The 57,671-nt window shown below is 47.6% G+C and carries 45 protein-coding genes, 1 tRNA gene and 1 riboswitch (2 of these 47 only partly in view); of the genes, 24 read left to right on the top strand and 22 right to left on the bottom strand.

Translation table 11 applies throughout. The annotated features are described in order from the left end of the window. The 3 genes in view from ACO0KW_RS12585 to ACO0KW_RS12575 are tightly spaced (at most 37 nt apart) and all read right to left on the bottom strand, a layout consistent with a single transcriptional unit that may run on beyond the window. On the bottom strand, positions 1–307 hold the beginning of the coding sequence (locus ACO0KW_RS12585; protein ID WP_423053416.1) for a CAP domain-containing protein. Its footprint begins 374 nt before the window's first position; the window shows 307 of its 681 coding nt (coding positions 1–307); it begins with the start codon at positions 305–307; the stop codon falls past the left edge of the window. Between the two features lie 37 nt (positions 308–344). Beyond that, the gene (locus ACO0KW_RS12580; RefSeq protein WP_423053415.1) at positions 345–809 is read right to left on the bottom strand and encodes a nuclear transport factor 2 family protein; all 465 of its coding nucleotides are present in this window, start codon (positions 807–809) and stop codon (positions 345–347) included. A gap of 20 nt (positions 810–829) precedes the next feature. Beyond that, positions 830–1,189, bottom strand: a complete 360-nt coding sequence (locus tag ACO0KW_RS12575) for a hypothetical protein (protein ID WP_423053414.1) — start codon at positions 1,187–1,189, stop codon at positions 830–832. A gap of 321 nt (positions 1,190–1,510) precedes the next feature. Between ACO0KW_RS12575 and ACO0KW_RS12570 the strand changes: the two genes are divergently transcribed. Further along, positions 1,511–2,281, top strand: a complete 771-nt coding sequence (locus ACO0KW_RS12570; RefSeq protein ID WP_423053413.1) for a DUF481 domain-containing protein — start codon at positions 1,511–1,513, stop codon at positions 2,279–2,281. A gap of 99 nt (positions 2,282–2,380) precedes the next feature. Continuing rightward, a complete protein-coding gene (dinB, locus tag ACO0KW_RS12565; protein ID WP_423053412.1) occupies positions 2,381–3,439 on the top strand; it encodes a DNA polymerase IV in 1,059 nt (352 codons plus the stop codon). A gap of 52 nt (positions 3,440–3,491) precedes the next feature. Here the strand turns inward: dinB and ACO0KW_RS12560 are convergent, their stop codons facing one another. The 3 genes from ACO0KW_RS12560 to ACO0KW_RS12550 form a co-directional block, all read right to left on the bottom strand. Then, entirely contained in the window at positions 3,492–4,937 is a 1,446-nt protein-coding gene (locus tag ACO0KW_RS12560) for a pyridoxal phosphate-dependent decarboxylase family protein (RefSeq protein WP_423053411.1), read from the bottom strand. Positions 4,938–5,210: 273 nt separating this feature from the next. Continuing rightward, a complete protein-coding gene (locus tag ACO0KW_RS12555) occupies positions 5,211–5,585 on the bottom strand; it encodes a flagellar protein FlaG (RefSeq protein WP_423053410.1) in 375 nt (124 codons plus the stop codon). A gap of 379 nt (positions 5,586–5,964) precedes the next feature. Beyond that, positions 5,965–6,041, bottom strand: a tRNA-Arg gene (locus tag ACO0KW_RS12550). 230 nt (positions 6,042–6,271) lie between these two features. On the opposite strand from ACO0KW_RS12550, the gene ACO0KW_RS12545 reads away from it, so the two are divergent. After that, positions 6,272–6,817, top strand: a complete 546-nt coding sequence (locus tag ACO0KW_RS12545) for a c-type cytochrome (protein WP_423053409.1) — start codon at positions 6,272–6,274, stop codon at positions 6,815–6,817. A gap of 173 nt (positions 6,818–6,990) precedes the next feature. On the opposite strand, the gene ACO0KW_RS12540 is transcribed toward ACO0KW_RS12545, so the two are convergent. The 3 genes from ACO0KW_RS12540 to ACO0KW_RS12530 form a co-directional block, all read right to left on the bottom strand. Next, positions 6,991–9,024 carry an FAD-dependent oxidoreductase gene (locus tag ACO0KW_RS12540; RefSeq protein ID WP_423053408.1) on the bottom strand — a complete coding sequence of 678 codons (2,034 nt, stop codon included), beginning with the start codon at positions 9,022–9,024 and terminating at the stop codon, positions 6,991–6,993. A 181-nt stretch (positions 9,025–9,205) separates the two neighbouring features. Further along, positions 9,206–9,610, bottom strand: coding sequence for a BLUF domain-containing protein (locus ACO0KW_RS12535; RefSeq protein ID WP_423053407.1), 405 nt, complete (start codon positions 9,608–9,610; stop codon positions 9,206–9,208). Positions 9,611–9,700: 90 nt separating this feature from the next. Then, on the bottom strand, positions 9,701–12,187 hold the full coding sequence (locus tag ACO0KW_RS12530; protein ID WP_423053406.1) for a zinc-dependent metalloprotease: 2,487 nt from the start codon (positions 12,185–12,187) through the stop codon (positions 9,701–9,703). A 487-nt stretch (positions 12,188–12,674) separates the two neighbouring features. Between ACO0KW_RS12530 and ACO0KW_RS12525 the strand changes: the two genes are divergently transcribed. Continuing rightward, on the top strand, positions 12,675–13,415 hold the full coding sequence (locus tag ACO0KW_RS12525) for a substrate-binding periplasmic protein (RefSeq protein WP_423053405.1): 741 nt from the start codon (positions 12,675–12,677) through the stop codon (positions 13,413–13,415). Positions 13,416–13,517: 102 nt separating this feature from the next. Further along, positions 13,518–14,870 (top strand): MATE family efflux transporter, encoded by a 1,353-nt coding sequence (locus tag ACO0KW_RS12520; protein ID WP_423053404.1) that lies wholly within the window; start codon positions 13,518–13,520, stop codon positions 14,868–14,870. 137 nt (positions 14,871–15,007) lie between these two features. Here ACO0KW_RS12520 and ACO0KW_RS12515 read toward each other — a convergent pair whose 3' ends face one another. Next, positions 15,008–16,885, bottom strand: coding sequence for a PKD domain-containing protein (locus ACO0KW_RS12515; protein WP_423053403.1), 1,878 nt, complete (start codon positions 16,883–16,885; stop codon positions 15,008–15,010). A 70-nt stretch (positions 16,886–16,955) separates the two neighbouring features. Beyond that, positions 16,956–17,039, bottom strand: a riboswitch (cyclic di-GMP riboswitch). Between the two features lie 202 nt (positions 17,040–17,241). On the opposite strand from ACO0KW_RS12515, the gene ACO0KW_RS12510 reads away from it, so the two are divergent. Next, on the top strand, positions 17,242–17,724 hold the full coding sequence (locus ACO0KW_RS12510; RefSeq protein WP_423053402.1) for a hypothetical protein: 483 nt from the start codon (positions 17,242–17,244) through the stop codon (positions 17,722–17,724). Positions 17,725–17,774: 50 nt separating this feature from the next. On the opposite strand, the gene ACO0KW_RS12505 is transcribed toward ACO0KW_RS12510, so the two are convergent. Then, complete coding sequence (locus ACO0KW_RS12505) at positions 17,775–19,805, bottom strand: UvrD-helicase domain-containing protein (protein WP_423053401.1); 2,031 nt, start codon at positions 19,803–19,805, stop codon at positions 17,775–17,777. A gap of 225 nt (positions 19,806–20,030) precedes the next feature. Here ACO0KW_RS12505 and ACO0KW_RS12500 point away from each other — a divergent pair, with 225 nt between their 5' ends. Beyond that, positions 20,031–20,666 carry a glycoside hydrolase family 25 protein gene (locus ACO0KW_RS12500; protein ID WP_423053400.1) on the top strand — a complete coding sequence of 212 codons (636 nt, stop codon included), beginning with the start codon at positions 20,031–20,033 and terminating at the stop codon, positions 20,664–20,666. Between the two features lie 17 nt (positions 20,667–20,683). Here ACO0KW_RS12500 and ACO0KW_RS12495 read toward each other — a convergent pair whose 3' ends face one another. From ACO0KW_RS12495 to ACO0KW_RS12485, 3 genes are all read right to left on the bottom strand, one after another. Continuing rightward, positions 20,684–21,547 (bottom strand): hypothetical protein, encoded by an 864-nt coding sequence (locus ACO0KW_RS12495; protein ID WP_423053399.1) that lies wholly within the window; start codon positions 21,545–21,547, stop codon positions 20,684–20,686. A gap of 130 nt (positions 21,548–21,677) precedes the next feature. Beyond that, complete coding sequence (locus ACO0KW_RS12490) at positions 21,678–22,556, bottom strand: pirin family protein (protein ID WP_423053398.1); 879 nt, start codon at positions 22,554–22,556, stop codon at positions 21,678–21,680. 61 nt (positions 22,557–22,617) lie between these two features. Next, positions 22,618–23,217 carry an FMN-dependent NADH-azoreductase gene (locus tag ACO0KW_RS12485; protein ID WP_423053397.1) on the bottom strand — a complete coding sequence of 200 codons (600 nt, stop codon included), beginning with the start codon at positions 23,215–23,217 and terminating at the stop codon, positions 22,618–22,620. Between the two features lie 138 nt (positions 23,218–23,355). Here ACO0KW_RS12485 and ACO0KW_RS12480 point away from each other — a divergent pair, with 138 nt between their 5' ends. Continuing rightward, positions 23,356–24,264 (top strand): LysR family transcriptional regulator, encoded by a 909-nt coding sequence (locus ACO0KW_RS12480; protein WP_423053396.1) that lies wholly within the window; start codon positions 23,356–23,358, stop codon positions 24,262–24,264. 44 nt (positions 24,265–24,308) lie between these two features. Continuing rightward, complete coding sequence (locus tag ACO0KW_RS12475) at positions 24,309–24,695, top strand: hypothetical protein (protein ID WP_423053395.1); 387 nt, start codon at positions 24,309–24,311, stop codon at positions 24,693–24,695. 73 nt (positions 24,696–24,768) lie between these two features. Here ACO0KW_RS12475 and ACO0KW_RS12470 read toward each other — a convergent pair whose 3' ends face one another. After that, positions 24,769–26,193: a Gfo/Idh/MocA family protein gene (locus ACO0KW_RS12470; protein WP_423053394.1), complete on the bottom strand. Its 1,425-nt coding sequence runs from the start codon at positions 26,191–26,193 to the stop codon at positions 24,769–24,771. A gap of 212 nt (positions 26,194–26,405) precedes the next feature. Between ACO0KW_RS12470 and ACO0KW_RS12465 the strand changes: the two genes are divergently transcribed. From ACO0KW_RS12465 to ACO0KW_RS12440, 6 genes are all read left to right on the top strand, one after another. Then, complete coding sequence (locus ACO0KW_RS12465) at positions 26,406–26,819, top strand: PaaI family thioesterase (protein ID WP_423053393.1); 414 nt, start codon at positions 26,406–26,408, stop codon at positions 26,817–26,819. 195 nt (positions 26,820–27,014) lie between these two features. Further along, positions 27,015–27,746: a substrate-binding periplasmic protein gene (locus ACO0KW_RS12460; protein WP_423053392.1), complete on the top strand. Its 732-nt coding sequence runs from the start codon at positions 27,015–27,017 to the stop codon at positions 27,744–27,746. A gap of 36 nt (positions 27,747–27,782) precedes the next feature. Beyond that, positions 27,783–28,172 (top strand): RidA family protein, encoded by a 390-nt coding sequence (locus ACO0KW_RS12455; protein ID WP_423053391.1) that lies wholly within the window; start codon positions 27,783–27,785, stop codon positions 28,170–28,172. A gap of 565 nt (positions 28,173–28,737) precedes the next feature. Then, complete coding sequence (locus ACO0KW_RS12450) at positions 28,738–29,721, top strand: LacI family DNA-binding transcriptional regulator (protein WP_423053390.1); 984 nt, start codon at positions 28,738–28,740, stop codon at positions 29,719–29,721. Further along, positions 29,714–30,955 carry an AGE family epimerase/isomerase gene (locus ACO0KW_RS12445; protein WP_423053389.1) on the top strand — a complete coding sequence of 414 codons (1,242 nt, stop codon included), beginning with the start codon at positions 29,714–29,716 and terminating at the stop codon, positions 30,953–30,955. Before ACO0KW_RS12450 ends, ACO0KW_RS12445 begins: the two co-directional genes overlap by 8 nt. 207 nt (positions 30,956–31,162) lie before the next feature. Next, complete coding sequence (locus tag ACO0KW_RS12440; RefSeq protein ID WP_423053388.1) at positions 31,163–33,526, top strand: GH92 family glycosyl hydrolase; 2,364 nt, start codon at positions 31,163–31,165, stop codon at positions 33,524–33,526. A gap of 114 nt (positions 33,527–33,640) precedes the next feature. Here ACO0KW_RS12440 and ACO0KW_RS12435 read toward each other — a convergent pair whose 3' ends face one another. Both ACO0KW_RS12435 and ACO0KW_RS12430 read right to left on the bottom strand, forming a co-directional pair. Beyond that, entirely contained in the window at positions 33,641–34,222 is a 582-nt protein-coding gene (locus tag ACO0KW_RS12435) for an ATP-dependent Clp protease proteolytic subunit (protein ID WP_423053387.1), read from the bottom strand. Between the two features lie 28 nt (positions 34,223–34,250). Next, positions 34,251–37,703 carry an EAL domain-containing protein gene (locus ACO0KW_RS12430; RefSeq protein ID WP_423053386.1) on the bottom strand — a complete coding sequence of 1,151 codons (3,453 nt, stop codon included), beginning with the start codon at positions 37,701–37,703 and terminating at the stop codon, positions 34,251–34,253. 252 nt (positions 37,704–37,955) lie between these two features. Here ACO0KW_RS12430 and ACO0KW_RS12425 point away from each other — a divergent pair, with 252 nt between their 5' ends. Genes ACO0KW_RS12425 through ygiD form a run of 4 tightly spaced genes read left to right on the top strand, consistent with a single transcriptional unit; the run spans position 37,956 to position 40,497 of the window. Further along, a complete protein-coding gene (locus ACO0KW_RS12425; protein ID WP_423053385.1) occupies positions 37,956–38,459 on the top strand; it encodes a GNAT family N-acetyltransferase in 504 nt (167 codons plus the stop codon). Then, positions 38,456–38,938 carry a hypothetical protein gene (locus ACO0KW_RS12420; protein WP_423053384.1) on the top strand — a complete coding sequence of 161 codons (483 nt, stop codon included), beginning with the start codon at positions 38,456–38,458 and terminating at the stop codon, positions 38,936–38,938. The genes ACO0KW_RS12425 and ACO0KW_RS12420 overlap by 4 nt, the downstream gene beginning before the upstream one ends. A gap of 25 nt (positions 38,939–38,963) precedes the next feature. Next, positions 38,964–39,674 carry an aspartate/glutamate racemase family protein gene (locus ACO0KW_RS12415; protein ID WP_423053383.1) on the top strand — a complete coding sequence of 237 codons (711 nt, stop codon included), beginning with the start codon at positions 38,964–38,966 and terminating at the stop codon, positions 39,672–39,674. Positions 39,675–39,696: 22 nt separating this feature from the next. Continuing rightward, positions 39,697–40,497 (top strand): 4,5-DOPA dioxygenase extradiol, encoded by an 801-nt coding sequence (ygiD, locus tag ACO0KW_RS12410; RefSeq protein ID WP_423053382.1) that lies wholly within the window; start codon positions 39,697–39,699, stop codon positions 40,495–40,497. A 62-nt stretch (positions 40,498–40,559) separates the two neighbouring features. On the opposite strand, the gene ACO0KW_RS12405 is transcribed toward ygiD, so the two are convergent. Then, positions 40,560–41,411 (bottom strand): hypothetical protein, encoded by an 852-nt coding sequence (locus tag ACO0KW_RS12405; protein ID WP_423053381.1) that lies wholly within the window; start codon positions 41,409–41,411, stop codon positions 40,560–40,562. Positions 41,412–41,760: 349 nt separating this feature from the next. Between ACO0KW_RS12405 and ACO0KW_RS12400 the strand changes: the two genes are divergently transcribed. The 3 genes from ACO0KW_RS12400 (at position 41,761) to ACO0KW_RS12390 (ending at position 44,030) form a co-directional block, all read left to right on the top strand. Further along, positions 41,761–42,117, top strand: a complete 357-nt coding sequence (locus tag ACO0KW_RS12400) for a hypothetical protein (protein WP_423053380.1) — start codon at positions 41,761–41,763, stop codon at positions 42,115–42,117. Between the two features lie 116 nt (positions 42,118–42,233). Then, positions 42,234–42,722 (top strand): MarR family winged helix-turn-helix transcriptional regulator, encoded by a 489-nt coding sequence (locus ACO0KW_RS12395; RefSeq protein ID WP_423053379.1) that lies wholly within the window; start codon positions 42,234–42,236, stop codon positions 42,720–42,722. A gap of 93 nt (positions 42,723–42,815) precedes the next feature. Next, positions 42,816–44,030 carry an MFS transporter gene (locus tag ACO0KW_RS12390; protein ID WP_423053378.1) on the top strand — a complete coding sequence of 405 codons (1,215 nt, stop codon included), beginning with the start codon at positions 42,816–42,818 and terminating at the stop codon, positions 44,028–44,030. Positions 44,031–44,079: 49 nt separating this feature from the next. Here the strand turns inward: ACO0KW_RS12390 and ACO0KW_RS12385 are convergent, their stop codons facing one another. Together ACO0KW_RS12385 and ACO0KW_RS12380 are read right to left on the bottom strand one after the other, a co-directional pair. Next, the gene (locus ACO0KW_RS12385; RefSeq protein ID WP_423053377.1) at positions 44,080–45,495 is read right to left on the bottom strand and encodes a protein kinase domain-containing protein; all 1,416 of its coding nucleotides are present in this window, start codon (positions 45,493–45,495) and stop codon (positions 44,080–44,082) included. A 140-nt stretch (positions 45,496–45,635) separates the two neighbouring features. Continuing rightward, entirely contained in the window at positions 45,636–47,762 is a 2,127-nt protein-coding gene (locus ACO0KW_RS12380) for an SPFH domain-containing protein (protein ID WP_423053376.1), read from the bottom strand. A 379-nt stretch (positions 47,763–48,141) separates the two neighbouring features. Here ACO0KW_RS12380 and ACO0KW_RS12375 point away from each other — a divergent pair, with 379 nt between their 5' ends. Next, on the top strand, positions 48,142–50,535 hold the full coding sequence (locus tag ACO0KW_RS12375; protein WP_423053375.1) for a DEAD/DEAH box helicase: 2,394 nt from the start codon (positions 48,142–48,144) through the stop codon (positions 50,533–50,535). A gap of 156 nt (positions 50,536–50,691) precedes the next feature. On the opposite strand, the gene ACO0KW_RS12370 is transcribed toward ACO0KW_RS12375, so the two are convergent. Continuing rightward, on the bottom strand, positions 50,692–52,446 hold the full coding sequence (locus tag ACO0KW_RS12370) for an alkaline phosphatase family protein (protein ID WP_423053374.1): 1,755 nt from the start codon (positions 52,444–52,446) through the stop codon (positions 50,692–50,694). Between the two features lie 91 nt (positions 52,447–52,537). Further along, positions 52,538–54,769, bottom strand: a complete 2,232-nt coding sequence (locus ACO0KW_RS12365; protein WP_423053373.1) for a TonB-dependent receptor — start codon at positions 54,767–54,769, stop codon at positions 52,538–52,540. A gap of 893 nt (positions 54,770–55,662) precedes the next feature. On the opposite strand from ACO0KW_RS12365, the gene cas9 reads away from it, so the two are divergent. Next, positions 55,663–57,671 carry the 5' portion of a type II CRISPR RNA-guided endonuclease Cas9 gene (gene cas9, locus ACO0KW_RS12360; RefSeq protein ID WP_423053372.1) on the top strand. 1,039 nt of this gene lie beyond the right edge of the window, so 2,009 of the gene's 3,048 nt are visible here — the first part of the coding sequence; its start codon is at positions 55,663–55,665; its stop codon lies off the right edge, out of view.

The following is a 57,671-nucleotide window of genomic DNA, read 5'->3' as shown; positions in this document are numbered from 1 at the left end:
GTTCATGGGCGCGCAATTGATTGACTTGCTTCAAAACTTCAGCGCGAAAAATTTGTGCGTCGAGCAAGTTGCACTGCGCGTTACTCATATCCTGGTGCACATACGGTGAACGCGACAAGCTTTCAGAAAACACGATTGGCGGTTTTGGTTCGACCAACGTCACTCCCGTCTTCGACGTGACCGGCGCTTCGGGCTCGGTGACACAAGCTGTGTTCAATAATAACAAGGGTAAATAGCAACTAAGTAAACCAAAAAAACGCCTGACCGCAGGCGTGTTGAACTGTTGCGTCAATAATCGAATTTTCAATCGCAGGTATCCCCAAAGTAGGCTTATCGCCCATCAACTATTTCTTAGAAAATTTTTGCAAATTCTTCGCCGCTTGATGCCGGATTTTGTTCTGCACAAACGGGAAACGTCCCATTAAATAGCCTTTCCATCCCATCGCTTGGCGACTCCATTTCCACAAATCAAAATGATCGCGATGTCGGCAAATTTTACCGTCCCTGAACGTAAATTTAGCGTGTATATCGTTCACCACATGACGGCCAGTTTGACTAAAACAATAGCTGGCGACCCAATGCGCACTACCCTCTGTATCATTCGCTTCGATCTGATCAAACACCAGAGAAAAATCTTGTGCACGTGCTGTCAGCATACGCCACATATCACCAGCCGCTTCCCCACGCAGATCTGTAAACACAGGATCGGAAAACTGAATATCGTTGGTATAGCAGGCACACATTGCAGCAGCATCAAGGTTTTGAAATGCTTGATAAAACTGTTCAATCAAACGGGCATTCGGATGCATCTCATCTCCTGAATATATTTTTACTTGGCACTAGCACTAGCGCTTGCACTAGCAGACGTCGCACCGTGCTCAGATCCTGATGCCGAAGACTCAGCGGAACTGCTCGCACTCGCATTTGGTTTTATTTCCGCAATATTATTTTCACGCATGTAATCGTTCATTTCTTTCCAGCCTGCATACACAGCAGCTCGTGCCGCATCTGGGTTCAAGGCGTAGCAATCTTCGATCCCACGCCCTGCATGTCGACAGGCACTACCGGTCGCACGCGCATCTGCTTCACGTGCCGCCGCCTCTTTCACAGGATCAGCCAAGCCTAAGCGTTCGCAGCCACCTAAGCCCAATAGACTCAGGCTCAGGAGAATTTTTAGATATCCGGACATTGCGTCACCACTTTTCTTTTGTAAATTTGAACGATGAAACTCTACGCAAACAACATTGCACCTTCTGATGCATTGTAAAACAGAAAAGTCTGAGTGTCGCTAAGCTAGCTTGCCATTTCATTCTTTCTTTGTACGGAATACACAACGCAGGATGGACTAGTCGGCGAATCGGAGTCGGCATCATCGAACTTTAGTTAGTGGCCCGTGTCAACTCGCATACCTTGAGCATCGTTAAGGAATCCTTGTCCGGACGACATGAACTAAGCACTCAGGATAACTTATATAATCCGAACCACTATAGCCTCAATTTAGGAATTTTTTATGTTGCACATCACATTGCGTCAGTCACTTTCCCTTTTCACTCTAGGCCTCATGAGCTGTATTAGCGCAGGTGCTGTGCAAGCTCAAACACTACAAGACGGTGTGTGGCATGGTGGCGTTGCAGTCGGTGGGACTTATGCGTCTAGCACGAACATCGCTCAAACATTTAACTTGAGCGCTAATGCCACTAAAGCCAGCAAGGAAGACAAGTTGGGGCTTTACACCGTGATGAACTACGGCAGTAATACGGCAAATCAAATCAAGACGACCACCGCTCAGCTACTGCGCCTCGGCGGTCGCTATGACTACAATTTGTCAGAATCACGCTTTTTCTTTGGCGGAAGCGAATTGGAAACCAACAAAATTCAAAATATTGATTCGCGCTATTCGCTGAATGCGGGTGCTGGTTTCAAGCTCATAAAGACTGACGAAACTTCTTTTGATCTGTTTACGGGTATTGGCTATTCTGACACGCGTTTCGGGACTACCATTCCACCTTCTCCAAGCAGTAAAAAGGGTTTGGAACTATTAATCGGTGAAGAATCTACGCATAAATTAAGTACCACATCGAGCATCAAACAACGCTGGTCGATTTATCCTGGTAGTGCCGACATTGGTACCCGCAGCACTTTCGACGTCGGTCTCGCAACTGTTGTTGCGAATGGCTGGACTCTAAATGCCAGCGCAGCAGTCAGCTACACTAGCAAACCGAGTAATAACTTTAAGCGCACCAATAGTCTAATCACATTTGGTTTTGGCTACAAATACTAGCATTTGTGACCAGCGGTTTTAGAACTACGCAAAGATAGTCGCATCAGTTAAAATACTGGATAAATAACCAGTATTTTAACTTGCCTCTTTTTTCGCGCCATGAAGCCTGTACAACGCAAAATTATTCACTGTGATTGTGATTGCTTTTATGCCTCAGTCGAGATGCGTGACGATTCACGTCTGCGTGAAGTCCCCTTGGCAATTGGAGGCAAAGCTGACCAGCGCGGCGTAGTCGCAACCTGCAATTATGCGGCACGCAAATTTGGTGTGCGTTCCGCTATGCCAACCTCACAAGCCTTGAAACGTTGCCCAGATCTGGTCGTCATGCGACCTAACATGGAAAAATATCGGATCGCGTCGCGCCAAATTTTGAGCATATATCGTAGTTACACCGACTTAGTTGAACCTTTGTCTTTGGATGAAGCCTATCTTGACGTCAGCCTTTCACAGCAATTACAGGGAAGCGCGACCAGAATTGCACAGGAAATACGACATAGAATTGCCAATGAAGTCGGCATTACGGTTTCAGCCGGTGTCGCACCAAATAAATTTCTCGCCAAAATTGCCAGTGACTGGAACAAGCCTGATGGCTTGTATGTGATTCTGCCGGAGCAAGTGGAAGACTTTGTGGCGAAATTAGAGGTCGATAGGTTGTTTGGCGTTGGCAAAGTCACCGCCGCGAAACTTCATCAATTGGGGATTAAGACTTGTGCGGATCTATTGCATTGGCCTTTGCCCGATTTATTACAGCAATTTGGAAAACTCGGTGCCAGTTTATTTGCGCTTTGCCGCGGAACCGACGAACGTGCTGTTGTCGCCAGTTCTGAGCGCAAATCCGTCAGTATAGAAGAAACTTATACCCACGATTTGCCCGACTTCGCACACTGCGTTGCAGAACTTCCTGTGTTATACGCCGAGCTTGAAAAACAAGTGCTACGCACTGGCACCAACTCACAAATCAATAAGGTCAATATCAAAATTCGCTTTAATGATTTTAAGCAAACTACGGTGGAGTGCCGCGCCAGTCAACTCGATCAACAAGTCTTTGCCGACCTGCTACAGATCGGCTACCAACGACGTAATCGTCCAGTGCGTTTAATTGGGCTCGGCATCAGTGTCAGCGATAAACAAACCGATGAGCAGCTCAAACTATTCTAAGACATACACGACGGCATGTGTAGCAGCAATCGCGATACGTTTTTGGCTAATTTTATTGCGTCAATTTCGCCCCAAAACGCAGCACCGCATCGACCATCTGATCGATGTCAGAACGGGTTGTACGATGATTTACCAACGCTGCGCGTATTGCTAGTTGCCCATCCACCTTTGTAGTCGATGGTGCGGCAATACCCGACTCGTGCAATTCAAAAACGATATCGCGGTTTAGCTCGTCTGCGTTGATCTGCGCATTCGCCTTATAACGAAAGCAGACAATATTCAAGTTCACAGGTGCTAATAGTTCCAGCGCTGCCTCTTGTTGTATACGTTGCCGAAGATATTGCGCAAGTTCACAGGTATGCGCAATCATCTGACCTAATTGCTCTACGCCATATACTTGTATCGTGAACCAGGCTTTCAATGCGCGAAAGCCTCGCGACAAATCTGGACCAAAATCGCAAGGCCAACGCTCGCCAGCAGCAATGCCACGCGTCTCTCGTTTCAGATAACTGGTTGGCGTTGCAAACGTATCAAAGTGTAATTGCCCATCGCGCACCAAAATGTAGCCAGCGTCGTATTGTACCTGCGCCCATTTATGAAAATCGAAGGCGATTGAATCCGCGCGCTCTATCCCTTTCAGGCGCGGTGCAATTTCTGCCGACAACATCGCCAAAGCACCATAGGCGCCATCGATGTGAAACCAGAGTCCCTGTGACTGCGCCACATTCGCGATCGCATCCAAATCATCAATCGCACCAACATCCACTGTACCAGCAGTACCTGCGATCAAGAACGGTGTGTAACCAGCCGCACGATCCGCCGCAATAGCAGCCTCTAACTGCGCGATATCCATTTCAAAAGCCGCATTGACAGGAATTAAACGCAGAGCATCGATCCCGATTCCTGCCATATCGATTGCCTGTGACACACAAGCGTGCGCGCCGACGGACGCATACGCGACCAGCCGATGTGGACTAGTCGCTAGGCCTTGACGCCGACTTTCGAGGCCCAAGGCTTTGGTGCGCGCCACTAGCACCGCGATGAAATTCGCAATCGACGTCCCAGTCACAAAGAGGCCGCTAGCGCTGTCCGGAAATTGAAACAATTCGCGCATCCATTGCGTGACCTGTTTTTCGACTTCGACCGGCATTTGATCACGTCCGCCGAGGTTCGCGTTTAATCCGGCCGCAAGCATCTCTGCCAACATACCAACCGGTGTCCCGCCACCTTGAACCCACCCCATAAAACCTGGATGGGAATTACCGACTGCATACGGCAAAACTTCTTCCATGAAGCGTTGATGCACTGCAGCCAGATCACCGCCTTGTTGCGGCAAAGCTTGCTGAAATTTCCCACGCACCTCATCAGGAATGTTTTGCCAAACCGGACGCTCGCGAATATGTTCTATGTAATCCAACATATCATCAAGCATGCGATGTCCATTAGCACGCAAGCTGCTCCAGTCTTGTGGGTCTAAACTACGGGAAGTTTCAGTCATAATTTGTTGAGTGCGAAGAATACAGATAGAGCAGACGAGCAACAAGAATCGGCTTAGTCTGGCTACTATTTACGAGTAAATTGGAAGAATAACGAAGGATAACAACTATTTTGGATTTCTGCCGCGACTTGATCTGTAGGCTAGCGCCTACAGAATTCTTTTAGATCATTGCAACGATCCATGTTCGCATGAGATGTGATTAAGAACAACGTGTACTGATCCACTCACCAAACGCACCATCAAGAGCAAATGTCATCATCACAAAGCTGGTATTCACGCATGATCATTCAACAACATGCCATTCTTCTGAACTAACGCTTTTGCCAATTCTAATACCTCTTGATTTGGAATTTGACGAATCAGTGCATTGGTTTCTTTATCAACGATACGCACCACAACTCTGCCAGAATCCTGATCGACATTTAAATTAACGCTATTATTTTCATTGAAAAACCGATTAATCGCTTCGACAGACTTCTTCAAATCTGCTTCACTGACCGCATCGCCCACTTGATGACCCGCATCAGCTTGATGCACTTTATCCAAGCTCAAATTCTCTCGGATAGCCACACGCGCATCTGTTGGCGCGGCAACGCTAGTCACATCAGCAATACGTGAAACGGCTGCAGTAATTTGATTGATACCCATCTCATTCACCAATAAGTTGTCTAGTTGGCTGTCCGCCGTCGTTGAACGAATTGAGCCATATAGTACTTATCGGAGCTTTTTACGAAAAATTTAATCTAGTTGCAAAAGAATTTCAGGTGTATGTGAAGTTCTATTTCATTTGTCATCATGATCAATGAGCGAAACTCTGATTAATTTACATTTAGTTTTTCACACTTTTGCACAAATTTCACGGAGTAAACACAGGATAAACGCAGGCTAAATTCATAGACTTGTTGCAGCACAGCGTTTAACAACTTGACGAATTGCCTCAGCAAAGAAGTTACAAGGAGGTTGTCAGGAACATGCAGGATGATTGGGATAGAAACTAGATAGACTTGCACTGGCAAGCCTTAAAATTTGGTGCGCCAGACACGATTCGAACGTGCGACCCCAGCCTTCGGAGGGCTGTACTCTATCCATCTGAGCTACTGGCGCTATGAAAAATACAAAAAGAGGCGCGTATTCTACCGCAAATTAAGTGCAAGCTCTTTAGCAATTCTTGGCTATTTTGTCGATTTCTTGGATATTTACCTGGTCAGCAGTAACGCGAACGCGGATTTTTCATTCCAAAACACACACTTTAGCTCTATAATCTGATGTTTTACGCTAAGCCTGACATTTTGCGTGGCTAGCAAACTTCACATTATTTTTGCATTGAGGAAACCATGAGCGACGCCCACGACGAACACGAATCATCGATTAAGACGCCTAAGCAACTGATCGTTGCCGTTCTTGCCGGATTTATCGTCCCGATTCTGATTATTGTGTTGTTGGTTAAATTTGTCTCCAGCAACAACACAGTTGGTGCCGGTTCAAATAGCCAAACACCAGAAGCAATTGCAGCACGTATCAGTCCCGTGGCAAACGAAGGATTTACGTTTGTCGATGCAACCGGCCCTAAAGTCTTACAAACTGGCGAAGCCGTCTACAAAGCAGCATGTGCTGCCTGTCATGGTTCTGGCGCAGCAGGTGCACCAAAGTTTGGTGATGCTGGTGCATGGGGTCCACGTATTGCACAAGGTTATGACACTGTCGTCAAACATGCGATCGAAGGTTTGCGCGCAATGCCGGCAAAAGGCGGAAATCCTGACCTCGACAACATCGAAGTTGCCCGCGCTGTAGTACACATGGCAAATGCCGGTGGTGCGAAATTTAAAGAACCAGAAGTCAAAGCATCTGCCTCAGCCTCAGCGGAAGCTTCTGCAAAATAATTTCTGATCCAGGAAAACAAAAAAGCCAGTCGTTTGACTGGCTTTTTTGTTTTCTAAGTCGTGAATTCGTGAATAATAGTTCCATACGAAATACGGCGCTTTGCGCTTATTCACCACTCAACTTCAACAAGAGCAAATGAAAATAGGATAGGCGATGACTCGCCACCCATCATTTATAAAGATGCGGCCAGCTCTGCACCTTCTTTGATTGCGCGTTTAGCATCCAGTTCTGACGCTAAAGCCGCGCCGCCAATCTTATGGAAACGTGGTCCAGATGGACTTTCCTGAGTCGGCATCAATTCAGTCAGTGATTCTTGGCCCGCACACAAAATCACGTGATCGACGTCGAGTATCTGCGCTTGTCCACCTATGCTGATATGCAAACCCTGATCATCAACTTTATGATATTCAACACCCGCCATCATCTTCACTTTGTTGCGCTGTAAAGTCGCACGGTGTACCCAGCCTGAAGTTTTACCTAAACCAGCGCCGACCTTACTTGCCTTGCGCTGCAGTAAATAGATATCGCGAATTGGATGTGGTGCAGTCGGTTCAATCAAACCGCCGTTTTGCTTTGCCTGAAGATCGATACCCCACTCGCCTAGCCAAGTTTCTAGCGGTATTGGCAAAGGTGCATTCGCATCGTGTAACAAATACTCTGCCACATCAAAACCAATACCGCCCGCACCGATAATCGCGACTTTTTTACCGACCTCTTTTTTATGCAGGAGCACATCAAGATACGACATTACTTTCGGATGATCGATGCCATCGATTCTTGGCGTGCGCGGCAAAATGCCGGTCGCCACAATAATATGATCAAAGCCCTGTGCCAGCAATTCTTCACGCGTGACACGTTTACCTAAATGCAGTTTGACACCGGTTATTTCCAAGCGTTTGCGGAAGTAGCGCAGTGTTTCTTTAAACTCTTCTTTGCCGGGCACTTGCATCGCAATCTTGAATTGTCCACCAACACTGTCGGCGCTATCAAACAGGCTGACATCATGCCCGCAAGCGGCCGCCACTGTAGCGGCTGATAATCCCGCTGGTCCTGCTCCGACCACCGCGACACGCTTAGCGACGGACTTTTTCAGATATTGCAATTCAGTCTCATGCGCAGCACGCGGATTGACTAAGCAACTGGCGCGTTGATTCGAGAAAGTATGATCGAGACAAGCTTGGTTACAAGCGATACAGGTATTGATTTCATCGACGCGGCCTTCGGCTGCTTTCTTCACGAATTCAGGATCCGCTAGGAACGGACGTGCCATCGACACCATATCAGCCACGCCATTGGCGATAATCTCTTCTGCCTGCGCTGGCATATTAATCCGGTTCGATGCAACAACTGGGATTGAGACCGCAGCCTTTAAACGTCCTGAGACTGCTACGAATGCCGCACGCGGCACAGAAGTCACTATGGTAGGCACTCGCGCTTCATGCCAGCCGATGCCAGTATTAAAGATCGTGACCCCTACTTTTTCTAATGCCTGAGCGACCGCAATTACTTCGTCCCAGCTATTTCCACCTTCGACTAAATCTAAAATCGAATGGCGATACATGATAATAAAATTCGCCCCAACTGCCGCCCGTACGCGACGGACTATTTCTACCGGCAAGCGCATGCGATTTTCTATGGAGCCGCCCCAACGATCTGTCCGTTGGTTTGTACGCACACACAAAAATTGATTCAATAAATAGCCTTCACTCCCCATAATTTCAACGCCGTCATAACCGGACTTCTGCGCCAACTTCGCACAGCGTACATAGTCGCGTATTGTGCTTTCGATACCTGCTTCGGTGAGTGCTTTCGGTTTGAATTTTGAGATAGGTGCTTTTTTATCTGAGGCGGAGACAATGAAGGGTTGGTAACCATAGCGCCCGGAATGCAAGATCTGCATCACAATTTTGCCGCCTTCTTCATGTACGGCGCGCGTAACCTTGCGATGATTAAAAATATCGCCCAAGCTATTCATGGTGCCGCCAAAGGGTAACAGCCAACCGCGACGATTCGGTGATATCCCACCCGTGACGATCAAGCCAACGCCACCACGTGCACGTTCTCTAAAATATTCTGCCAGCTTACCGTAGTGATAGAAACGGTCTTCCAGACCTGTATGCATAGAACCCATCATGACGCGATTGCGCAGTTGTGTGAAACCTAAATCAAGAGGTTCTAGCAAGTGAGGAAAATGTGCGTTAGGCATATACGACCCTATTCAAAAAGCAAGACAAATAGCAAGATCGCACAAGAATACACAAGCTAACTAAAAATGGCGACGATTTAGCTAGGTGGGATTCTCTAAAATGCACAAGAGAATTTATCTAATTGACAATCGTAAAGCAATTGGCGCGAGGTGACTCTGGCCGCTCTTAAGCACATCCCGCTCAACGACAAGAATGACGCAAAATTTCTAAAGCAATTTGTGGCTGAATTTTAAAGGCACTGAAATCGTCCTCGAAATACGCCTTGTAGGCTGGCAGTTGATCTAGTTCATCCGTGCTCAGGTGACGAAATCCCATATTCCAGTGCATGAACGCACGTTCCTCTATAGTTTGTTCCAACAATAAAGTCACGTGCTGATGACGAACGTCATGCTTTATGTATTCAAAAGTTTGATGAACCTGTTTTGGTTCACCTTCCAGCACCTGCAAAAACCGACCATTCGCATATAACAAATGCCCGGTAATGGTGTGTGCTGTATTGTTTCTGACGGCATGGCTATGAATCGATTTCAGCACCGATTCATCGCCCACCAAACGACTGACATATACCAACTGTATCAAAGACATTTCAGCTCCCGAGCAGGGTTAGAACTATTCATTCCATTCTACGCCTGAACCTCGGCGATAGCCAAATCTCTCGCAGCCTATTCGATACAATTAAATCGGAGCTCCCGGCGGTATCGCAGGCAATGCACGTAGCTTAACGCTGCTCGGTTCACGCAAATACGACAATACAAATTCCGCGGCTTGGCGACGGCTGCTAGCGTTACTTCCTTTGCCCGGATTTTTTTGAAGCCATAACGCTAGTTCATGGATGCTCTGACGCACTTCTGCTTGCACTTGCGGATGTAAACGACCACCGTCGATGAGATTTAATACGGCATCAAGTACCACCCAATTCGCGGCAAGTTGTACGGCTTCGCCAGCCACGATGCTCGCCGGAATAGCGTCACGTTTCCAGGTTTGATCAAAAACGACCTGCAAACTTTCTTGTACACCTAATTGCTGTGCATCGCGTGCATGTTGCCAAGCCAGACGATTAAAGCGCGCGGCGTCGAATAAAAATAAACTACTTTGCGCGGCACCAGCTTCCACCGCCGACAGGGCATCAAAAATCACATTCATCCGTCCAGAAAAATATTCTGGTGTTCGACTGTAGCCTTCTGACTGTGGCGTCAAAATATCTAAAACATTTTGCGGCAGAGCGAGATTTTCTGCACGCAAACTGCTGCTCATTTTCTGTAATGCCTGACGCTGCACACTCGCTGCAACTGGCTTACTGCCTGCCTGCACTCTTTCTGCATTGGCGTCGCTGGCTAAACCATATTCATAGTCAGCACCGGCGATCAGGCGCGCCACCGCTTCCAACTGATAACGATGCAGTAAGTACACTGGCACAAGACGCGCCTCTAATTCACCCAATTGACGTTGAGGCGGCAATACGGCCATCGAGAAATTCGTTAGTGCACGTTGACGCACTTGCATTAATTGATCATAGGTCTTGATTGAGTCGGTACCAAAGTCCCATAACAAACCATTTGGATGCGCAGCGCCTGGCGAGCGCGAATCACTGTCAGCGACATATTGCAAACCTGCGGCTTTTGCGTCTTGGCGCAGTTTGGCGAGAGCCTGTGTCTCATCTTGCCCAGGAAAATTTGCATACAAATGCTTGATCACAAAATCATCCCAAGGGCCAACCCCGACACCATACGCATTCTTTAATTCCGGTTCGCCTTTGGAATTGAGGCTGACAATAGGATGCGGGTAGTCCATCACCGAGCCATTACCCTGACGGCTAGGCGCAAAATTATGCGCGATGCCCAGCGTGTGCCCGACTTCGTGTGCGGCCAATTGACGCAATCGTGCCAAGGCCATTTGTTCCGCCGCATTTTTCTTTTCGGCGCTACTAGCTTTGCCGTACGGCGCTAACAAACTTTCTGCGATCAGAATATCTTGACGTACTCGTTGCGATCCCAGCGTCACCGCACCTTTAATAATTTCACCCGTGCGAGGATCGGAAACTGCATTGCCATAGGACCAGCCACGCGTGGCGCGATGCACCCACATGATCGTGTTGTAACGGATATCCATAGGGTCGACGCCTTCAGGTAATAACTCGACCCGATACGCATCTTTAAAACCGGCTTTTTCGAATGCACTGCTCCACCACCGTGCGCCATCCAGCAAAGCAGAACGTACCGGCTCTGGAGCGCCACGGTCAAGGTAGTATACGATGGGTTTCTTGACCGGGCTAATCGCCGCCGATGGGTCAGTTTTTTCCAACCGATGTCGTAACTGCCATTGCATGGTGATGCTATCAGCTAATGGTGTTGCGAAGTCCACGCGGTCACTGTCGATACCGCCCGAACCCGGATGGTAGGTGCGCGCGACATAATTTTCTGGCAAGCGAATCAAACTAATGTGTTGATGTATTCGCAGACTTTTGGCATCAGCCGCCACTTGACGCACATATTGGCCTTCACCACTACCAGCAAAAGTCAGCAGCGCTTCTAGCTCCGTATTATCCGGAAAACTTTTCGCCTGCTGGCTCAAAACCGCGCTGCGCTTGTCATCTACCGCATAATTACCCTGACGACTGCGCGTTAAGCTCTCAGCGACACCATGCCGGTCAGCGAGCAAGAAGGAAGAAAAATCCACCAGATGACGTCCATCTTCACTCGCTAGAATTTCACCGGCCCACAACACCGCGCCTGCAAACGCTTCACGCACGGAAGCACGCTCATCGGTATTGTCCGAATCCGCCACAAAATGGGTGTTTTCCTGCATGAGGAACAAGCGCTTACCATGGCGTTCAAAATGAACCAATTTGCTATTACCAACTTGGCCGCGATCTAAACCAACATCATTCGAACCCAAGGCGTATGGTAATGAACTCACCAGTAAAAACGCCTTGTTGACATCCGGTACCGCCATCAACACTTTCGCCTGTTCTGGCTGTGTCCACAGGTCAAACAAGCCAGTCTGTTTTTTCATACCAACAATGTGTTGCGTGAATCCAGTATTGGCGACTTGAGCCGAAGTAGTCTGTGCTTGGGCAGCAAGCTCCGAAAACGGAGCATTGAAACCCAATAGCAAGCTTGAAGCAATCAGCTTAAGCACGAACCTGGATGGTAATGTTGGCATGCGATGTCCTTTAGAAGTGCCGCAGAAATGCTACAGCGAAGCTCGTTTGACAACACTGATTTGAATTAGTTGCCACTATATTCCCAAAGTAAAAGCAAAAACACCCTGCAGTTAAATTAAGCTAATTGAAGTAAATAGATATCGCCCCCGAAAAGTCATACGATTCTGCTAATCCTAAGAAACAACAAGCCTCGATTTTGTATTCGCCATTTTGTCGAAAATGCTGTTTACATTGAACACGTTTGCTACAATTAATCGGAGTAAATTACCTCTTTTTCAGCAGACTTGCGAGCTCGTTCGTATAAACTTCAATGCAGAAAAAACATGCGGAAAGTGTCGCAAACCTAGTCAATAAGCAGGACAAAAACTGAACAACAAGCTAACCAATAATAAATAGAATCAGAGAATTACTCAAAATTGTATGCATCTTGCGCGCCTACCTCGCTGGTTCACTCTTCGCCTGCTAGCTATCTCACTAAGTGGCTGCATGTGGGGAAATAATGCCTCCGCACAAGAGACCGTTCATTTGCAGACCATAGAAGAATTTGACCAGGCTGGAAAGCCTATTGCACTTGCCAAGCCCAGTGCAGAGCTGCTTAGGTATATCGAGAAGGATTTGCATATCCATTTTGAAGTTAAACGCGTGCCGTGGAAACGTGCAATGGACAATGCGCTCGCCAATGACATCGTTCTGATGGGAATGTCGAGCACGACAGAACGCATGAAAAAATTTCTATTTTCTGACCCCATCAATGCCAATGGTAATTGGTTGATTACACGTTGCGATGCAAAATTCAAATTTGATAGTTTAAATGATCTCAAAGGCAAATTAATCGGCGTTGTTCTCGGCACCAGCGCGGGGGAGGAATTTGATGGGCAAATGAATTCCTTGTTTAGAATTGAAAATGACACAGGCGCGGGAATATCGCGTCTACAAAAATTGATGGCAAAGCGAATGGATGCCTTGGTCTGGTATGGCATCACCAGTGATCATGAAGAAATGCAGGCGCTAATCAATCGCAATTACATGTTACAAAAATTACCGAATAACACCACCACGTCCCAGCCTTTCTGCGTGTTGCCCAAACCTGTTTCTATCGTCAGTAATCATTTCGCGATGCGTATCAAACCTGAAAACCGCTACCTGCTAGAACGTATCAATCAATCTATGCTCAAAGGTCGAAAAGCAGGCCTGATTCCCTCCGTACACGCAACAAATTTGGATTAATCCGCTACACTGCCGCTTATTTGTTGACTTAGTTGTTGACCCAATTATTTACTTAATTATTCACTTGGCAACTTATTTTCGAAGTTTTAGGCAGATTGATTCATGACCAGCACCCACACAATACAAGGAAAATTTGTCCATGGCTCAACCATGCGACATGTCATCAATATGACCGCAACTGGCTCCATCGGTTTGATCGCGGTTTTCTTGGTTGACGTATTAAACCTCCTATATATTTCACAGTTAGGCAAGCCTGAGCTGGCAGCGGCAATTGGTTATGCCAGCACTTTATTGTTTTTTCATACGTCGATTGCCATTGGTCTATCTATCGCTACTACCGCTACGGTGTCGCGTGCGATCGGCAGTGGCGACATCACTTTGAGCAAGCAACTCGCTGCCACCTCGCTGATTCTAATCGGTGGCATTAGCCTTTTGCTCACGCTTGTGACCTATCCGTTGCTTGATGGTTTACTCGGTCTGCTGGGTGCGCAGGCGGAAACAGCCAGCCTCGCGAAACGCTTTTGCCAGTTCGTGCTGCCGTCTATTCCTTTAATTAGTCTGGGGATGGGACTTAGTTCCATACTCCGCGCTTTGGGGGACGGTAAGCGTGCCATGTTTGTCACCTTAGGTGCCGCAATCGCCACAGCAATCTTAGATCCTTTATTTATTTTTGTATTTCAATGGGGACTCGATGGTGCCGCCTATGCCAACGTCTGCGCACGTGCGGTCTTGTGTTGTATTGGCACCTACAGCGTGCTGCGAATTCATCATTTTTACCTTGCCCCAAACCAGCAAGTTTTTCGACGGGGAATGCAAGCTTTTGGCACCATTGGTGTCCCAGCTATTTTGACGAATATCGCCACACCCGTCGGCAATGCTGCTGTCACTTCCTTCATCGCCAAATATGGCGATCAAGCCGTTGCCGGATGGGCGGTAGTTTCTCGACTTATCCCAATGGCATTTGCCGGATTATTTGCTCTGTCAGGCGCGATTGGTCCGATACTAGGACAAAATCTAGGGGCGAAGCGATTTGACCGACTGCGCTCTACGATGCGCGATAGCTTGAAGTTGACTTTGTTTTATGTGTTAATCGTTTGGTTTTTACTGGCGATCTCTAGCCACCTAATCGCGCGGGCATTTGGTGCGCAAGGTATCGCAGCCGATGTGATCGTGTTTTTTTGCATTTTTGTGGCAGGTAGTTTTCTTTTTAACGGTAGCCTGTTTGTCGCAAATGCAGCTTTTAATAATCTCGGCTATCCCCTCTATTCCACGATGCTCAACTGGGGACGCTCCACAATAGGTGTTATCCCCTTTGTCTGGTTGGGTGGGCAATGGTTTGGTGCGCGCGGTGTGATTGCTGGTTATGGTTTGGGCGTCATATTTTTTGGCGTCGCCGGGGTATGGCTATGCTTTCGCGTATTAGAAAAATTGGAACAGAAACACAGCGAGGCGTAGAGTAGAGTGATTTGAAGAAACTACTAGCATCTCCTGAATCTTAACTTGTTCTTCATCAAAAAAAGCCAGGCATCAAATAGCCTGGCTTTTTTTTATTTCATATTATCTTCACGCAAGCATACTTCTTCGCTTGTATGTCAGCTCACTACCACCTTCAGAGTCTGTGTCTTGCTCTGATTGTTACTGTCCGTAATTTTCAGAGTAACCGTGTAGGTTCCGGCTTTGGCAAATGTATGTGTGAGCGATCCCGCTGTCGAATTTGGCGTAGCATCGCCAAAATTCCACTCGTACTTAGCAACGGTAGCACCCGACATTGCAGTCGACTTGGTCGCATCCAAGCTAACACTCAAGGGCCCTTTACCTGTTAGAGTACTCGTTTTGACGACGATCACTGGGGCAGAATAGACGATGACAGGCGTTGTCCCAGTGATCAGATATTGTCCCAAGCTACCATAATTTGAATAGCCCGTTGTCTTTGGATCGCCACGCCCCGCTCCCGTAACACTCACATAATAAGTACTGTTTGCAGTAAGTATTGCAGTTAGCGTAGTGCCTAAAGTCGTCGGATTATTGGAACTTGCCACCACTTTGCCAGTCGCATCTAACAACTGCACACTGGCATCAAGATTGCCACTAAATGCCGATGCCTGCACCGTCATCGTGGTACTTCCTGGACCAGCCTGGAAACTGAACATATCGACATCGGCCACGCGTTCAATAATGCCTGAGGCGCTCACATTATTGAGTCCATTACTCATTGCACTGGTCATCGCTGTCGCTGTTGCAATCGTATTTCCAACATCATCAACACGCGGATTCAAACTACGTTTTAGCATAGTTGCGTAGGCGTCCTCCAGATTATTGGCACCTGCGTATTCACCCTTAGACCACTGTGTCAGGTTCTTGTAATAGCCAACGCCCATAATCGGCGCCCAGCCAGTCTCACCGTCACCCTGCCCAGCGTAGTAACCAAGAGATGCGGTGCCTTGATGCATTAAACCCAGAGTATGTCCCAATTCATGAGAAATGCATTCTGCGATTGGCTTCTCACTATTCGCCAAATTATTTTGAAAACAAAACGCCGGTGGATTCGTTAAATTAATGGTGCCGAAAGAATTCAAATATGCATATCCACCTGCTGTTTCGACTTGATTGGTAATCAAAATTGAGGTGCCGATTTTCCCCGCCGTGGTTGCTGGTGGTAGTGTCGTCACATTGACATCAAATGGCGCGAAATCTTCTTTTACCCGCGCCCAAATTTTTTGAATCATCGTCAATTCCGCAGTGCTGAAAGTCCCCACATTTTTATCTAAGTCGAAGGCAGGTTTCGCGCCCAGACCCTTGAAGTTTAAATACAAAACGCGGGTGGATGCGGGACGGCTTTCTAATTTAAAAGTCTGATCTAAAGGAAAAATCGCATTTGTCACGCTACTGCTGGTAATCGCAGCGGCGGTAGTTGCGTTGAGCACAGCACCAGCCTGCACGCCATCATCAATGCTCAACATGCGACCATGGCGATCAATGTGTAAGGTCAAATCATGCAACATCAAAGTTTTGAGTGCCTCAGCGCTGAAGCCATACCATTGCGCGACCACGGGTAATTGATCGCCAAGCAAAGTAATCGCGCGCTGACCCGAAGCGATTTCAGGCAAATCGATGTGGCTAAATGGCGCGCTTTCTATGTTGCCATCCGCATTGCTGGGAATGAAATTTTTCGGTGCTTCAATTTGCGCTAAGAATTGCTGACGCTCAATCGATATCGGCGCCGCAGCATCTTTGACGATGGCAGGATCGGCTGAATTGGCGCTTGTTGAATTTGGTTTTGCGGCTGTCTTTTGATCCAGCCCGGGGTTACCGGCGACCATCGCGGACAAGCGATTGGCAGCATTAATTACACCGGACATCGACGTATTAATATTTTCGACGAAATAAATACTCGCACCAACCAATAGGACAACGACTAATACGCTGACCCCGGCACGGCCAGATTGCTTGTTTTGCTTAATGATTCTCATTTTTCTCTCCCTTTGTTTGACGTAATTAACAAAGGGCTAACGCCTTCAATCGAGATCTTTGCGATGTCTGATTGGAAACCCCGCTACCATGATCATAGACCTTAGGTCGGAAGCTTTGCGTCCTTATCTTTCGATAAGTTTGCCCATGTGCACAACTTTAATTCTCATTGAAAATAAATGAAAGTACATTTGATTAATTTTTGTGCATATTTTGCAGATTTAGATGAATAAGTAGTTGATTTACAATGAAAAACACCAAGCGAAAAACAAGATATTTTTTAGGATAGTCAAAACGCTCACCAAGCCAGCAACGAATCTACTATGATGGGAAATGAACCAGTCTATGAGGAGTCAGAATGACGACCATTTTTTGCAGAAAGTTAGCGCTGCTTCTGTTGCTAGGGGCGCCCTTGCTATCAGCATCCACACAGACCAAAATATCCGATTGGCCAAAAGGGCATGGAAGTGTGCTGTCTGGCGAGCAGGCCAAGGCGCTCAGCAAGCAATGTTCACGGCCTTCCCTCACAGGCATACAAACAAGTTGGCAGCCAACCACGCGTCAAATTGCCCGCCTCGAGCTACAACTCGATCGTTATTTGCGTCAAGATTATCCAGCGGTACGCCAGCAGATCGGTCAACGTTATTTTCAATACGCTGGATTGACGCGCAAGCAGCATCGCTTTATTTATATAAATGTGATTGATGAATATGCACAGAACAATCCTGACTGGCGTCATACTGCCATGATCATGTGTGATGGTGGCGATCACTTTTGGGGCGTGGAATATGATCCCTCAACCGAGAAATTTTCTGCCATCGTTTTCAATTCTGGCCTCTAAGTTCGACAAAATACGCGTCAACATACAAGGCGAAATTTGATACGGATGTCTTATTCTTTAGGCCGGCTAAGCAATGCTTTTAAATTTGCCAATCGATTTTGCGGCGTGATGATTTCATCGTCTGTAGGTACTGCATCTCCCTCATCTAATTTCATTTCTTTGATAAAGCGAGATGGATCGCAGTGCATAGATTCGCCCGCGCGCTTACGCTTTTTGCACCAAGTAATATGCAGGCTACGTTGAGCACGGGTGATACCAACATACATCAAGCGTCGCTCTTCTTCGATGCGGGCAGCGATGGTTTCCACTGGTGCATCAGGATCGCCTTTATGCGGCAAAATTCCCTCTTCGACACCGACTAAAAATACGTGTGGATACTCCAAACCTTTCGACGCATGCAGAGTCGACATGCGCACTGCATCCGGGTCTTCGTCTTTGCCTTCCATCATGCTCATCAACGCAACCATCTGTGTCAGATCTAACAAGCTGCGATGATCATCTGTACCGTCTTTGCCGCCACTACCTTTTTGCTTTAACCATTGCGTGAAGTCGAGTACATTCTGCCATTTTGATTGCGCCGCTCTATCGTCGAAATTGTCATACAAATAGAATTCGTAGTTAATTTCTTTCATTAGATCATCAAGCAACTGTTCAGCATGGCCTTCACGATGTGCATGCGCTTCGACATTATTGATGAAAGCGCCAAATTCGCGTAAAGGGCGTAACTGACGCTCAGTCAAAATGGCTTCAATGCCACCTTTAAAAACCGCTTCAAATAAGGAGCACTGCCACTGACCAGCGAATGATCCCAAGGCTTCCAAAGTCGCCTGACCAACCCCTCGGCGTGGCGTGGTAATCGCACGGATGAATGCCGGATCATCTTCTTCATTAGCAATCAGACGCAAGTAAGCGATGATGTCTTTGATTTCTGCTTTGTCGAAAAAACTCTGACCGCCAGAAATCGTGTAAGGTATTCTTTCTTTACGCAAAGCTTGTTCGATCACTCGTGCCTGATGATTGCCACGATACAAAATCGCATAATCGGCCCATGCCGCACGTCGGTCAAAACGATGTGCAGAGATCATGATGGCGATCTGCGCAGCTTCTTGCTCATCGTCTTGCATCCCCATCACTTTGACCGGATCGCCAAGGCCATGCTCAGACCACAAAGCTTTTTCAAACAGCTTAGGATTATTGCCAATGACTGAATTGGCGGCCTGCAAAATACGCGTACTGGAACGATAATTTTGTTCGAGTTTAATGATGCGTAGATTCGGAAAGTCGACTTGTAGCGTGGTCAGATTTTCGATGGTCGCACCACGCCAGGCATAGATCGCTTGATCGTCATCACCCACCGCTGTAAACATCGGCTTCTTACCTATACCCGAAACTAATAATTTCACCAGTTCATACTGGCAAGTATTGGTATCCTGATACTCATCCACGAGCAAATATCGCAAGCGGCGCTGCCACTTGTCACGCACTTCTTCATTATGCCGAAACAGCTCAACTGGCAAGCGGATCAAGTCATCAAAATCGACCGCTTGGTAAGCCGATAAGGTTGCAACATAGCTAGCGTATATTCGTGCTGCCTGTGCTTCGTCTTCATCCTGTGCTTGCGCCAGCGCTTGCTCTGGGCTGACCAAACCATTTTTCCATAAAGACATCGCGGTTTGTATGCGACGAATTAATTGCTTGTCAGTGGTAATCGCCAAATCCTGTACCAGCGAGAAACAATCATCGCTATCCATAATCGAAAAGCGGTCCTTCAGCCCTAGGGCGCGTGCCTCTTGACGCAAAATTTTTACGCCCAAAGAATGAAATGTCGATACCGTAATTTGCTTGGCTAGTCGCGGCTCTTTCAAGAGTTTTGCAATACGTTCTTGCATCTCATGCGCTGCCTTATTGGTAAAGGTCAACGCCGCGATATGTTTGGCATCATAGCCATGGAGCTCAATGAGATTCGCAATTTTTTGCGTAATCACACGTGTTTTCCCCGAGCCTGCTCCCGCCAACACCAGGCATGGACCATCCATATAATTGACTGCATCGCGTTGGGGTTGATTGAGACCGTGGGACATGAGAACTACCAATTGCTATTAAGGCGCTATTGTAACCGCTTGCTGAATCGAGAGCTGACTCGAAAGATGGATATAGAGATGGATAGAGCTGAATGGAGCAACGAATCAAAGTTCTGCTTGCTAATACTGGCACAGAAAGAATATTATTTTTTAAAGTCTTTAATGCCATTTAAAATGCTATCCAATTTCTGATATGCACTCCATTCATGTCCACAAGGAAACCGTATGAATACGAACACAAGCAACACGCTCCGAGGCATCGATGTTTCACATTTTCAAAGTAGTGTGAATTGGCCTGCAGTCAAAGCTACAGGCATCGCTTTTGCCTTTGCCAAGGCCAGTGATGGCAATACATACACTGATCCGCAGTTTGCCAATAACTGGCGCGGCATGCAGGCAGCCGGGATCTTACGTGGTGCCTATCATTTCTATGAAAGCAAGGACGATCCCCAAACACAGGCGCAACAGTTTTTGAAAGTTGTTGGACAATTGGGCAGCAATGACATGCCGCCAGTAGTGGATATAGAGAGCAACACAGGGTGTTTCGGCACGCAGAGTCTCGCTAGTAATTTGCAAATCTGGTTAGATGCTGTCGAACAAAGTCTGCAACGCACGCCCATCATCTATACCAATTGTGGGTTTTGGAATGCCAACTTAAACGCACAATTTTCCCGCTATCCTTTATGGATTGCACAATATGGGGTGGCGCAACCCAAAATCCCCAATGGCTGGAACCGTTGGACGTTTTGGCAATCGTCAGAATCTGGTAGTGTCGCTGGCATCACTGGAGCGGTCGACACCGATGTCTTTGCTGGCTCAATGGCAGATTTGCAGGCGCTCATCGTCGCGTCACAGCGCTAAGTTCTGGACTTATTGATTCAAAATTTTGACTTATCCCAGAACGAATAATCACGCACTTTCTTCTTACCAAAGATTTCCATTTTTAAAAATTTCTCCAGCTCAGCATGATCCTGCGGCAACATCGACAGTCGGATCATGCGCGCTTTGATTTTGGAGTTCCAAAAAATCTCCTTCTTATAACGCGTTCTGATCTGCGTGATAATTTGATTGACGAGTGCTGTTTCTATATCTTCAAAATCACCAACCTCAACTTGAAAATGGCTTTGCTCAAGTTGTGCGTGTAAGAAATTTGGTGCGAGGTATTCCGCTTTGCTCGCGCCTAATTTGGTAATCACGATGACATTGTTATCCATCTCACCAATTTTTAGCGACTCGTTTCTCTCAGACTCAGCAACTAAACTAGTGGCGGGCTGTGGCATCTCTTCGCGTCGCTCGGTAACCGGATTAGGCACGTTCAACACGGGTAATAGATTCGCAGGAAAATCGCGTTCTATCGTGACGGCCGGCGGAACGGACTGATTCACAGCCAGACGCGCGAGCGGCGATTGCGTCTGCGGAATTGGCGCGCTCTGTCTATTGGCGGAAGGAGAGAGCGCGCTTTGTTTGTCCGGCGCTGAGGAGAATGCTGGCGCAACTGACACGGGTGACAGGGTGATTTTACTCAATGGCATCGCAAGCATAGTGACTGGCATCAGACGCACAATCGATTGTCGCAACGGTGCTTGCGTCATAAGCAAACCCAGCAACAACAAATGCAAACCAAACGCGATGGAGAGTGGCGCGAATCTGTTCTGCGAAAAAAAACTGGCGGTATTGGCTTCGCCAATATCACCAGATCGTGTCCTACCTGAAATTTGCGTTAGCGGTGGATGCGCTTTCATCTTAAATCCTTCACACTTATTTACACCAAACATGACTTATTCAGTTGAAGCACCGCAAATCGCCTTGAAGCAATTTATCTCCTTGGTAAATTGTATTACTAAACTTTAATGAAAAACACATCCCTCGTCATTATTCTGCCGCAATCAGTCGCCCTTGCCGGAAATCATCAATTGCTTTGAAGATTTCTTCTTGCGAATTCATCACGAATGGGCCGTATTGCGCAATGGTTTCCCCCAAAGGCTTACCGGCAATCAAAATAAATTTCGCATCCACATTGGCATGGATTCTGACACCATCCGCACTCGGCCATTTTTTCAGAATGGCCATTCTTTGCAAAGGCACTTGCTGCTCACCAATCTTGACTTCACCGCGATAAACATAAATGAAGGCATTGAAATCAGCCGGAATGCTTTGACTGAAACTTGCTCCCGCTGGCATCTGCACATCAAGGTAGATCGGCTCTGTCGTCGCTCGCTGCATGGCGCCTTGCACACCGTGACTTTGCCCAGCGATGACACGCACGCCAACGCCTTCTGCCGTCGTCAACTCAGGAATATCCGCGCTCTTAAAATCGCGATACCAAGCGGGATTCATTTTGTCTTTGCCGGCCAAATTCAGCCACAATTGAAAACCTTCCATGCGGCCATTTTCTTGCTCCGGCAATTCTGAATGGATCACCCCTCGCCCAGCGGTCATCCATTGCACACCGCCGTTTTCCAATAAGCCTTCATTGCCAGCACTGTCACGATGGCGCATGCGCCCCTCAAGCATGTAGGTAATCGTTTCAAAACCACGATGTGGGTGATCGGGGAAACCGGCAATATACTCGTCTGGATTATCGCTACCGAATGCATCGAGCATCAAAAAAGGGTCGAGCCGGTATTGATAAGGCTGGGTCAAAACGCGCGTCAGTTTCACACCAGCGCCATCAGAGGTCGCTTGTCCAACGACTAATTGCTCAACTGCGCGCGATAAAGTGATGGTTTCTGGTGTGAGATTGGTGTTCATCTAAACTTCCTTCTTTTGATTTGATTCTTGAATGATAACGAGATCGTTTTCGTCTACTGCTTTAGGCGAGGACTGCTTCGATCTGTGCCTGCGCATCGCTGATCGCACGTTGTTCGCCTTCAGTTCCCATCGCCAAACCCTCAGCATAAATGAATTCGACATCGCTCATACCCAAGAAACCCAAAAAGTTTTTCAGGTATGGCATCTGCGTATCATTTGGCGTATTGCGATACAGGCCGCCGCGAGTTAATACCACGTAAACTTTCTTCCCTTTCAACATTCCCTCAGGGCCAGTTGCCGTGTAGCGGAAAGTGACTTGGGCACGGGAAATCGCATCGATCCAGTTTTTCAATTGAGATGAAATACCGAAGTTATACATCGGTGCACCGATAACAAGAATATCAGCAGCCTGCACTTCTGCGATCAAAGTATCATCCAAAGCGACGCGTGCTGCTTGTTCGGGCGTGCGCTGGTCTGCCGGTGTGAAGAGCGCCTGCAATGCTGCTTCGTCCAGGCTCGGTTGTGGGCTTACTGCCAAGTCGCGCAAGATGAAGTTAGCATTGGCGTGTTGATCACGTAAGCGTGCGCTCACTTGATTGGACAAATTAGTGGAATGGGAACCGGCTACGCGGGCGCTGGAATTGATTTGCAAGATGTTCATGGTCATGCTCCTTGAAGGTGGACTACGTTGTTTGGTGAATGTGCTGTCACTTTATACGTTCCAAAATCAATACAGAAGCCCATAAAATGGATATGATTGTTCCACTATCGGAACAATGCATTTTTCTCAGGAGTAGCCATGCAGCTCGATCCTAACGATCTTTTATTGTTTTCCCGCGTTGTAAGCGAGGGAAGTTTCAGTCGTGCCGCGGAACGTCTGAACATGCCAAAATCGAGTTTATCGCGCCGCATTACGGCGCTAGAAGCGCAGTTGGGCGAGCGCTTACTACTCCGTACAACCCGTAAATTAGTGGTGACTGATTTTGGCAATGCGGTATTGGCACACGCTCAACAAGTAAATGCAGAAGTCGAAGCGACACTAGCGCTCACCCAGCAAAGGCAGGTACAACCAAGTGGTCGTTTGCGCGTATCGATGCCTGCCGATTTTGCGAATGAAACGATGACCGCCTTAATCAGTCGTTTCCTACGCCAATATCCAGCGATCACCTTAGAACTAGATTTATCGCCGCGTCGGGTCGATTTGATCGGTGAGAATTTTGACCTCGCAATCCGTATGGGCAGTTTGCCCGACGATGCCTCACTAGCCGCACGACGGCTGGCAAAATTTTCCGCTGCGATTTACGCCGCACCCAGTTATTTAGAAAAATTTGGCGAACCGCAAGAACCCGAAGCATTGATGGAACATCAAACCTTGCGCTTATTGGCACGCAACGGAGAGCCCGCCAGCTGGCGGCTGAAAAGTGGCGACCAAGCGTGGGAAGGAGTCCCACCCGGGATCGCGACTGCCAATTCACCGGAGATCTTAAAACGTCTGGCACTTGCGGGTTTGGGGATCACGTTAATTTCCGAACACTTCGCCCGTTGTCATTTGCACGATGGCAGCCTGATCCGAGTTCTGCCCGATTGGCATTCGCCTGAATATGATGCTTGGGCAGTGTTTCCTGGTCGACGTTTAATGCCGGCGAGGACCCGGGCATTTATCGATGCCATGCTAGAAGAATTTGAGCAAGGCAAACATTTTAAGTAGTAATATGGCTACTTTTAAAAATAATGAAGGCCGTGAACTATCCTATGAGACACAATAAACTCACAAAAAAATGTCTAAGTTTTGCCATCGTCTGTTTTTTCTTCAGCGCAAATATCAGTGCAAGCACTGCTTACGATCTCATACTCAACCAGTTGGACTTTAGCAAGCCAATCAGGATCGAATTCAATCTGGTGCCAGAAAAATACACACAGGGGCTCAAGTTATGTCAGATCAAGAGCCCGCATAAGTTTGAATGCACGATAAATTTTTCTATCTCGCCCAGTAAAAAAGAACATAGCGAAGTGCACTTCAAAATGCAAAGCAACTTCACACGGGCAGCGCTCGAAGAGTTAATCCAGACTACACAAAAAGAGTTTGAAACTTACGGTAAATTTTCGGTGACGTTGCAGCAAGAAACAAGCGCCAAATAAATTTCAAAAGTACACAAGAAAACGCACGATCAACCGTCGTGCGTTTTCTTGTCAGTCAATAATCCATCAAGAATCAGGCAATAATTTTCAGAGGATTCGTGCTCTTCCAATCGCCACGAGTAAAATCCGGAAAGACTTGAGAATTGCCATCTTCCGCCACCGATTTCTCACTCAGTGGTCCGACTGCCGACCAGAGGCAGCCTTCGTATACGTTTTGATCCAGCGCTTCACCTTTGCGCAAACACTCAATGATACGGTAGAGCATCAAGAAATCCATACCGCCGTGACCACCCATCTTTTTCGATAACTCACCCAAGCGCACGTACAGCGGATGTTCGTATTGGGCGGCAATGTCTTCCCACTCTTTGCCCTCGGCCCATTTATGATAATTACTGGTAATGCCTTCGACGGAAATCCGGTTCGGGAAGCCCGCTAATACACCATTCACACCCATGATCATATTGTGACGAGAATACGGACGTGGCGTGGTTTCATCCCACTGCACCATGATGGTTCTGCCCATGCTGGTTTTGATGATGGAGGTATTTAAATCCCCGCCTTTGAAGTCAAGTTCTTTGAACGCCGGCGAAGTCAATTTCGTCGATTTCTTGGCATATGCAGCGCGCCCTTTGGCGGGGGAAGAAAAAGAGGAAATACGGCCAAACGTGTCTTCACCACGGGCTAAGTTCATATATTGTGCGACAGGGCCTAAGCCATGCGTAGGATACAAATTGCCGTTTCGTTTAGCATACTCAAAGGTACGCCATGAGCCCGTCGAATCGCCGTTTTCCATTTGAAAACGTAAGGCGTGGATGTACGATGCTTCACCATGTAACAGATCCCCCAGCACACCCTGTCTTACCATGTTCAAATACAGCAATTCTTCGCGGCCGTAATTCACATTTTCCATCATCATGCAGTGGCGGCCCGTCGCTTCAGACGTGTCGACGATATCCCACATATCTTTCAGCGTGGTCGCAATCGGTACTTCAACGAATGCATGAGCACCGGCTTGCATAGCGGCGATCGCCATTGGTGCATGTAAGCTCCATGGGGTATTGATGAAGACGGCATCCGGCTTGGTTTCTGCCAACATTGTGCGCCAGCCGTTTTCATCGCCGCTATAGACTTTGGGCGTATGACCGAATTTACTCACAGCTGCTTCCGATTTTTTTGCACGCGCTTCGACCACATCCGCGATACCCACAAACCGCACACCCTCAATCGCAGCCAACTGTGCCGCATGACCAGATCCGCGCGCCCCAACACCAATGATCGCCACTTTCACCTGCGCTAAGGGGCTTGCACGGAAATCTCCCATATACTTGGATTTAGCAGCACGTTTGCTGGTCCCTGAGTTGCCACCCATAGTCATTGCCTCACTTTGTGCCTGAGCGGTAGCGCTCAAACTAAGTCCGGTCAGGCTGGCAAGGCCCGCGGTCAGGCTACTCACGCTTTGCAAAAAGCCACGGCGAGAAGCGGTAGTCGAAGATGTCATCTTTATTGTCCTATTTCTGTGATTACTTGAATTACCCAATACTGCACTATGATGCTAAGGTCGATAAATTCTACCGAAACTCGACACGGGCAACAGCGATTAATATTCAAGGCTACCTTTAATTAAATTCAAGGAAGCTGCTTTTCGCGATTTTTACTGGCTGTACCAGAACCACTATCACTTTCAATTTCACGGCTTGATTCAATTTCCCTATGTCAAATCCCACTTTAGCGCAATTACAAGAATTCTTACGGTCAGAATTTCCACAAAGCAGTGTCACACTCGAGTCCATCAGTGATTCTGTGACATGGGTACGACAGAAGGTTGATAGCACCCATTTACGCCCTGGTGGCACGGTCTCTGGACCAGTCTTAATGGCGGTGGCCGATGTCGCAATGTATCTAGGCTTATTGGCAAAAATCGGCATCGTACCGCTGGCGGTCACGACCAATCTCAGTATCAATTTCTTACGTAAGCCCGCAGCAGACCGGGATATTTTGGGCGAATGTCGATTGCTCAAAGTCGGCAAAACTTTGGCAGTAGGAGAAGTTTCGCTGTACTCAGAAGGGAATACAGAGCCAGTTGCCCATGTCGTCTGCACCTATGCAATCCCGCCGCGAAAATAATTGCATAAAAACCAAAATCCACCGCTATGCCAAAGCATGGAGCTTGCACACAGAGTTTTGTTTTTAATCTAGCTAATCATTTATATCATTCACACATATCAAGCTGAAGATAGCTTTTGACAAGCCAGAAACAAGTTCGTATGCTTCGCTTGCCACTTGGAAATTTTCGCTGGCCTATCAGATTTTTAAGATTGCATGATGAAACACAGCCTTCGATTTTTAGCCTGCTTTACCTTTTTCTGCGCTGCGACTGAGGCAGTAGCGGCAGATACGCTGAAACTTTTGTATGAGATTCGCGAGCCCATGGCATATCGCGATAGTCGTGGCAAATTAACAGGATTAGCGATTACACCAGTTACCCAGGCGATGAACAGCGCTAGCATTAGCTATGCTTGGGTGGAAACTCCTTTCAAGCGTCAACTAAACTTGGTCGAAGCGAACGACGAAGCGGTTTGTGCCGTTGGAATGTTTAAGAATAAAGAACGTCAAAAATTTGCCAAGTTTACGTTCGCGATTTTGCGCGACACGAATCGTCCGTCGATTATGTTGACACACAAGGATTTTCAACCAGACAAAAATCTGGATTTGATGCATGCGCTCAGCCTGCCTGGTATCAAGATGCTCAAGAAAGACAATGCCTCCTATGGCAGCGTACTCGATGACGCTATTGAACGCTCGCATGTGACTGTGGTAACGACTACCGCAGAATCCAAAAATATGGCAATGATGATCGCAGCCAAACGGGCTGATTTTATTTTTGTGCCAGAAGAAGAGGCCCTCAATATGATTAAATCGATTCCGAACGGCGATCAATTACACATCTTCAAACCGCTAGGTATGCCGCAAGGACCTGAGCGTTTTCTGATGTGTAGCCAACTGGTGTCGGATGAGTTAATTCAAAAATTTAACAAAGCCCTATCCAAATAGGTTTCATGTAGATAAGCAAATTCATAGGCAACGTTCATGATCAGACGACGCATCAGCTCAGGCTCCAGTTTTGAAGAAAACATTGGCTACTCACGCGCTATCGTGCAAGACAATTGGGTGTTTGTCTCAGGCACAACGGGATTCGATTACAACACGATGACGATTGCGGACGATATCGTGACGCAAACCGATCAGTGCCTGAAAAATATTATCGCAGCCTTAGCACAAGCAGATGCCACCCTAGAAGATGTCGTCAGAGTAAATTATGTCGTCCCTGATGCCTCTGAATTTTCCGCCTGCTGGCCGGTCTTACGCGCCTACTTTGGTGAAATTCGCCCCGCTGCGATGATGATCGCCGCAGGTTTAGCCGATCCGCGCATGAAGATAGAAATCGAAGTGACGGCGATTAAACAAGCATCACGTTAACAGGCCAGCACTGAACGCAGTGCGAAAAAAAGCACCGCGTCCATCAATAAGATGCGAAGACATCCGCTGCACTTGTCCTGTGCGCTGCACCTAGCGATGCAATTAGAAGATGCGTTACCCCCAATAGCTGGGATGCTAAGGCGTGGGTCGCTGCCTAAAACAGGCACTTGTTTATTCAAAGAAAAATCTGCGTTGAAGTTTGTCGGTGCTTAAGAACTAGCCGACTCTCAGAAAAAAACCTTATGGACTGTGCGCTTGATCCAACATGATTGTTTACTAAACATACTAAACAATTGTCCAAAACCATCTGCCTGTTGCAGACGAATATCCCACGCGGTATAACAGCAGCTATACGTATCAAAATAAACATTGTTCGAATTTGTTTATTAAACTCGGGGTCTGTGATGCAAACTCTCTCTTTACGCCTCTTTCATTTTGTTACTTTCATTGCACTCATAAGTCTGAATTTTGCGATGTCGGTACAAAACAGCTTATCTGTGTTGACGCTCTTGTCAGGACCAGTGAGTCCTTTCTATTTCAACATGCAAACAGCGAAGATAGCCTAATGCCTGCCACGATTCGAGAAATTGCTAAAGCCACGCAACTTTCTGTCGGTACAGTATCGCGCGCATTAAAAAATCAGTCGGGCTTAACCGAAACGACGCGCGCCAAGGTGCAGCAATGCGCACGCGCGCTTGGTTATGACTTTGGCAAACTTAAACAGGGTCGTCTGCGTCGCATTGCATTTCTCTTGCATAGCCAACACAATACTTTATCCAGCAGCCCTTTTTATTCTCCTGTCTTGCATGGCGCAGAAGAGGCTTGTCGGCGCGCGGGTTTGGTATTGTCATTTATCGCAGCGAGCCCGACCGAGCCGGTATTAGAACAAATTCGCCTCCATCAAACTGACGCTATTTTATGCGCGGGTTTTTTTGAACCTGAATTGCTGGCAGCCCTACGTGATACAGGCAAACCCATTGCTTTAATTGATCTGCATGCCCCCGGGTATAACTCTATCAATCCGGATCATCGATTAGGTGGTTACCTAGCCACCAAACATTTAATTCAATGCGGCCGCAAACGCATCGCCATGCTATCTGGCTCTTTGGCGCACTATAGTGTGCAGGAACGTTTGCACGGATTTCGCAAAGCCTTATACGACGCCCGCATGTTAGCGAATCCGGCGTTAGAAATTTGTATTCCAGCGCAGGTGAACCATGTGCAAGGTGTCAACAGTGCGATGCAAGAATTGCTCGCACTTTCCCCACGCCCCGATGCCATCTTTTGCTACAACGATAGCACTGCGATTTTAGCGATGCGGCATTGCTTAGAGGCGGGCCTAAAAGTACCGCATGATATTGCCATTATTGGTTTCGACGACATTAGTACCGCAGCCATGAGCGTTCCTCCACTCTCGACGATAAGAGTAAATAAAGAAGCCTTAGGTGCCGCGGGAGTGGAACTATTACTGGAGCCGACCAGCGTATCGGCCGTACAAAAAATTTCCCCTGTCGAACTCGTCATGAGAGAAAGTAGTTCAGATGAATAATCCTTCCAAGCTGCCTGAGCTACCTGAGCTACCTAACTTTAAGTGTCCCCATTTTCTACGTGAACATATCGCCAAAACGATGGCGTTTTATCATCCCAACTGCATCGACCCCAGCGGTGGTTTTTATCATTACTTCAAAGATGATGGCCAAGTCTATGATCCCTACTCACGGCATCTGGTTTCAAGCACCCGTTTTATCTTTAATTATGCGATGGCCTATCGTCACTTTCAGAATCCTGAATACCTACAACAAGTTGAGCATGGAATCCATTTCTTGAGATCTGTTCATCGCCATTCAGATACGGGTGCTTATGCCTGGCAATTGACTTGGAAAAATGGTGAAAGAAATTTGATCGATGCGGACAATCATTGTTATGGTCTGGCATTCGTGATGCTCGCGTATGCGCATGCAATGATGGCGGGCGTCACCTCCGCCCGGGAGTATCTGGCAGAAACGTTCGCTCTCATGGAGGAAAAATTTTGGGATGCCGATGCCGGTCTGTATGCCGATCAAGCCAATGAAGATTGGTCTGAACTACGACCGTATCGCGGCCAGAATGCGAATATGCATAGCTGCGAAGCATTGCTAGCCGCTTTTCAGGCAACGGGTCATCTGCCATATCTGCACAGAGCAGAAGTCATCGCGTATAACATCACCGTACGTCAGGCCAATTTAGCAGATGGCATGATCTGGGAACATTACCACGCCGACTGGCGCATTGATTGGGAATTCAACCTGCACGACAAAGCGAACTTATTTCGGCCATGGGGATTTCAACCCGGACACTTCACGGAATGGACAAAATTACTCCTCATACTCGAGAACTATCGAGCGCAACTGCGACATGACACAAGCTGGATATTGCCACGGGCGCGCACATTATTCGATACCGCCTTCTCCGTTGCTTGGGATCAGCAACATGGAGGTATCCACTATGGATTTGCGCCCGACAAAAGTATCTGTGACGGTGACAAGTATTTTTGGGTACAGGCAGAGAGCATGGCGGCAGCGGCTTATTTAGCGCAACGCACGGGCGAAGAAAAATATTGGTCGCATTACCAAGACATTTGGGAATACAGCTGGCAGCACATGATTGATCATCAATATGGTGCTTGGTTCAGAATATTGACCGTTGATAATCAAAAGATCAGCGATGAAAAAAGTCCTGCAGGAAAAACTGACTATCACACCATGGGTGCTTGTTATGACATTTTAAAAGTGCTGGCAACATGAGCGCACCACGCTTTCCCAGCACTATTTGTATTGGTGAAGCACTCGCCAATATGCACCACATCATGATAGAGGAATGACGCAGCGCGAGAATTACATGAAGTCGAACGACAACCCAAAAAAATAGGGTGATGAAATTTAAGACCAGGTCACACTTACCCAGATCACACTTACCCAGATCAATCAAGAAACGCTAAGAATGGAGAAACTATGCAATTTAGGATGCCTGCAAAACTGACAGTCGCTTTGGTGTTAGTCGCCTTATTGACGACCTCGGCCTCCCTCGTGGCGGCGCAGCCCGCTGCACAAAGCAGCAAGGATATGCGTCCGGTTGCGGCGGTCAATGTCTTCATTGGTACTGGCGGCGATGGCCATACATTTCCAGGGGCGACGCGACCGTTTGGGATGATCCAACTGAGTCCTGACACGCAAGTACGCCACTTTCGCCAAAGTTATCCCTGGGCTGCAGGCTATCGTTATGAAGACGATAGTATTTTAGGTTTTTCGCATACGCATTTCTCAGGCACAGGGCATTCTGATTTGGGTGACGTTTTATTGATGCCCTACACCGGTGAAACCAAACTGGAACCAGGCTATCCTGAACGTGCGCATAGTGGTTATCGCTCACGTTTCAGCCATCAGGATGAACAAGCCGAGCCGGGTTATTATGCCGTCAAATTATTGGATCATGATATCAAGGTTGAGCTCACGACTAGCGAACGCGTGGGCTTGCATCGTTATCGCTTTCCGCAAGGTAGTGAAGCAAAAGTGATCATGGATTTGCGCAACAGCATTTACGATTACAAAACAAAAAATCTGTGGAGTAGTGTGCGCATGCGCGATGCGCAAACTATGACTGGCATGCGCATCACACGTGGTTGGGCTGCGGGTCGCCAGCTCTATTTTGCCATGCAATTCTCGCGTCCGATACAACAGCGCGCGATCTACAATCGCGAGGATGCGGTCGAATATCGTGGCTTTGCGTCACCCGGCAATGGTGCCAATGACAAAGTTCGGTTTGAGGGTAAAGCATTAGTCGGGGCACTTGAGTTTGGCATACCTGACAATCAAGAACTCTTAGTCAAAGTCGCGATCTCTGCAGTCAGCGAAGAAGGCGCACTCGATAACTTAAAAGAAATGCCCGGCTGGGATTTTGATGCCGAACGCACGAAAGCCAGTCAAGCGTGGAATCAGGCACTGTCCAGTGTAGAAATTCAGGCGGCACCAGAAATGCGCACGATGACGTATACCGCTTTGTATCACAGCATGATGGGGCCAACTTTGTTTATGGATAGCGATGGTCATTATCGTGGTCCTGATAATCAAGTACATCAAGCCAAAGACTTTCGCTTTTACTCGACTTTCTCGCTGTGGGACACCTATCGCGCATTGCACCCCTTGCTCACCCTGATTCAGCCTGCGCAAAGAAATGCCGACTTCGTCAATTCGCTCATCGCCTCCCAACAAGTCAGTCCAGAAGGAATCCTGCCCGTGTGGCAATTTCATGGTTTAGAAACGTGGTGCATGATAGGTTATCACGCCGTGCCAGTGCTGGCCGATGCGTATATGAAAGGTATCCCCGGCTTTGATGCGGAACAGGCCTTAGCAGCGATGGTTAAAAGCGCCGAATATGGCCCCTACGGCGGGTTACAGCATTATATGAAGTATGGCTATGTACCGATTGATTTAGAACCAGAAGCCGCCTCTAAAACGGTGGAGTATGCGTTTGATGACTGGACGATTGCGCGCATGGCAGAAAAAATGGGGAAAGCGGATGTCGCTGCCAAATTCTATCAACGTGCGCAGAATTATCGCAATGTGTTCGATACAAAAACGGGTTTCATCCGCGCCCGAAAATCGACCGGGGAATTCCGTGTTCCTTTTGATCCTGCTGTTTCCAATTTCGGCAGTGATTACACCGAGGGCAGCGCTTGGCAATATTCGTGGTACATGCCGCATGACAATGCAGGCTTAATTAGTTTGCTCGGTAACGAAGCGGCCGCTAGTGCAAAAATCGATCAAGTATTCGATGCCAAAGTCGATGAAAAAATCTATGCCCACATGGAAGATATTTCTGGTCTAATCGGGCACTACGCCCATGGCAACGAGCCTTCGCACCATGTCGCTTACTTGTACAATTATTTCGGTGCGCCGTGGAAAACCCAACAACGACTGACACAGATCGTACAAAGTCAGTATCAAAATCGCCCTACCGGTTTGGCTGGCAACGATGACTTAGGCCAAATGTCGGCATGGCTCACTTTTGCAGCGCTAGGCTTTTATCCCGTTGCCCCTGGCAGTAATGAATACATCATTGGGCGACCATTCTTAAATAAGGCGGTGTTGCATTTGCCGAACGGGAAAAATTTTACTATCCGCGCCAATAAATTGTCCGATAAAAATACTTTTATTGCTAGTGTGACGCTGAACGGCAAAGCACTAGAACGCAGTTATCTGACCCATCAGGAAATTTTAGCGGGTGGCGAATTGGTATTCGTGATGCAAGCGCAGGCAAATACTTCTTGGGGCAGTAGTCTGGCGGCTCGGCCTTATTCGCAAACGGCTTACCGGTAATGTAGATCTAAGATCAGAAAAAAAACGCAGCAGGCCAATTGCCATGCTGCGTTTTTTGCGCACTGAACTGCTTTCGTCGTGCTCGCTAACGATCGGTCGCTCGGAATCGCGCGATTAGGCGTCTAATTCACTCTGTTGCACAATAATCCGTGAAACCAGCCCATATTCTTTTGCTTCGACCGCGCTCATCCAATAGTCGCGCTCGATGTCATTGGTCACGCGTTCTAAAGTCTGACCAGATTCTTTCGCGATCAATGCTGCAATACGCTCGCGGATCTTCACAATTTCACGTGCCTGGATCGCGATATCCGTTGCCTGACCGCCAGCGCCACCGCTAGGCTGATGAATCAAGAAACGCGTATTTGGCAAACACACGCGACGCTCTTTTGGCACCGACAGAAACACGTTCACCGCAGCGCTACCGACCCAGCCTGTACCCACTACCCGCACTGGTGCTTCGATAAAACGAATCATGTCATGAATCACGTCGCCCGACTCCACGTGTCCACCGGGTGAAGAGACCAATAAAGTAATCGGCTCTTTCGATTCGGCTGATAAGGCGATTAAACGCTTACTCACTTCTGCTGCCAATTTATCGTTAATGGTGCCAAACACTAATACCGTGCGCGATTTAAACGCTTTTTCTTCTAAAAATGGGCTTGCGGCTGGTGCTTGTTTTTCGTTTTCTTCGGACATAAATTTTTCTCACTGAAACAATAAGGGACTAAACCGACATGCTACTCGATTTTGTGTTGGTTGCGCTCAGCAATGCTGCATTTGTCGCAGGCTGTTGCAAGTGCAACCAAGCTTTTTCGCTTTGCCATTTCTCTGCCCATTGCATAAATTGATCCGCTGGCATAGGGCGTGCGATACCGTAACCCTGTGCCAAGTAGCAACCTAACGCCAGTAAGGCTGCACCGTGTTCCAGCGTCTCGACGCCCTCGGCGATGACTTCGCGATGAAACGCGTTGGCGAGCCGGATCACGCCTTCAACGATGCCCAAATCCTCACTATCTAGCAACATATCACGCACAAAACTCTGGTCAATTTTGAGCGTATCTATCGGCAATTTACGCAGATAAGTGAGCGACGAATAGCCAGTGCCAAAATCGTCTAGGGAAAAATGTACGCCAAGTTGGCGACAGCCATTCAGAATATCGACAGCTTGCTCAATATCAGCAATCGCTGCGGTTTCCAACACTTCCAATTCAAAGAACTGCGGTGGAATTGTCGGATGTTGTGATAAGGCAAATGCGAGGTGATCGGTGAAATCACGTTGAATTAAATGATCGGCACTAATATTCACGCTGATACGCAGTGGCAAACCTTGTTGATGCCAGCGTTCGCCTTGGATCAGAGCTTGTTCTATCACCCATTCACCAAGCTTATGGTCAAGCGGGCTGCCTTGAATATACGACAAAAATTCCGCCGGGGGCAAGACTCCCCGCTCAGGATGCACCCAACGTATCAAGGCTTCTGCACCAATAATACGACCGTCACGTAAATCTACTTTGGGTTGGTAGTACAGAACGAACTCCTGATTCGTCAACGCTAACATCAATAGTTCTAAATAGCTACGGTGGAATTGTGCTTTTCTGTCGCTTTCTGGATCAAATAAATGATACCGATTTTTACCCGCATTTTTTGCGATATACATGGCCTGATCCGCATGCCGCAATAGACTGTCGGTATCCACGTTATCGTCAGGATAGAGGCTCACGCCAATACTGGCAGAAACATTCAAGACGACGTCATCCACTTTAACAGAGCGACTTGCAGCAATCAAAATCCGGTTCAGAATTTGCACACTTTCCATAGAATTCTTAATGTCGGATAACAGAATCACAAACTCGTCACCACCCAATCGCGCTAGCGTATCGTTAGATCTCAACACGACTCGCAAGTGTTCGCTAACACCAATTAACAATTGATCCCCGACGTGATGACCGTACTGATCATTAATGGCTTTGAATCCATCCAAGTCAAGAAAACATACGGCCAATAAACTTTGATCACGTTGCGCGCGTATCAGCGCTTGCCCTAAACGATCACCCAACAGACGCCGATTCGGCAAACCAGTCAAGGTGTCGTAATGTGCGATTTTATCGAGCTCTGCTTCGTGTGCTTTCAATTGACTAATATCGGAAAAAACACCGATAAAATGCAAGATGACTCCGAACTCATCACGCACTGTCGAGATGGACAGCAACTCTATATATTCCTCACCCGACTTACGACGATTCCAAATTTCCCCGCGCCAGAAATCTTGCTTAATCAGATCAGTCCACAAATGACGATAGAACTCTGACGTATGTCGACCTGATGACAGTATTTTAGGACTACGCCCGATGACTTCCTCTTCGTGATAACCAGTAATCCGGGTAAACGCCGGATTCACCTTACTGATCAAACCATCGATACTCACCATCATGATGCCTTCATAACTACTGGCAAACACGGTGGATGCATCTTTCTGCACTTGCTCTAATTGTTTACGCTCACTAATGTCGGTGTGCGTGCCTGACATCCGCGAAGGTTTACCGTTGGCATCCCATTCGACAATACGGCCGCGCGTTAGCACCCAACGCCATTCACCCGACTTCGTCAGACAGCGTAACTCCATCTGATGGCTGGAAGTTTCTCCAGCCAGATGCTTCTGAACAGATATATGTGCCTTTTCCAAATCTACCGGATGCACATATTTCGCCCAGTTGTCGAGACTAGTGTCTAGCTCGCCAGGAGCATAACCGAGCATGGTTTCCCAGCGCGCGCTGACATCAAATTGATTAGTTTCAAGATTCCAATCCCAATAGCCCTGATCCGTCCCCTCCAGCACACGGGCCAATTGCTTCTCTCGCTCCTGAAGAGCATTTTGTGCCAATTGCATCTCCGTCAGGTCGCGCCCAAATGCCATATAGCGGCCATCGGGCAACCGTGTGGTAATCACTTCTACCTGCACTTGGGTGCCATCCCGCCGAACGATAGGCCAATCACGACGAATGAATTTTTCTTGCTCTAATTGGCGTAAATGGGCATCCAATTTCAGTTTGCTAGCATCGACTAGGAGATCAGAAATCGACATACCTTGTAATTCATTCAAACTGTAGTCGATGAGACGACAGGCTGCGGGATTGGCAAATAAAAACTGGCCTTGTGGATTCGTGATCCATATCGCATCACCCGCTTCTTGCAATACCAGTCGCAAATCTTCTTCGATACGTTTTCTTTCGCTGATATCATGAGAAATGCCAAACAAACCCACAACTTTGCCATCCTCATCGAATAGAGGGCCTTTGGTCGCGAGGTAGATATGCTTTTTGCCAGAACGGGTGTGGAGATAGGCTTCATGCGATTGCGTCACCCCATGTTCAAATATTTGCTTATCCTTTTCCTTGATAAACGCCGTCGTTTCTTCATCAAAAAAAAGACTGTCGTCAGCGCCCAAAACTTCCTCTAAAGGGCATTCCAAAAAACTAGCAATGGCTTGATTCGCCAGCACATAACGTCCTTTTAAGTCCTTCACATAGACCGCGTCAGTCGTGCCTGTGACAATGGCGTCAAGTAAGCGTCGGTGTTTATCATCGGTCGCTTGTGAACGCTTTAATAACTCACTCAGAAAGCTAATCGCTAATCCATTCAAAACGAAAAAGAACCAGCGAAATTGCTCCCATGGGTTAGCAAAACTCGAATTGCCATCAGCGTCGACCGAAAAAAAGTAGATGCCAGAAGCGGCCAAACTGGTTGATAGTAGACCTGGCCAGAAACCACCAAGCATGGCACTCAGCACAATTGGAAAGATGAACAGAATTAGTGTGGGTCTACCTTGCATACCAGCGAGTATGGTTCGGTGTAGCATGAACATGGCAAGCGTCAAAATGAGCGTCAATCCATACACCAGCCATGGTGAATGACGGCGCTGGCCAGCACCTTCTGCAAGAATATTGAGCAAGCTACTTGAACGCGCCCGTTGCTCTGGCGGTACCGCATGTAGAGAGAAATAAAATAACGTGGCAGTTGCGATTACAAAAAAAATGCCCTTGACCGTCGATAACCACAGCATCTCGCTATAGTCGACAAACAATGCCAACAGATGGTCGGACAAAAAAATCCATCCCAATGCGAACACGATATAAATCAATGTTGCAAACAAAATAAAATGTCGGCGTGTTAAACCCATCGTAGACTTTTTCCGGTAGAAAAGTATCAGGCTTAGATTGCCTGAAATCTTGCTACAGGTCTATGATTAAATACAAGCAATCAAAAGCAATTCAACTAAGACGAGGTTGAGAGCCAACATAAGGATTCATATTTCACCTTCTCCAATATAAATCTTGTTATGTAATGACAACTTTCACGCGGCGCACGGCTCTGGTTGATTCGTAGCATAATTCGACAATCAATCTTATCACTGCTTTCAGACTATTATTTTATGCAAATACGCCCCGCCACAATTGACGACGCAGAAGCACTCAGTCAGCTGTTATACAGCGTGACTTCTTATTTCACTATTCATCCAGATGGCAAGGGTGCAGAGCAATTTTTCGAGACCATCACGCCAGCCGCGATGGCGCAACGACTGCAGTCTGCGCAGTTTCAGTATTGGGCAGGTTGTGATCTCAACGGACGCCTGATCGGTGCAGTTGGCATACGCGATAATACGCATCTATATCATTTATACGTGGCAGCAGATCAGCATCGACAAGGCTATGCCAGCCAACTCTGGGCGCATGCTAAGCAAGCGGCGATGGCCGCGGGTAATCCTGGAGAGTTTACGGTCAACTCGTCCTTGTATGCAGAAAAATTGTATCTGGGCTTAGGCTTCGTACCCACTGCAGAAAAACAAGAAATGCACGGATTAGCATTCATTCCTATGCGCTTGCAAGCGACATCCACCAATCAACAAGATCAACTCCCCTTGCCAACAGCAATATGATGCGTAACAACAACCAATCCCAACCATGGAGGACAACCCTGATCGGATTAGGCTTAGGGTTTAGTTTGATGTTAATCGCTAGCTCTTTGCCAGCCCAGGTATTAACCCAGACCGACAAAGATCTCGGACATGGCTATCACTTTCAAGAATCGCGTCAGATCAATGTGGCGGGACGCTGGCATAGCGACCGCAGTTTCAAGTTTTTGTATTTCGAGAAACGTCATCTGTGCCAATGTACAGAATTTAGCATCGCCGATGATGGCAGGTTTGCCATCTATCAAATCAGCGGCTCAAAAGAAATCATGAGCTTTGAGCGTGATAAAAATAAGGTGCGCGCTTATCCCAAACTACCAGCAGGGAAACTAATTCAGGTGGTGTGGGGGAAAAATCCCAGAAAAGTGGAGCTGCATATTTTGCCACCAGAAGCTGCGGCGACTGAGCTCGATAAGATCATCAAAAAAACGCTGTCCCTACGTTAAAAAGAAACATTGAGAAAGAATACGCATGAAGACACTAGGCTTAATCGGTGGCATGAGTTGGGAATCGACGATTCCTTACTATCGTCAAATTAATCAAACAGTGAAACAACACCTCGGTGGTTTGCATTCGGCCAAAGTTATCATCTATAGCGTAGATTTTCATGAAATTGAAATCCTGCAACGCAGCGGTGATTGGGATCAGGCTGGCAAAATGTTGGCCGACGCAGCGTTGAATTTACAGCGCGCTGGTGCGGACATGCTAGTCCTATGCACCAACACCATGCACAAAGTCGCCGCGGCAATTGAAGCTGCGGTGAACATACCCTTGTTACATATTGCTGATCCGACTGCCAAGGAAATCAAAGCGCAAGGACTACACAAAATTGGCTTACTCGGCACGAGGTTCACGATGGAACAAGCATTTTATAAAGATCGCTTGCATAGCCAACATGGCCTGCAAGTACTGACGCCCAACGCCGCCGACCGCGATATCGTACACCGCATTATTTACGAAGAACTTTGCCTGGGAACGATCAACCCATCCTCACAGCAAGACTATATTCGGATCATGAACGATCTGGTGCAGCAAGGGGCGCAGGCGATTATTCTGGGGTGTACCGAAATTTCACTGTTGGTACAAGCAGAACACGCGCGCGTGCCTTTGTTCGATACCACGGTTTTGCACGCCCGCGCAGCAGCCGAATGGGCTTTGCGCGACCATACATCATTTAGTTAATCATTCTCGATCTGGAGCCTTCATGACTGCATCTAAACAACCCGCCATCTTCCTCGGTCATGGTAGCCCGATGAATGCGCTGGAAGACAATCAGTTCACGCAAGCCTGGCAAACCCTGGGGCAGCGCTTTGGTAAGCCCAAAGCAATCCTAGCAATTTCCGCCCACTGGATGACATCGGCGGTCGCGGTCACTGCCATGACGCAGCCAAAGACTATCCACGATTTTGGAGGCTTTCCACCCGCACTGTTCGCTGTGCAATACCCGGCACCTGGCGATCCGGCACTCGCGCAACGGGTTTCAAACATGCTGGCACCACTGGCGGTTCAACAAGATCAGAGCTGGGGACTAGATCACGGCACTTGGTCAGTTTTAGTGAAGATGTATCCTGATGCAGACGTGCCTGTCGTGCAGTTAAGTTTAAATATGCACGAAGGCGAGGCATTTCACTATGCCTTGGGACAAAAGCTGGCGGCTTTACGAAATGAAGGTGTGATGATCATCGCGAGTGGTAATGTTGTCCACAACTTGCGCCGTCTCGATCCGCGCGCTGGCGACGGTCACGGTGGCTTTGATTGGGCACATCACTTTAATGATCAAATCCGCAATGCAATTGAACAACGCGATTTCGCGGCGGTGGTCAACTATCAGCAATTCGGAGCCAGCGCTGAATTGTCGGTGCCCACAGTTGAGCATTACTTACCATTGCTGTATGTGCTAGGTGCGGCCAGCGCGAACGATCAGTTAGAAATACTATGTGATGCGTTGGTGATGGGATCGATCAGCATGATGTCGGTGGTCGTACACGAGGAAGCCGCAACGTAAACCTGTAAGCTAGCAAGCGAACGCGTCAACTAAGATGGTGTTTAGAATTGTGTACTTAGCACTTAGCGTTTAGGCTTGGCGAACTCTGGGAATTCTTCCAGCATAAATGCTTCTAATTCGGCACTGTCTTGGACTCGCGCCGACAAATTCACGACGCGTCCGAGGCGGTTCGATTCCCAATGGAAATCGCCTTTGTAATGGGTACGTATAATTTCTATCATCTTACGTACCATTGCCAGATCCAGATTGCCACCGAGACCGGCATCCACTTCTATCGTTTGCTTCCAGCCATTGGTATTTACCTTCCAGCCTCGGAAGGTGAAGGTTCCTACCCGTACACTTTTACTGACGATTTGGAAGACACCGCTGGTGCCATCTTGACCACTAGCTTGTTGCATACTGCGACGCACGTTGGCTTCCGCGATTTGTTGTGCGCTCAAGCCGCGCTGGCCTTGTTCGGCAGCACGATTTTCAGCGGCAGCGGTCGCCTCAGCTTGTTGCCGCCGTTCGCGTGCGGCGTTCAACATCGCCGCCATATCGGGCACATCTTCGTATTTTTTGGGTGGCTCAACGACCACATTCGGATCCACAATCGCATTCGGATTCGGTGGACTGGTGATGGTTTTTTTTGCGGCACTAGATTTCACTGGCTGTGATTTGGCAGCCGCTTTTTTGGGCAGAGGTTCACCCTTTTTGACTTGCTTCAGTTTCTCCATGATAAACACCATCGGTCCACCAACCGGTTTTCCATTTTGTATATCAGCCCGGATTTTTAGCATTAAATAGAAAAACAAGGCATGCATCAGCAATACAAGCGCGATCGCGATCAGGCGGCGTGGCCTGATCCTTAGCTGGATAAAAATGACACCCTGTTCGTCTAGCTCGCGCTCTCTTGCGTTTGTGTACAACTTCATGCGTTCTGATTCAAATTGCTATGCTAATGGTGAAAAATACGTGTAGAAAATTCGCATGGGATTTTCATGGAAGTTCGCAAGGATACCTCAATCTGAGCTGCGTGCTTGTATCAAAGCATTGCAGATGAGAGATTTACTTACAATTTCGGACTTTTCTTTGGGCATACCAATTGTGTTTTTACGCAAGAGATATAACAAATGGTGGTGCCTAAAGGGTATTACGACCAAGAATGAAAAGGCCGCTACCCCAGCGCACAGTACTGTCACAATATTCACGACACGTACACCTCACATTTGCTAACAATGCATGACTTGTTACCGCATGTGCTCATCACTACGCAGTAAACACATGCAAGCCACCATTTCTCATCCCTATTTCATTGAGCGGGACACGATATGTTATGTGAACAAGACGACAACAATGATATTGGCGATATCAAAAATGCGATTCAATCTGACCTTGCACGAACTAGTCAGTTCACATGGCACTTTGCGTCAGCGCATTTACTTAAGTTTGTCTGAAATATTGGTCGTCAGTATCGAGGGATTGGTCAATGGCGGTCGTTGGAAAGCCTTCACCGCTGCCAACTATCTGGATTTAATGGAAACGCATTGCTTTGGGAACTACAGCGACACAGATTTAGTGGATCTGTTGTCCAATTTGAAGAATTTAAATTTGAACTGGCGCACTCTTTCCTTTTTGTAGCCGGCTTCAGCGGGCTAGCCCATGCTGAACGGAGCAATTCATTTTAGTTGTGATTGACAACAACCAAATCAACAGTCTATGATTTGGTTGTCATATACAACTAGATTGGAATCATTATGCAAACCCTAGACTCTTCCGGTTCTCTGGTGCGAGAAGTCAGTCGTTTGTTCGTGCGTTCACAGCGAGCCCAGACCGCCTGTGTCGATGGCGCGTCAAACGTGCAATGTCATGTGTTGACGGAATTATTGCGCGTCGATGGCATTACGCAACAAGCCCTGGCCGAACGTTTATCTCTCGATAAAGCCTGGATCAGTCGTGCGGTGGAATCACTGGTGAGTGATGGCGTGGTATCAAAACTCCCGAATGAGCAAGACAAACGCAGCGTGCAATTAAGCCTGACACCACTGGGTCGGGTGCGTGCCGAAAAACTAGAAAGCGCATTGAACACCCATGCGGCACAAGTCTTTGATTTGATTCCGAAAGACAAACACGCTCAACTCACAGAATCCTTACACATCTTAATTGATGCCCTACGCCAAAATCCATTTGTTAGCAACAGCAGCAGCGCTACCGCTGATCCTGCTAACACGCAAGAAATGCGATAGCACCAGTCGCATTTTCACTGTAAACGACGTCGCCTTCGAGCGACTTCAAGCGGCGACAGGCCTCCGCCACATTTTGCGCAACAGACTCAGGATATGATGTTTAAGCACCCCTCTCGCTACAAAACCATAGGCATACTCGCGATCACGCAAATTCTGTCTTGGGGTATGTTGTATTACACCTTCACTATCCTTGCGCCAGCAATCCTGAAGGACACGGGCTGGCATCCTGAAATGATTTTTGGTGCGTTTTCCTGGAGTCTGTTAGTGGCCGGTATGATCGCCCGCCCAGTCGGAGCTTTTCTGGATAAGCGCGGCGGCAGACTAGTGATGAGTAGCGGTTCTGTCGTATGTGCATTGGGCTTATGGATGCTCAGTAGTAGTCATGCGATGTGGATGTATTTTCTGGCATGGTCAGTGCTCGGTGTGTCGATGGCATTAACGCTTTATGAAGCCGCTTTCACCACCATCATCCAGGAATTTATGGCGGATAGCCGAAGGGCAATTTCCACATTGACGCTGTTTGCCGGCTTTGCCAGTACGATATTCTGGCCGCTGACTTTGCAGTTAAGTCAGCATTGGAGTTGGCGCGAGATTTTGCTGTTTTATGCGGCATTACAGCTATTCGTTTGTTTCCCCTTGCATACGCAATTGAGCCCACGCCGCCAATCCAAGTCACTGACCGCCCAGACCTCCGAATCAGGCACGCTTAAAGCGAAGGGCAAAACCGATCTCAGTTTAAAAGAAGCCTTACAACATCGCGCGTTTTGGAAATTGGCATTGGCGTTTGCCGCAAATAGTTTTATTTTTTCCGCACTCTCAGTACACTTGATTTCACTCTTAGTACGCGATGGGCATAGCGCCGTACTGGCAGTCACGTTGGCGGCATGGATAGGCCCCGTACAAGTCGCTGGCCGTATCGCTGAAATGACTTTCGCCCGGCATCTTTTACCGCAGAGTGTAGGAAAATTCGCGTTCTCAGCATTGCCCCTAGCACTGCTAGTCTTGCTGTTTTTTGGTCAGCAAGCCTGGATTGTTGGACTGTTCTGTCTGCTGTACGGACTAAGCAATGGGATCATGACGATCGTGCGGGGGACGATCCCGCACGCGCTATTCGGCTCAGAAAATTACGGTGCAATTTCAGGTGCGATATCTGGCCCAGCCTTGGTGGCGAAAGCAGCAGGTCCATTGCTGTTAGCATTATTGATGGAAATGAATAGTACAGCCTTGCCCGCATTGACGGTGCTACTCTTGTTTTCAGTGATTTCTTGCTTATTGTATTTGGCCGCAATCGCGGCTAGTCGACGTTGATCGACACTTAGTAAGATTAATCGAGATTCATTCCCGTATCTGCAGGGGGTCAAAGTGACTGGCCACGCTCTTGACTCAGTGCCGCCAAATAACGCTGTGCCTCTTCCCAGCTGACATTACTGACTTGCACCCGATCTAGCGATTCTGGCTTTAAGTTCTCGCGCTGTGCGGTTTGCAGCAGGCGCAATTCCGCCGCTTTTTGACGTCGTTCCGATTGCGCCAATTGTTCCAAACGCTCAACATCTCGCAGACGTTTTTGTTTTTCAACCAAAGCATGCAGCGCCGCGGATGCTTGTTGGCGGCGCTTTAGTTCTAATTCTTTACGTAAGCGTCTTTGCTCTGCCCGCTGTTGTGCCGCGAGATCGGCTGGCGATAGTGATACAGACATTTCAGTGTAAAGTGCAGCACCCGCTTGCTTAACCTGCTGAGGATTAACCGAAGCCGACATCGCTTCTAACAAAGCTAAAGCACTTTCTGGCCGCTCGCTCGCAGCGTAGGCGAAGCCACTTTGCAAGACGCGCCACTGGGTCGCACTCAGGCATGCCGGTGGTTTAGCCTGTTGCTGCGAATGATGATATTCACCGAACGGCAACACGCCTTCTACTAATTGATAAATCATGATCGCCATGGCATACACATCTAAAGCGGGCGTAAACTGCGCTTGCTGATTGCCAGCTTCCGGTGCGCGATATCCCGCCGTTCCGGCATGGGGAGATTGATCGCGGGCCAAACCCGACGTATGCGCGCCGGCGTTAGTTTGATGATGCATACGCACCAAACGTGCCGAAATTCCAAAATCAAGTAGCTTGACCTGCCCTTGCTTGGTTAAAAGCAAGTTGCCCGGTTTCAGATCTCTGTGCACCAGTTTGTGTCTATCCCACGCATAGTGCAAAGCATGCGCAACTGGGAGCAACATTTGCAATACTTGCGGCCACGTACAGCGTTGATGTTTGCGCAGATAACTATCGAGATCTTCACCCTCTAAATATTCCATCATGATGAAATAGCTATTGGTCGCCGGATCACGTCCCCAGTCATACACTCGGACAATATTTTCGTGCGCGAGTTTGCGCACCAGAGATGCTTCTTCAATCAGCAAACGCGTATGCAGAATACTTTGGGTAAATTGTGCTGGCAGGATTTTTAGAGCGAGTTTTTCACTATGGCCTAAGGCCGCTTGCGTGGCGAGATCTGTGACCTGCCAGACTTGCCCCATCCCGCCCTGACCGAGCAGACGCTCCAGCTTGTAACGCTTAGATTGCGCGCCAATTTCTTGTCCGGCAATAAAACCTAGATCAGTGTCATCGCCAGAAGTCTCATGATTTGCATTCGCGCTTAGTCTGCCGTTCGGCGCGAATTCACTATCGAGGATGGCATTTTTTCTTTGTTCAAACTCGTGCTGACTGAGTAAGCCCTCATTCAACAGATCACGCAATTCTCGAATTTTTTGTAAAGGCTTTTGCATGATTTGAATAAACTTAAGAACGACATCGTGATACACAACTAATGGACTGCAGATTTCGACTTAGCTGCAGCTTATTGGAAGCTTATTGGAAGCTTATTGGAAGCTTAGCGTCAACCCAATTTCTGCTCACCCAAGCAACTCTATTTCTGCCCGCCAAATTGCCAGGCACTGCGCGATTGACCAAATCCCTGTGCCATAGTCAAATCAATTTGATGTCGTCTTTGCAGATCAGTTTCTCTTTGTTCGCGCTCATCATTCAATCGTTCTTGCAGCATTTTCATGGCTTGCTCCAGACTCATGCCTTGCTGTATCTGGGCCATCGCACTCATCGCCTGCGCAGCGTGCGCAGATTGCCCGGCCTGCGTTGCCAAAATCTGCTCCGCACTCATATTCGCCTGCGTCTGCAATTTCATGATGTCGGCGAGTGCCGCCGCATTACCGATGTCGGCGGTAGCGATCTTGCCGGTTTCGCTAAAATTGGCGATCGCGCTCATGCGTTCAATCTCCGCTTTCGCTAAAAACAATTGATGATCGCGTTCCCTTTGTATCGCTTGCAGTTGCCGATCTTGCGCCTGTTGTTCAAAGCGGCCATGCGCTTCTATCGTCCGTAATAATTTTTCTTGCTGCGCCAGAGCGCGTGCGTGTTCTTCCTGCCGTTGCAAACTCACCAATTGATCTCGGGTTTGTGCCACTTTCAAATCGGTATCAACATCTTTCACACGCGCTTCACGTTGCAAATCACGCTGACGTTGTTGGTGTAATTCTTGTTCCCAATCCTGCATACGCTGAAATTCACGTGCTCTGACTTCAGTCTCCAAACTGATGACGATCAAGCGATTCTTTTGACGCTCGTCTTCCAGTGCTTGTTCTGCCTGTTGCTGCCGCAGTTTTTGTTCACGCTGCGCTTGGGCGGCATATTGTGCCGTTTGTTGCTGTTCGTGTTGATCGGCAATCAAATAGGACTGCGCAATCTCATGTTGCAATTGATTCTTTTGAATTTGTTGTGCAATTTCTTGCTGCAATAATTGCGCCGCCTGTGCGCTATGCAATTGCGTCAGTTCCGATTCCGAACGCATTTTGATGCGCGCCAAGGTTCGCACATGCAACCATTGATCCGCCTCATTCTGGCGTTGTTCAGATTGATTTTTTAAGTGATGTTCAAGCGCACGAATAGTTTCTGCGGCACCACGGTCTAGCGCCTGTTGACGCGTCGCCGCTTCAGCCACTTGCGCATACAGCGCTAATTCGCGCAAACGTATCGTTTGCAAACGTTCAGATTCATCTTGCTGCAACTTGGCACGACTCAGGCGTTTCTTCGCCTTATCATGTTCGCCCTGCAAATACAGCCAGCCCAGATCTTTACCAAATTGCTGACGCATTTCTTCATGTCTGTAGCGCAATCGGACTTGCTCTTCTTGCTTAGCAATCCTTTGCCATTCACGTTCGCTATAGGAAGCGTCGGCCAGCTTGCCTTGCTCAACTTGCTGTTGTTGCGCATCGAGCTGTAAGCCCTTCAAGATAGTTTGCTCACTCAGCTTTTCGCGTTCGGCAGATAGCTTTTCATGGCGTAATTCTTGCGCCGCAATTTCCGTCGCTGCAAAGCCATAAGTAGCCAATTGCTGATTCATTGCCGCCAGCAAGTGTTCGTTCAATTGTTGACGCAAACCGGACTGATCTTCAATAGCGCGCAAGCTTTGTGTGCTAAGCCATGCTTGCATCGATTGCTGCAACATGGGCAGCAATAATTCCTCGAGCTGACGCGTCGTCAAGCGCCCTGCAACACCCATAAAATGTCTAGCAAATTGCTCTGTCTGTTCGATTTTGATACGCATCAGACAAGCAGCTTTGACTGGCAAAAATTCTGCCGTATGTAAGCCTTCTACGGAAAAATGCAAGGCGAAGGGCAAAGAACGTGTAATCAAAATCTGTATGGGCTTTTCTTGATCTAAAGCGTGGGTTTTACGCTGTAAACCCGCGACATCGTAATCGCCAGCAAACAACTCGAGGCTGCGTCCATTTTGCAAAACAAAGGCCCGTGCTCGCGCAGGTATTTCGAGTGCGCTTTGCGTCAACTTGCTGACAGAGCGCAAACCAAAAAAAAGTGCGATCTCATCATCCGCAGGCAGCCAATGTTGTTGCCGCATGATGGCCTGATGCGTAGGGCTACCCAATTGCAATCCACATTGCGCGCAAAAATCTGTATTCGCCAGATTCGCATGATCACAGCGCACACACTTTATCTTCGACAAACCAAATAGCTTGAGCATACCGAACTCCATCCTGCCAAAACGACACTAAGTTGATACAACAATGGCACTAAAACCCATCTTGCACTGAGGAAAAAGAATAGCATTCGGCCTCAATTTGATAGGCTCGAATAGAAGGAGAAAAGCCTCTCAAATCATGATTAGTAACGTTTACACATCCCGCAAAGAAATCCGTCGCAGGCAGGTAGATTTACCGCAAAAATATTCTTTTGATATCTCGAAGCCGCCTATTTAGGGCCTAAATAGGGTTTTTTAAGGTCAAATAGTGAAAGCAATTAGGTAGAAACCGTATCTAAGAGTAAACTACGGCCTTATGCTTTTTCGTATCCTGCGAGAAACGCGCCTCTTGTACCCGATGTTCCTCTAGTGAGCCCGCCCCATGTCTGAAGCCAACCTATCCCCGACTATCACCTTTGCCGATCTGCAATTGAGTGAAGCCATCCAACGCGCACTGCGCGACGTTGGTTACGAATCGCCATCGCCGATTCAAGCCGCAACTATTCCAACCTTGTTAGAAGGCCGTGACGTCTTAGGTCAGGCGCAAACAGGTACAGGTAAAACTGCTGCGTTCGCGCTGCCGATTCTGTCGAACATTGACATTCGTCAAACTGCACCGCAAGCACTGGTCTTAGCACCAACGCGTGAGTTGGCGATTCAGGTGGCGGAGGCATTTCAGACTTACGCTAAACATATTCCTGGCTTTCATGTCTTGCCGATTTACGGTGGTCAAAGCTATGGTCCGCAATTATCCGCATTGCGTCGTGGTGTGCATGTGGTGGTGGGTACGCCGGGTCGTGTGATTGACCATTTGGATAAAGGCTCACTCGATTTATCTCAGCTCAAAACCTTGGTGCTGGATGAAGCCGACGAAATGTTGCGTATGGGCTTTATCGATGACGTAGAACGCATCTTAAAAGAAACACCAGATGGTCATCAGACCGCATTGTTCTCCGCGACCATGCCTTCCGTGATCAAGCGCATCGCCCAAACGTATTTGAACAAGCCTGCCGAAATCACGGTCGCAGCGAAGACCGGCACTGCCGACAATATTCGCCAACGTTATTGGTTAGTCAGCGGCATGCACAAGCTCGATGCGTTAACACGTATTTTGGAAGCTGAAACTTTCGACGGCATGATCATCTTTGCTCGCACTAAACTAGGCACTGAAGAGCTGGCTTCCAAATTGGCAGCACGTGGTTTCTCAGTCGCTGCGATCAATGGCGATATTCAACAGCAACAACGTGAACGCACGATTCAACAATTAAAGGATGGCAAGATCGATATTCTGGTCGCGACTGACGTCGCGGCGCGTGGTCTGGACGTAGAACGTATCAGCCACGTCGTCAATTACGACGTACCACACGATCCAGAAAGCTACACACATCGTATCGGTCGTACTGGTCGTGCTGGCCGTAGCGGTGAAGCGATTTTGTTCATCACGCCACGTGAAAAAAATCTCTTAACAGCGATCGAACGTGCAACGCGCCAAAAAGTGTCGCCTTTGGAATTGCCGACCATACAAGCAGTCAATGACGTGCGTATTTCGCGTTTTAAAGATCAGATCACTGAGACTTTGGCACAGGGCGAACTTGAACAATTCTTGAACGTGATCGCAGAATATGAAAGCGAACACAATGTCCCTGCATTTGAAATCGCCGCTGCATTAGCGAAGATGGCACGTGGCGACGAGCCACTGCTGCTGGACAAAAATAAACGCGAAGTCAAGAGCGACGATAGCTGGCGCGACGAGGCGCCTTCACGTAGCAGCCGTACTGAACGCGGTGATCGTCCCGTACGTGGCGATCGTGGCGACAGCAATGAGCGTGGTAGCCGATTTGGCGACCGCAGTGATCGCGAAAGCCGCGGTCCACGTCGTGAGCACAGCCCACGTACTGCTGAACCTGGCATGCGCACGTTCCGTATCGCGGTAGGTCATGAGCACGGCGTCAAGCCAGGCAATATCGTCGGCGCGATTGCGAACGAAGCGAACATCGATTCCAAACATATCGGCCGCATTGACATCTACGACGATTACACGGTCTTAGATTTACCGGAAGATTTGCCAAAAGATATGTTGTCGCATTTAAAGAGCGTGCGTGTCGCGGGTCAAGCACTGAACATCCGCGCTGATGGTGAAGCTGCAAGCAGCAACGACGACGCACCACGTAAGTTTAGCGAACGCAGCGATCGCACTGAGCGCGCTCCACGTGCCGAGCGTACAGAACGTAGCGACAGTTTCGAGAAAAAAACTGACCGCAGCAAACTCGACAAAGTCGTCGAACGTGCAGCCACATTCCCAGCCGATGAAGCCCCAGCCAAAGCCGACAAAAAACGTGCAGACAGCAAAGGCAAAGTCGCAATTCCTATGCAAACTTTCCGCATCGAAGTTGGCAAACAACACGCAGTCACACCAGGTAATATCGTTGGTGCGATTGCGAATGAAGCTGGTTTAGATGCAAAGTTGATCGGTCATATTGGTTTGTTTGACGAGTACTCAACAGTTGATCTGCCAGTCGGCATGCCAAAAGACATCCTCACGCATTTAAAAGGCGTATGGGTCGCTGGTAAGAAGTTAGACATCAAAGAAATGGGCGCTAGCACCATGTTGGTGAATGCCAAACCAGTGCCTTTGAAAGAACGCATTGCCGGTGGTAATCGCCGTGTTGCTGAAAAGGATGCAGCACCACGCGTCAAAAAACCAGCAACAGCACGCGGTGGTAGCAGTAGCCGTTTTGAAACAGTTAAAGGCGTTAGTAAGGCGAAGAAGTATTGATGTTCTAGTGCCGTATCTGTAGACAAAAAAACCGCCTGACTGGCGGTTTTTTGTTATTCAAGTTCATCGCTAAGTTAGGTTGCTGGCAGTCCCCAAACTGTCAAACTGGATATGCCATCTTCACCAATCCGCGCCTAGGCTCAAGACGTACCAAGCCTACTTAGCTCTAAAATCAAACAAATCCATCAAGTCCCCAATGGCCGGGCGATTGAGTGGTACGTAAGGATTCTTTTTATCGCTCACCGGATTAGGAAGATTATCCCTGCTGCGCTTAGACAGCGGTGATAAACGCCAATTACGTTGTATGAATTTCAAAATGGAGGCGTGATTGTAATAAGTGTGATCAACATGTCCTTTCTTGGAGAACGGTGATACCGCAATTAATGGAATCCGTGTACCGTCACCAAAAAAATCAATCAACTGAACATAACCAGAGTCATAGTAACCGCCACCTTCATCAAAGGTCACTAAGATAACCGTATCTTTCCAAAGCTCGGGGTTGCTTTGAACGCGTGTCACCACGTCCGCCACCAGCTCATCAAAATTGGGTTGGGTGGCGTAACCAGGATGCCCCGATATGCTGTCGTAGGGGGCGATAAAAGATACAGCAGGAAACGCCTTGGCATCTTTTACGTCGACGTAAAACTGGCTGAGGTCTTGCAGCTTTTCCTTATCCGGTCCTGTCATCGTCGAGGTAAAGAAACTCGGTGTATCGCACATGGCGCAATATTCTTTGTCGACGGTTTTGCCGTCATTACGACCGCCGGTATACCATTTCCAAGACACGGAAGCGGCGCTTAAGGCGTCACCGATATGTGGCATGGTTTGCGGTGGTATCGTGAAGATCGTATCGCCAAGCGGCATCGCCGCGCCTAGTGGCGTATATCCTGGCTCCATGTTATTGACCATATAGTAGGTGTCTGGTTCGCAGTTGCCCTGTCTGAAAGCAGGATAGGGCAATTTTTTCAATAAGGTCTTGATGCCGATGACACCTGGCTCTTGATCATCCGCACACTTCACATAAGTGCCGCCACGATAACCGTCTTCGGTGTACCAATTATTCGTGTTCGCTTGTGCGTCTGGGTTCTCGATCTGCTTCTTTGGTGGTGTCGCCGCCTTGATGCCGTCGGTATAAAATGCCACATCTGCGGTTGCCAGCGCAAAGTAATTCGCGGTCGTGCCGCCCATGATAGGCTGATGATAGTTGTCAGAAATGGCGTAGGTATCTGCTAGTTTCTTAAAATACGGTGCATCGCCAGTTGCCATATTATAGAAGCCCATCGCGATAGCGCCTTGATAGGTACGCCCCGCCGCTATCGGTGCTGGTGCGTTGCTAGGACCAACACCAACCGTCTCAGCGGTCCATACAAACAAATCGTTTTTGCCGCCATTGACTTGCTGCCACATCTGAAAGAAACGATGTATCGGATCACCGGTATGCGCACCATAGCTGACGTGATGGGTGATTTGAAACGGACCGTTTGGCATCTTTGCAGGGAAGCGATTGTCTGGAATATCTTTGCGCTGTCCAAAAGCACCCGCCGCATAAGGCTGCGGCAAATGGGTATAGCTTGCATTGACTTCGGGTGTCGGACTGTAGGTCCCAAAATTACTTGCTAGTTTTTGGCTGGCTAAAGCAAAGTTCGGCCCCGGTGTGCCGTCCTTTTTGACGATGCCTTTGGACAGTAAATTCGCAATACTCTGTCCTTTTTTCGGCTCATATACACCGTACAAATTATCAAAAGTCCGATTTTCTCCGACGATGACAATCACATGTTTGATCGGTGTCGTAGTGTCTTTGTCGCGCGTAGCGGTAGTGCTACTCGTTTGCGCGTGCAACCATGCTGGCATCAATGCGACCCCGACCACAGAGCAGATCAATGACCATTTGGGATTTACTATTTTTTTCATGTTTTCTATCCTTCGTGCTCAAATCAACAACGCCGGCTTTCATTTTTTAATGAAAGCCGGCGCTCGTTTCAGTATTGACTTTGAAAAAGTTTTACAGCTTCGCGGACAAACTCAAAAATACTTGACGCGGTGCACCTGTCAACAAGGTAGCAAAGCTACCGGTTGTATCGGACGTGGCGAAACCATTCGAGCCTATCGTGCTGTAGTACTTGGTGTTTGCCAGATTCGTGACGTTGACTTGAATCGATACGTCTTTCAAACCAGCCAAAGTTTTTTGCTTCACACCAAAAGCCAAATTGCTCAACCAGAACGATGGTGCATTGCCATCGTTCAAATACGTGTAGTAACGCTTATCCGTAAACTTGGTGCCGATACGTGTGAAAAAGCTCTCGTTTTCCCACGTCAATTCCGTATTGAACATGGTCTTAGGTGCATCAACGACTTGCTTGCCTTTGACAGGAATGATCACTTTATCCAGATAGTTCGATTGATACTGTGAATCATTGTAGGTATAGGAATTAAACCATGACAATTCGTTCGACAACTTCCAGATCAGCACCGCTTCCAAGCCGTTGGTCGCCACTTTACCCACGTTAACGAAGGTATTTGGACAGCCTACGATACCTGCACAGTTAGCGACATTCAGTAAGCGATCTTTGAATTCGGCATGATAAAGCGCGACGGAGCCTTGTATATCGCTACGTTTGAAACGATAACCAAGATCGATAGAAGTCGAAGTCTCAGGCTTCAATTGTGCCACGCTAGTATTAAATGCCGTTTGCGTTTGCGAGAATGGACCAGAGACGCCTGGTTGATATGCGCGCATGTTTTCGGTTACAGACGCGAAAATTTCATCCTCTTTGCTGAGTTGATATTTCATGCCAACCTGCGGCAAGAAATTTTCTTTGGCAGTGATGGAGCCTTCTGCACGTGTGCCGACCAAGTTCTTCGCATCGATCTTCACTTTTGGCGTCTTGAAGCCAAAGTTCAACGCCAAAGCTCCGTTCAACAATTCGACGGTATCTTGGACATAGAACTGGGTCGTGGCCGTATCAAAGTTCTGCTTAAAACCAGTTGCAATTGGATTCCGTAGGAAATAATTTTTGTTTGATCCATCAGTGACAGCATAAAAATTACGCGTCAAGGTATGGTCACTATTTTCCAACCAAAAACCGGCCTTAACGAAGTGCATGCCAATGTCCATATTCAGATCACTGATCAACCCTGATCGATTGATTTCATACTCAGTGGTACGAATCGAAATGGGATCGGTCTTCGAAGTGGCTGTGTAAGGTGTGTACCAATGACCTTGACCTTCATTGCTATGGTGGTAAACCGTTGTTTTGAGTTCTGTGCTATCACTTAACTTCCAGCTGAAAGTCGCACCAGCCAGCTTATCTTTACGCAAACCACTTCCTTCATAGTAGGCATCATCAAGATTGTTAACGCCACCAGTAAAGATACCTTTTGCCGCGTTTACAGCACGCTGCCAATCTGGTGCATAGTTATCCCAGTCCCAACCTAAACGTTTAGTCATTTCCAAAGACATATCTTGGTAATCGACTTCTTTGCGGTCGGAATAATTGAAGAACGCATCCAAACGGTTATCGCCGAAATTCTGCACTAACTTAGAATTGAATTGGTCTTGATTTTGTTCGCCCGCACCTTTGGTTTTTTCCGTGCGATGACGAGTCACGCTAAAGGCAAATTTTGTACCGCTATCAAGTTTTCCTGAATCGAGACGCGCAAACGTATGGGAGGTTTTGTTACTACCAAATGTTTGTTCACCACTCAACGTAAACGTATCACTAGGCTCGGCAGAAAAGAACTGCACGGTGCCGCCTAAGTTGCTAGTCGATGCCGTCGACAAAGAACCTGCGCCTTGCGACAAACTCACACGACCTAAGTTTTCTGCTGAGATCGCACGACTAATGTGCAGACCGTTATTGTTACCGTAGCTCATATCACCGAGCGGCACGTTATCCAAAGTAAAACCCAATTGATTTTGACTAAAGCCACGTACACTAAAACGCGTCGACCATTCATAGCTGCCAAATGGATCGGCAGACTGAAACGATACACCTGGCAATTTGTCCAAGGTCTTTAGAGGGCTAGTACCAGGCGTCACTTTGGTTAAGTCACTGCGATTGATATTTTGTACCTGACGCGATTGTCCTTGACCTAATACCGTGACCGTTTCGACTTTCACGTCGAGCTCATTGTTATTGCTGACATTGGTATCGATCACCGCCGCATGCGACATGACCGCTATCGCCTGTATGACCATGAAGCAAAGTGGCTTTAACATCAATTGAGGTTTCATTTTCTCGTCCGAATAGGAATTGTTATGGTGGAATAATTTCTCGTCTTTGAGCTCTGTTTTTGATAAAAGCAAAGATGCAAAACAAAAGCCACGGCGATGCGGTTTCTTTCAGTCCACAAAGCTGACGAATCGTAAGAAAGATAGATGACGACTCAGTGACAGGCAGTAGAGAATTCGCTCTAAGAGAAGTCATGGCTGCGTCATCTTACAAGACTAGAAATTCAGATGAGTGACAGCAACTCGGAATAAGAATGTGCGTCATACCCAATTCATGACGCAGCAATCAGCCATATAGCGACGGAAACGCGGCTAGGGCTTAGTCGAGGAAAATGGCAGGCAACATCGTGTACGATTGAACGAACGCATTGGCCGTGGAAATTGTCGTTTATCGGATGAGGGTGCGATACCGCACATAAAAAACTGATAAGCGGTTTTTCTATTTTTTTGGAGCAATTTTAACTATTGAACCACCATACGATTCTTAAACCCATCGAATTCGACGGATTTAAACTATGAGATTTAGATTTACATTCAACTACATTTGAAATGCAGTTTCTTCGTCGTTAAAACTACGCAACATAATACGACATGAGGAAAAGAAATTTTGAGCGACGAATTTAACATGTAAAAATTTGCGAGGATGATTGACTTTCCACCTCAATCGAAGCGTTTTTCTTAAATTGAGAAACTGTTAAACTGGTTTCACATTAATTCAGCAATAAAAATTTTACATGTAAAGCAAAAGGCCGCATGTAGCGGCCTTTTCATTTGGTGCATATTTCAGCTTGTTAGCGTCCACAGCACATATCCCAATCAACTAATGGTTTGGACTTTAATTTAGGTTTACTTTAAAGTCAAACCCTTATTGATTTAATTGGATCTTGGAGTGATTTATGTTGCACAAAATGGCTTACCGTCTCGCGCTCGATCTTGGCTCTACTTCCCTCGGATGGGCAATCATTAGACTAAACAGCGAGAACGAACCATGTGCCGTTATCAAAGCTGGAGTTAGAATATTTTCCGACGGTAGAAACCCAAAAGATGGCTCATCTCTCGCAGTAACTCGACGTGAGGCGCGCGCGATGCGACGTCGTCGTGATCGACTTTTAAAGCGCAAAAATCGCATGATTGCAGCTTTAGTCGAGTATGGATTCTTTCCACTCGATTTAGACGAACGCAAGCAATTAGAAAAACTTAATCCTTACGAGCTTCGTGCAAAAGGATTGTACGAAGTTCTAGAACCAGGTGAATTTGCCCGCGCCCTGTTTCACATCAATCAGCGACGTGGTTTCAAAAGTAATCGAAAGACCGATAAGAAAGACAATGATAGCGGTGCTCTCAAAACTGCGATTAATCGACTTCGCGACTCGCTTGCTACGGAGAACTGTCGTACTGTTGGTGAGTGGCTTTTTAAACGCGATAGTCAAGGCCAAACTGTACGTGCTCGCTATCGCGAAAATAAAGTATTGAAAGACGACGGAAAAACCCGTGTTGATAAGAGCTACGATTTATACATAGATCGCGCAATGATAGAAGCGGAATTTGATGCACTCTGGACGAAACAATTTGAATTCAATCCTATATTGTTTAATGAGGCGGCAAGAAACTCTCTCAAAAATATTTTATTATTTCAACGAAATCTAAAACCTGTTATTCCAGGTCGTTGTACGTTGTTGTCAGATGAAATGCGCGCACCTCTGGCGCTGCCAAGTACGCAGCGATTCCGAATTTACCAAGAAGTCAATAATCTAAGGATTTTAAAAGAGGGTTTGAAAGAAGAGGCTCTCAGCATCGATCAACGAGATCTCATCGTTGACGCATTGGAAAAAAACAGCAAACGCAGTTTCACCCAAATTAAAAAGTTACTTGGTTTGGGTGACATCACTTTTAATATTGAAGATGTAAAAAGGCAAGAATTAAAAGGAAACACGACCAGTGCGATTCTGAGCAAATCTGATTACTTTGGTGATAGATGGTTTTCCTATGATGAAAAGAAACAAGATGAAATCGTCATGCAACTTTTATTGGAAGAGAATCTTGGAAAACTCATCCAGTGGCTAATAGATCAGACGGAAGTGAGTGAAACGCAGGCTGAATCTATCGCAAGTATTGGACTACCACCCGGTTACGGTAGTCTGAGCAAATTAGCTCTAAATCGCATTTTGCCAGAGCTACGAAAACAAGTTATTCCCTTCTCCGAAGCAGTCATACTCGCAAAATTTGAACACCACAGCAATCTACATCCGTCTGCGGCTGGCGAAATCTTGTATGAGCTACCTTACTATGGACAAGCACTACAGCGCCATGTTGGTTTTGGCAGCGGTAATCCAGATCACTCAGATGAAAAACGTTATGGGCGCATCGCCAATCCCACCGTACATATAGGATTAAATCAAGTTAGGCTGGTGATAAATGCTCTCATCAAACGCTATGGTCATCCGAGCGAGGTTATCGTCGAAGTCGCGCGAGAGCTTAAACAGAGCAAAGATCAACGAGACGAAACGAATAAACGCCAGGCAGAAAATCAAAGAAGAAACGCGCGCTTACGAACGGAGGCTGCTAAGGTTTTGAACATCAGTGAAGAACGCGTAAAGTCTACTGATCTGCAAAAAATGATCCTGTGGGAGGAATTGAGTTTTGACCCAGCAGATCGACGTTGCCCTTATTCTGGCGTACAAATCAGTCTTCACATGTTGCTCGGCGATGAAGTCGAAATCGAACATATCTTGCCATTTTCGATAACACTCGATGACAGTCTCAATAACAAAACAGTGTCACTACGCCAAGCTAATCGTATCAAAGGAAATCGAACGCCCTGGGAAGCATTCGGCAAACAAAACATACAAGGTTTTAGTTATGAAAACATTCTTGCACGTGCCGCGCACATGCCTAAAGCTAAACG

Source organism: Undibacterium sp. Ji22W (assembly GCF_049340305.1).
Classification (GTDB): domain Bacteria; phylum Pseudomonadota; class Gammaproteobacteria; order Burkholderiales; family Burkholderiaceae_D; genus Undibacterium.
This window is presented reverse-complemented; position numbering and strand designations above follow the sequence as displayed.

Coding starts and splice junctions, on each gene's coding strand:
- ACO0KW_RS12525 (WP_423053405.1), top strand. CDS start 12,675: ATGTGGGGAAATAATGCCTCCGCACAAGAGACCGTTCATTTGCAGACC.
- ACO0KW_RS12455 (WP_423053391.1), top strand. CDS start 27,783: ATGATCAGACGACGCATCAGCTCAGGCTCCAGTTTTGAAGAAAACATT.
- ACO0KW_RS12530 (WP_423053406.1), bottom strand. CDS start 12,187: ATGCCAACATTACCATCCAGGTTCGTGCTTAAGCTGATTGCTTCAAGC.
- ACO0KW_RS12445 (WP_423053389.1), top strand. CDS start 29,714: ATGAATAATCCTTCCAAGCTGCCTGAGCTACCTGAGCTACCTAACTTT.
- ACO0KW_RS12440 (WP_423053388.1), top strand. CDS start 31,163: ATGCAATTTAGGATGCCTGCAAAACTGACAGTCGCTTTGGTGTTAGTC.
- ACO0KW_RS12375 (WP_423053375.1), top strand. CDS start 48,142: ATGTCTGAAGCCAACCTATCCCCGACTATCACCTTTGCCGATCTGCAA.
- ACO0KW_RS12385 (WP_423053377.1), bottom strand. CDS start 45,495: ATGCAAAAGCCTTTACAAAAAATTCGAGAATTGCGTGATCTGTTGAAT.
- ACO0KW_RS12570 (WP_423053413.1), top strand. CDS start 1,511: ATGTTGCACATCACATTGCGTCAGTCACTTTCCCTTTTCACTCTAGGC.
- ACO0KW_RS12390 (WP_423053378.1), top strand. CDS start 42,816: ATGATGTTTAAGCACCCCTCTCGCTACAAAACCATAGGCATACTCGCG.
- ACO0KW_RS12510 (WP_423053402.1), top strand. CDS start 17,242: ATGACGACCATTTTTTGCAGAAAGTTAGCGCTGCTTCTGTTGCTAGGG.
- ACO0KW_RS12520 (WP_423053404.1), top strand. CDS start 13,518: ATGACCAGCACCCACACAATACAAGGAAAATTTGTCCATGGCTCAACC.
- ACO0KW_RS12400 (WP_423053380.1), top strand. CDS start 41,761: ATGCAAGCCACCATTTCTCATCCCTATTTCATTGAGCGGGACACGATA.
- dinB (WP_423053412.1), top strand. CDS start 2,381: ATGAAGCCTGTACAACGCAAAATTATTCACTGTGATTGTGATTGCTTT.
- ACO0KW_RS12425 (WP_423053385.1), top strand. CDS start 37,956: ATGCAAATACGCCCCGCCACAATTGACGACGCAGAAGCACTCAGTCAG.
- ACO0KW_RS12515 (WP_423053403.1), bottom strand. CDS start 16,885: ATGAGAATCATTAAGCAAAACAAGCAATCTGGCCGTGCCGGGGTCAGC.
- ACO0KW_RS12545 (WP_423053409.1), top strand. CDS start 6,272: ATGAGCGACGCCCACGACGAACACGAATCATCGATTAAGACGCCTAAG.
- ACO0KW_RS12380 (WP_423053376.1), bottom strand. CDS start 47,762: ATGCTCAAGCTATTTGGTTTGTCGAAGATAAAGTGTGTGCGCTGTGAT.
- ACO0KW_RS12555 (WP_423053410.1), bottom strand. CDS start 5,585: ATGGGTATCAATCAAATTACTGCAGCCGTTTCACGTATTGCTGATGTG.
- ACO0KW_RS12485 (WP_423053397.1), bottom strand. CDS start 23,217: ATGAACATCTTGCAAATCAATTCCAGCGCCCGCGTAGCCGGTTCCCAT.
- ACO0KW_RS12560 (WP_423053411.1), bottom strand. CDS start 4,937: ATGACTGAAACTTCCCGTAGTTTAGACCCACAAGACTGGAGCAGCTTG.
- ACO0KW_RS12535 (WP_423053407.1), bottom strand. CDS start 9,610: ATGTCTTTGATACAGTTGGTATATGTCAGTCGTTTGGTGGGCGATGAA.
- ygiD (WP_423053382.1), top strand. CDS start 39,697: ATGACTGCATCTAAACAACCCGCCATCTTCCTCGGTCATGGTAGCCCG.
- ACO0KW_RS12470 (WP_423053394.1), bottom strand. CDS start 26,193: ATGACATCTTCGACTACCGCTTCTCGCCGTGGCTTTTTGCAAAGCGTG.
- ACO0KW_RS12415 (WP_423053383.1), top strand. CDS start 38,964: ATGAAGACACTAGGCTTAATCGGTGGCATGAGTTGGGAATCGACGATT.
- ACO0KW_RS12505 (WP_423053401.1), bottom strand. CDS start 19,805: ATGTCCCACGGTCTCAATCAACCCCAACGCGATGCAGTCAATTATATG.
- ACO0KW_RS12430 (WP_423053386.1), bottom strand. CDS start 37,703: ATGGGTTTAACACGCCGACATTTTATTTTGTTTGCAACATTGATTTAT.
- ACO0KW_RS12540 (WP_423053408.1), bottom strand. CDS start 9,024: ATGCCTAACGCACATTTTCCTCACTTGCTAGAACCTCTTGATTTAGGT.
- ACO0KW_RS12420 (WP_423053384.1), top strand. CDS start 38,456: ATGATGCGTAACAACAACCAATCCCAACCATGGAGGACAACCCTGATC.
- ACO0KW_RS12365 (WP_423053373.1), bottom strand. CDS start 54,769: ATGAAACCTCAATTGATGTTAAAGCCACTTTGCTTCATGGTCATACAG.
- ACO0KW_RS12435 (WP_423053387.1), bottom strand. CDS start 34,222: ATGTCCGAAGAAAACGAAAAACAAGCACCAGCCGCAAGCCCATTTTTA.
- ACO0KW_RS12370 (WP_423053374.1), bottom strand. CDS start 52,446: ATGAAAAAAATAGTAAATCCCAAATGGTCATTGATCTGCTCTGTGGTC.
- ACO0KW_RS12450 (WP_423053390.1), top strand. CDS start 28,738: ATGCCTGCCACGATTCGAGAAATTGCTAAAGCCACGCAACTTTCTGTC.
- ACO0KW_RS12495 (WP_423053399.1), bottom strand. CDS start 21,547: ATGAAAGCGCATCCACCGCTAACGCAAATTTCAGGTAGGACACGATCT.
- ACO0KW_RS12500 (WP_423053400.1), top strand. CDS start 20,031: ATGAATACGAACACAAGCAACACGCTCCGAGGCATCGATGTTTCACAT.
- ACO0KW_RS12580 (WP_423053415.1), bottom strand. CDS start 809: ATGCATCCGAATGCCCGTTTGATTGAACAGTTTTATCAAGCATTTCAA.
- ACO0KW_RS12475 (WP_423053395.1), top strand. CDS start 24,309: ATGAGACACAATAAACTCACAAAAAAATGTCTAAGTTTTGCCATCGTC.
- ACO0KW_RS12490 (WP_423053398.1), bottom strand. CDS start 22,556: ATGAACACCAATCTCACACCAGAAACCATCACTTTATCGCGCGCAGTT.
- ACO0KW_RS12465 (WP_423053393.1), top strand. CDS start 26,406: ATGTCAAATCCCACTTTAGCGCAATTACAAGAATTCTTACGGTCAGAA.
- ACO0KW_RS12480 (WP_423053396.1), top strand. CDS start 23,356: ATGCAGCTCGATCCTAACGATCTTTTATTGTTTTCCCGCGTTGTAAGC.
- ACO0KW_RS12575 (WP_423053414.1), bottom strand. CDS start 1,189: ATGTCCGGATATCTAAAAATTCTCCTGAGCCTGAGTCTATTGGGCTTA.
- ACO0KW_RS12405 (WP_423053381.1), bottom strand. CDS start 41,411: ATGAAGTTGTACACAAACGCAAGAGAGCGCGAGCTAGACGAACAGGGT.
- ACO0KW_RS12395 (WP_423053379.1), top strand. CDS start 42,234: ATGCAAACCCTAGACTCTTCCGGTTCTCTGGTGCGAGAAGTCAGTCGT.
- ACO0KW_RS12460 (WP_423053392.1), top strand. CDS start 27,015: ATGATGAAACACAGCCTTCGATTTTTAGCCTGCTTTACCTTTTTCTGC.